The organism is Streptomyces sp. ID05-39B (genome assembly GCF_033794725.1).
Classification (GTDB): domain Bacteria; phylum Actinomycetota; class Actinomycetes; order Streptomycetales; family Streptomycetaceae; genus Streptomyces; species Streptomyces bobili.
The window spans coordinates 1-43,041 of sequence record NZ_JARGEF010000041.1 but is presented as its reverse complement, the minus strand read 5'-3'; the positions used below and the strand labels follow the sequence as shown (position 1 = coordinate 43,041).

Annotated in this window: 34 protein-coding genes; 11 read left to right on the top strand and 23 right to left on the bottom strand. The window is 70.9% G+C overall.

Annotated elements, in window-relative coordinates; all coding sequences use genetic code 11:
* A partial coding sequence (locus P1P75_RS12390; protein WP_319254562.1) for an NYN domain-containing protein occupies positions 1-744 on the bottom strand: 744 nt, incomplete at its 3' end.
* Positions 745-968: 224 nt separating this feature from the next.
* Between P1P75_RS12390 and P1P75_RS12385 the strand changes: the two genes are divergently transcribed.
* Positions 969-1,136, top strand: a complete 168-nt coding sequence (locus tag P1P75_RS12385) for a hypothetical protein (protein WP_319254560.1) — start codon at positions 969-971, stop codon at positions 1,134-1,136.
* A gap of 139 nt (positions 1,137-1,275) precedes the next feature.
* Here P1P75_RS12385 and dnaE read toward each other — a convergent pair whose 3' ends face one another.
* Positions 1,276-4,815 (bottom strand): DNA polymerase III subunit alpha, encoded by a 3,540-nt coding sequence (dnaE, locus tag P1P75_RS12380; RefSeq protein WP_319254558.1) that lies wholly within the window; start codon positions 4,813-4,815, stop codon positions 1,276-1,278.
* Between the two features lie 204 nt (positions 4,816-5,019).
* On the opposite strand from dnaE, the gene P1P75_RS12375 reads away from it, so the two are divergent.
* The 4 genes from P1P75_RS12375 to P1P75_RS12360 all read left to right on the top strand — a co-directional run bounded on the left by P1P75_RS12375 (position 5,020) and on the right by P1P75_RS12360 (position 9,845).
* On the top strand, positions 5,020-6,369 hold the full coding sequence (locus tag P1P75_RS12375) for a DUF2252 domain-containing protein (RefSeq protein ID WP_319254556.1): 1,350 nt from the start codon (positions 5,020-5,022) through the stop codon (positions 6,367-6,369).
* A 92-nt stretch (positions 6,370-6,461) separates the two neighbouring features.
* Positions 6,462-7,157, top strand: a complete 696-nt coding sequence (locus P1P75_RS12370) for a hypothetical protein (protein ID WP_319254554.1) — start codon at positions 6,462-6,464, stop codon at positions 7,155-7,157.
* A gap of 95 nt (positions 7,158-7,252) precedes the next feature.
* A complete protein-coding gene (locus P1P75_RS12365; protein WP_319254552.1) occupies positions 7,253-8,065 on the top strand; it encodes a thioredoxin domain-containing protein in 813 nt (270 codons plus the stop codon).
* A 97-nt stretch (positions 8,066-8,162) separates the two neighbouring features.
* Positions 8,163-9,845, top strand: coding sequence for an alkaline phosphatase D family protein (locus P1P75_RS12360; protein ID WP_319254550.1), 1,683 nt, complete (start codon positions 8,163-8,165; stop codon positions 9,843-9,845).
* Between the two features lie 29 nt (positions 9,846-9,874).
* On the opposite strand, the gene P1P75_RS12355 is transcribed toward P1P75_RS12360, so the two are convergent.
* Positions 9,875-10,444 carry a dienelactone hydrolase family protein gene (locus P1P75_RS12355; protein WP_319254548.1) on the bottom strand — a complete coding sequence of 190 codons (570 nt, stop codon included), beginning with the start codon at positions 10,442-10,444 and terminating at the stop codon, positions 9,875-9,877.
* A 122-nt stretch (positions 10,445-10,566) separates the two neighbouring features.
* Between P1P75_RS12355 and P1P75_RS12350 the strand changes: the two genes are divergently transcribed.
* Positions 10,567-11,679: a mechanosensitive ion channel domain-containing protein gene (locus P1P75_RS12350; protein WP_319254546.1), complete on the top strand. Its 1,113-nt coding sequence runs from the start codon at positions 10,567-10,569 to the stop codon at positions 11,677-11,679.
* A 165-nt stretch (positions 11,680-11,844) separates the two neighbouring features.
* On the opposite strand, the gene P1P75_RS12345 is transcribed toward P1P75_RS12350, so the two are convergent.
* From P1P75_RS12345 to P1P75_RS12330, 4 genes are all read right to left on the bottom strand, one after another.
* Entirely contained in the window at positions 11,845-12,324 is a 480-nt protein-coding gene (locus P1P75_RS12345; protein ID WP_319254544.1) for a GNAT family N-acetyltransferase, read from the bottom strand.
* On the bottom strand, positions 12,321-13,265 hold the full coding sequence (locus tag P1P75_RS12340) for an RluA family pseudouridine synthase (protein ID WP_319254542.1): 945 nt from the start codon (positions 13,263-13,265) through the stop codon (positions 12,321-12,323). Before P1P75_RS12340 ends, P1P75_RS12345 begins: the two co-directional genes overlap by 4 nt.
* A 43-nt stretch (positions 13,266-13,308) precedes the next feature.
* Positions 13,309-13,959 (bottom strand): signal peptidase II, encoded by a 651-nt coding sequence (gene lspA, locus P1P75_RS12335; protein WP_319254540.1) that lies wholly within the window; start codon positions 13,957-13,959, stop codon positions 13,309-13,311.
* 68 nt (positions 13,960-14,027) lie between these two features.
* Positions 14,028-15,140: a TraR/DksA family transcriptional regulator gene (locus tag P1P75_RS12330; protein WP_319254538.1), complete on the bottom strand. Its 1,113-nt coding sequence runs from the start codon at positions 15,138-15,140 to the stop codon at positions 14,028-14,030.
* Positions 15,141-15,749: 609 nt separating this feature from the next.
* Between P1P75_RS12330 and ileS the strand changes: the two genes are divergently transcribed.
* Positions 15,750-18,944 (top strand): isoleucine--tRNA ligase, encoded by a 3,195-nt coding sequence (gene ileS, locus P1P75_RS12325; protein WP_319254536.1) that lies wholly within the window; start codon positions 15,750-15,752, stop codon positions 18,942-18,944.
* A gap of 184 nt (positions 18,945-19,128) precedes the next feature.
* Here the strand turns inward: ileS and P1P75_RS12320 are convergent, their stop codons facing one another.
* The 16 genes from P1P75_RS12320 to rsmH all read right to left on the bottom strand — a co-directional run bounded on the left by P1P75_RS12320 (position 19,129) and on the right by rsmH (position 36,940).
* Positions 19,129-20,394: a DivIVA domain-containing protein gene (locus P1P75_RS12320; RefSeq protein ID WP_319254534.1), complete on the bottom strand. Its 1,266-nt coding sequence runs from the start codon at positions 20,392-20,394 to the stop codon at positions 19,129-19,131.
* 53 nt (positions 20,395-20,447) lie between these two features.
* Positions 20,448-20,732 (bottom strand): YggT family protein, encoded by a 285-nt coding sequence (locus P1P75_RS12315; protein WP_020129925.1) that lies wholly within the window; start codon positions 20,730-20,732, stop codon positions 20,448-20,450.
* A gap of 63 nt (positions 20,733-20,795) precedes the next feature.
* Positions 20,796-21,437, bottom strand: a complete 642-nt coding sequence (gene sepF, locus P1P75_RS12310) for a cell division protein SepF (protein WP_266455541.1) — start codon at positions 21,435-21,437, stop codon at positions 20,796-20,798.
* A gap of 127 nt (positions 21,438-21,564) precedes the next feature.
* The gene (locus P1P75_RS12305; RefSeq protein ID WP_319254532.1) at positions 21,565-22,284 is read right to left on the bottom strand and encodes a YggS family pyridoxal phosphate-dependent enzyme; all 720 of its coding nucleotides are present in this window, start codon (positions 22,282-22,284) and stop codon (positions 21,565-21,567) included.
* 6 nt (positions 22,285-22,290) lie between these two features.
* Positions 22,291-23,019 (bottom strand): peptidoglycan editing factor PgeF, encoded by a 729-nt coding sequence (gene pgeF / locus P1P75_RS12300; RefSeq protein WP_319254530.1) that lies wholly within the window; start codon positions 23,017-23,019, stop codon positions 22,291-22,293.
* The gene (gene ftsZ / locus P1P75_RS12295) at positions 23,016-24,218 is read right to left on the bottom strand and encodes a cell division protein FtsZ (RefSeq protein ID WP_319254528.1); all 1,203 of its coding nucleotides are present in this window, start codon (positions 24,216-24,218) and stop codon (positions 23,016-23,018) included. Before ftsZ ends, pgeF begins: the two co-directional genes overlap by 4 nt.
* Before the next feature lie 288 nt (positions 24,219-24,506).
* Positions 24,507-25,298, bottom strand: coding sequence for an FtsQ-type POTRA domain-containing protein (locus tag P1P75_RS12290; RefSeq protein WP_319254526.1), 792 nt, complete (start codon positions 25,296-25,298; stop codon positions 24,507-24,509).
* A gap of 26 nt (positions 25,299-25,324) precedes the next feature.
* Complete coding sequence (gene murG / locus P1P75_RS12285; RefSeq protein WP_319254524.1) at positions 25,325-26,422, bottom strand: undecaprenyldiphospho-muramoylpentapeptide beta-N-acetylglucosaminyltransferase; 1,098 nt, start codon at positions 26,420-26,422, stop codon at positions 25,325-25,327.
* A gap of 6 nt (positions 26,423-26,428) precedes the next feature.
* Positions 26,429-27,781 (bottom strand): putative lipid II flippase FtsW, encoded by a 1,353-nt coding sequence (gene ftsW, locus P1P75_RS12280; RefSeq protein ID WP_319254522.1) that lies wholly within the window; start codon positions 27,779-27,781, stop codon positions 26,429-26,431.
* A gap of 73 nt (positions 27,782-27,854) precedes the next feature.
* Entirely contained in the window at positions 27,855-29,273 is a 1,419-nt protein-coding gene (murD, locus tag P1P75_RS12275; protein ID WP_319254520.1) for a UDP-N-acetylmuramoyl-L-alanine--D-glutamate ligase, read from the bottom strand.
* Positions 29,255-30,328 carry a phospho-N-acetylmuramoyl-pentapeptide-transferase gene (gene mraY / locus P1P75_RS12270; RefSeq protein ID WP_319254518.1) on the bottom strand — a complete coding sequence of 358 codons (1,074 nt, stop codon included), beginning with the start codon at positions 30,326-30,328 and terminating at the stop codon, positions 29,255-29,257. Before mraY ends, murD begins: the two co-directional genes overlap by 19 nt.
* Positions 30,325-31,740 carry a UDP-N-acetylmuramoyl-tripeptide--D-alanyl-D-alanine ligase gene (gene murF, locus P1P75_RS12265; RefSeq protein ID WP_319254516.1) on the bottom strand — a complete coding sequence of 472 codons (1,416 nt, stop codon included), beginning with the start codon at positions 31,738-31,740 and terminating at the stop codon, positions 30,325-30,327. Before murF ends, mraY begins: the two co-directional genes overlap by 4 nt.
* 4 nt (positions 31,741-31,744) lie before the next feature.
* Positions 31,745-33,400 (bottom strand): UDP-N-acetylmuramoyl-L-alanyl-D-glutamate--2,6-diaminopimelate ligase, encoded by a 1,656-nt coding sequence (locus P1P75_RS12260; protein WP_319254514.1) that lies wholly within the window; start codon positions 33,398-33,400, stop codon positions 31,745-31,747.
* 72 nt (positions 33,401-33,472) lie between these two features.
* Positions 33,473-35,350: a penicillin-binding protein 2 gene (locus P1P75_RS12255; RefSeq protein WP_319254512.1), complete on the bottom strand. Its 1,878-nt coding sequence runs from the start codon at positions 35,348-35,350 to the stop codon at positions 33,473-33,475.
* A complete protein-coding gene (locus tag P1P75_RS12250) occupies positions 35,347-35,913 on the bottom strand; it encodes a septum formation initiator family protein (RefSeq protein WP_319254510.1) in 567 nt (188 codons plus the stop codon). Before P1P75_RS12250 ends, P1P75_RS12255 begins: the two co-directional genes overlap by 4 nt.
* 73 nt (positions 35,914-35,986) lie before the next feature.
* Complete coding sequence (gene rsmH / locus P1P75_RS12245; RefSeq protein WP_319254508.1) at positions 35,987-36,940, bottom strand: 16S rRNA (cytosine(1402)-N(4))-methyltransferase RsmH; 954 nt, start codon at positions 36,938-36,940, stop codon at positions 35,987-35,989.
* Between the two features lie 424 nt (positions 36,941-37,364).
* On the opposite strand from rsmH, the gene P1P75_RS12240 reads away from it, so the two are divergent.
* From P1P75_RS12240 to P1P75_RS12225, 4 genes are all read left to right on the top strand, one after another.
* Positions 37,365-37,922 (top strand): carbonic anhydrase, encoded by a 558-nt coding sequence (locus P1P75_RS12240; RefSeq protein ID WP_319254506.1) that lies wholly within the window; start codon positions 37,365-37,367, stop codon positions 37,920-37,922.
* Positions 37,923-38,097: 175 nt separating this feature from the next.
* Positions 38,098-39,135, top strand: a complete 1,038-nt coding sequence (locus P1P75_RS12235) for a MoxR family ATPase (RefSeq protein ID WP_319254504.1) — start codon at positions 38,098-38,100, stop codon at positions 39,133-39,135.
* Positions 39,132-40,505, top strand: coding sequence for a DUF58 domain-containing protein (locus tag P1P75_RS12230; protein WP_319254502.1), 1,374 nt, complete (start codon positions 39,132-39,134; stop codon positions 40,503-40,505). The genes P1P75_RS12235 and P1P75_RS12230 overlap by 4 nt, the downstream gene beginning before the upstream one ends.
* Positions 40,502-43,033, top strand: a complete 2,532-nt coding sequence (locus tag P1P75_RS12225) for a DUF3488 and transglutaminase-like domain-containing protein (protein WP_319254501.1) — start codon at positions 40,502-40,504, stop codon at positions 43,031-43,033. The genes P1P75_RS12230 and P1P75_RS12225 overlap by 4 nt, the downstream gene beginning before the upstream one ends.
* Positions 43,034-43,041 lie beyond the last annotated feature (8 nt).

The following is a 43,041-nucleotide window of genomic DNA, read 5'->3' as shown; positions in this document are numbered from 1 at the left end:
GTCCTTGGGGGTGGGGACGCCCTTGGCGGCGGGGACCCGTTCCCGGGTGCCGTGGTCGGTGGGGGCGGAGGGGTGCTCGCTCTGTTCGGCGGGCCGCTCGGACGTGGGTGCGAGGGTGGAGTCGGGCAGCGGGGCGGAGAGGATGGCGGCGATCTCGGGCCGCGGCACGGGCGGCGGCGCGCAGACCCCGCCGAAGTCCTTGGCGCGGACGGCCTTGGTGATCCACGTACGGTCCAGGACGCGCCGTTCGTCTGCCTCGGCGACCAGGTCCTCGGACTGGTTGTAGTCGCCGTCGGCGGCCTGCACGGCCCACAGGTGGACGGCGACGCCGTGCTCCTTGGCTGCCATCATGCCGGGCAGCAGGTCGCCGTCGCCGGTGACCAGGACGACGTCGGAGCAGGCGCGGTTGCGGGCCAGCTCGGTCAGCTCGGCATGCATGGCGGCGTCGACGCCCTTCTGCGCCCAGCGGCCGTCGCTGCGGGTCAGCGCGCCCAGCCGGACGGTGACCCGGGGCATCACACGCAGTCTGCGGTGTTCGGGCTGGGGGACACGGTCGGGGGCGCCGTCGAACCAGTAGATCCGCAGCAGCGGCCGTTCGGTCTCGGATTCCGCCTGTTCGCGCAGGCCCTGGACGAGGGCGGCGTGATCGACGGTGATTCTGGATCTGGAGGGCTCTCCGGCGAGGAGACTCGCGGCGGCCCCCAGCAGATACCCGGCGTCCACCAGGACGATGCAGCGGTCCACACGACTCACCCTCTTCCCGGGAGATTTGCTTCGGGCCTGCTTCGAGTCTGCCCGACCGCACGGGGGTTAACGGCCGGAACTCGATCTTCGGCGTGGCGTTTCGGGGCGGGACGCTCCGACGAACCCTGTCACCGACGGTAATTATCCGAAATGCGCCATAAGTCAGCCTATGTGAATCTGAATCCGGCCCTGGCCCCTAGACCCCCAACAGGAGGCAGATCCCCATGGCCAAGAACAAGAACCGTGACCGTAAGCAGCCGCAGTCCGAGCGCACCCCGCAGTCGGCACCGCAGGCCACCCTCGAGCCGCAGGACGAGACGCGCTCCCCGCAGACGACGCCCGGCGACATGGCCCGCGGCAAGGGACGCGGCAAGCGCTTCGGCCACAACTAGCATCTGCCTGACGGGCCCTTGACGCCCTTGCGCATGCATGAGGGGCGCATCCGGATCTCCGGATGCGCCCCTTGCGTATGTCCTGCGCGTGGCCGGGGCCCGCGCGTGCCGGGTCCCCGCGCTGGTGTGTGCCGGCCGCTCAGCCGGCCAGGCAGGACGGGCCGAGCAGTACCTTCAGGTCGCCGAAGAGGGCGGGGTCGGGCTTGACCCGGTGCCGGTCCAGGCGCAGCACGGTCGTCTTCGTCGGGCCCTGGAGCTTGATCCGGACCTCGCTGTCGCCCCGGTGGTGGGTGAGGATCTCGCCGAGCCGGTTGATCATCGGCGGGGTGACCCTCACGGCCGGGATGGTGAGGATCACCGGGGCGTTGGTGCCCGCGTTGGACAGGTCCGGCACCTGGAGCTCCATGGCGACCAGGCGCGGCACGTCCTCCCGCTTGTCGAGGCGGCCCTTGACGAACACCACGGCGTCCTCGACGAGTTGGGTCGAGACCAACTGGTAGGTCGCGGGGAAGAACATGCACTCGATGGAGCCGGCGAGGTCCTCGACGGTGGCGATGGCCCAGGCGTTGCCCTGCTTGGTCATCTTGCGCTGGAGGCCCGAGATGATGCCGCCGATGGTGACGACCGCGCCGTCCGAGTGCTCGCCCCCGGTGAGCTGGGCGATGCCCGCGTCCGCCTTGTCCGAGAGCACGTGCTCCAGACCGAAGAGGGGGTGGTCGGAGACGTACAGACCGAGCATCTCGCGCTCCTGCGCGAGCAGGTACGTCTTGTCCCACTCGTCGGTGGTGAACTCGACGTCCAGGCCGAAGCCGGGCTCGTCGTTCTGTTCCTCGCCCATGCCGCCGAAGAGGTCGAACTGGCCCTCGGCCTCCTTGCGCTTGACCGCCACCACGTTGTCGATCATCGGCTCGTACTGCGCGGTGAGGCCCTTGCGGGTGTGGCCCATCGAGTCGAAGGCGCCGGCCTTGATCAGCGATTCCGTGGTGCGCTTGTTGCAGACCACCGCCTCGACCTTGTCGAGGTAGTCGGGGAAGGAGGAGTACTTCCCCTTGGCCTTGCGGGACTTGATGATCGACTCGACCACGTTGGTGCCGACGTTGCGCACGGCGGAGAGGCCGAAGAGGATCACGTCGTCGCCCTGCGCGGCGAAGTTCGACTCGGACTCGTTCACGTTCGGCGGGAGCACCCTGATGCCCATGCGGCGGCACTCGTTGAGGTACACGGCCGACTTGTCCTTGTCGTCCTTGACCGAGGTGAGCAGCGCCGCCATGTACTCGGCGGGGTAGTTCGCCTTCAGGTACGCCGTCCAGTAGGAGACGAGTCCGTACGCGGCCGAGTGGGCCTTGTTGAAGGCGTATCCGGCGAACGGGACCAGCACGTCCCACAGCGCCTGGATCGCCTCGTCGCTGTAGCCGTTCTTCTTGGCGCCGGCCTGGAAGATGGTGAAGTTCTTCGCCAGTTCGTCGGGCTTCTTCTTGCCCATCACGCGGCGCAGGATGTCGGCCTCGCCGAGCGAGTACCCGGCGATGATCTGGGCGGCCTTCTGCACCTGCTCCTGGTAGACGATCAGGCCGTAGGTGACCGCGAGGACCTCCTCCAGCGGCTCCTCCAGCTCCGGGTGGATCGGCGTGATCTCCTGGCGCTTGTTCTTGCGCTCCGCGTAGTTGATGTGCGAGTTCATGCCCATCGGGCCCGGCCGGTAGAGGGCCGAGACGGCGGAGATGTCCTCGAAGTTGTCGGGCTGCATCTGGCGCAGCAGCGAACGCATCGGGCCGCCGTCGAACTGGAAGACGCCGAGGGTGTCACCGCGGCAGAGCAGTTCGAAGGTCGTGGGGTCGTCCAGCGGCAGGGCGAGCATCTCCAGGTCGATGCCCTTGTTGGCCTTCACCATCTTGATGGCGTCGTCCATGATCGTGAGGTTGCGCAGGCCCAGGAAGTCCATCTTCAGCAGGCCCAGCGACTCGCACTGGGGGTAGTCCCACTGCGTGATGGTCACGCCGTCGGTGTGGCGCACCCAGACGGGGGCGTGGTCGACGATGGGCTCGCTGGACATGATCACGCCGGCCGCGTGCACGCCCATCTGCCGGACCAGGCCCTCGACGCCCTTGGCGGTGTCGATGACCTTCTTCACGTCCGGCTCGTTCTCGTACATCGCGCGGATCTCGCCCGCCTCGCTGTAGCGGGGGTGCGAGGGGTCGGTGATGCCGTTCAGGTCGATGCCCTTGCCCAGGACGTCGGCCGGCATCGCCTTGGTGAGGCGGTCGCCCATCGCGTACGGGTAGCCCAGCACGCGCGCGGAGTCCTTGATGGCGTTCTTCGCCTTGATCTTGCCGTAGGTGCCGATCATGGCGACCTTGTCGGCGCCGTACTTCTCGGTCACGTACCTGATCACCTCGACGCGCCGACGCTCGTCGAAGTCGATGTCGACGTCGGGCATGGAGACGCGCTCGGGGTTGAGGAACCGCTCGAAGATCAGACCGTGCGGGATCGGGTCGAGGTCGGTGATGCCCATGGCGTACGCGACGATCGAGCCGGCCGCGGAGCCCCGGCCGGGGCCGACGGCGATGCCGTTGTTCTTGGCCCACATGATGAAGTCGGCGACGACCAGGAAGTAGCCCGGGAACCCCATCTGGATGATGACGTCCATCTCGTACTCGACCTGCTTCTGCCGGTCCTCGGGGATGCCGCCCGGGAAGCGGCGCTCCATGCCCCGGCGGACCTCCTCCTTGAACCAGCTGACCTCGGTGAAGCCCTCGGGGATGTCGAACTTCGGCATGAGGTTCTTCGCCTCGAACATGCCGGTGGTGTCGACCATCTCGGCCACCAGAAGGGTGTTTGCGCAGCCCTCCTGCCAGGCCTCCGAGGAGTCGACGGCGTACATCTCGTCCGTGGACTTCAGGTAGTAGCCGGTGCCGTCGAAGCGGAAGCGGTCGGGGTCCGAGAGGTTCTTGCCGGTCTGGATGCACAGCAGGGCGTCGTGGGCGGTCGCCTCGTGCGCGTACGTGTAGTGCGAGTCGTTGGTGACCAGCGGCGGGATGCCGAGCTTCTTGCCGATGTCCAGCAGGCCGTCCCGGACCCGGCGCTCGATCTCGATGCCGTGGTCCATCAGCTCCAGGAAGTAGCGGTCCTTGCCGAAGATGTCCTGGTAGTCGGAGGCGGCCTTCAGCGCCTCGTCGTACTGGCCGAGGCGCAGCCGGGTCTGGAGCTCGCCCGAGGGGCAGCCGGTGGAGGCGACGAGCCCCTGGGACCACTGGGAGATGGTCTCCTTGTCCATCCGCGGCCACTTCTGCAGCCAGCCCTCGGCGTACGCGTCCGAGGAGAGCTTGAAGAGGTTGTGCAGGCCGGTCGAGTCGGTCGCCCAGATCGTCTTGTGGGTGTAGCCGCCGGAGCCGGAGACGTCGTCGCGCTTCTGGTGCGGCTGGCCCCACTGGATCTTGCGCTTGTTGCGCCGCGACTCGGGGGCGACATACGCCTCGATCCCGATGATCGGGGTGACCCCGGCCTTCTTGGCGGTGTGGAAGAAGTCGTACGCCCCGTGCAGGTTGCCGTGGTCGGACATGGCGATGTGGGTCATGCCCATCTCGTTGCACGCGTCGAACATGTCCTTGAGCCGCGCGGCACCGTCCAGCAGCGAGTACTGGGTGTGAACGTGCAGGTGCGTGAACGGCGGCTTCGACACGACATGGCCTCCAAGGGAAACGGACGACGACGGGCTGGCGGACAGTCCTGGGGTCAGCGTCGAAGTCTATGCCTCGGCACTGACACCCGGCGGGCTCCCCCGCGTACCTTCACAGCGGGGGCCGCGGGCACTTTCGCACGCGTCCGCCCGTTGGAGACGGCAGAAACGCTGTCGTACACATGAAGCACCAGGAGGCACCCCGCGATGTCGGTTCCGCAGCTCGACGAAGAGCCTCGCGGCGAGGAGATCCTCGCCGTCCTCGACACCGCCTTCGGCGAACTCCTGGCCGCGGACCCGGCCGCGTTCCGCGTGAAGTTCCGCAAGATGGCAGCCTCGGCGTTCGCGTTCTACCGGGGCACGGCCTGCCTCTTCTACCACGACCTGGACGCGGCGCGCAGCGACCGCGGCGACGCCGACACCTTCACCGGGCCGTACCTGGACGACCGCACCTCGCGCGTGTGGATCCACGGCGATCTGCACGCCGAGAACTTCGGCACCTACATGGACTCCCAGGGCCGCCTGATCTTCAACGTCAACGACTTCGACGAGGCGTACGTCGGTCCCTTCCTGTGGGACCTGAAGCGCTTCTCCGCCTCGATCGCCCTCGTCGGGTACGCGAAGGCGCTCAGCGACGACCAGATCACCGAGCTGGTCCAGGTCTACGCGGGCGCGTACCGCGAGCGGATCCGTGCCCTGGCCACCGGCGCCAAGCAGGACGAGGTGCCGCCCTTCACCCTGGACACGGCCGACGGGCCGCTGCTGGACGCCCTGCGCGACGCCCGTTCCCTGACCCGCTTCGGGCTGCTGGAGTCCATGACCGAGATCCGCGACTTCGAGCGCCGCTTCGCGTCAGGGGGCGGCTCCATCGAGCTGGACGCGGCCACCCGCTACAAGGTCCTCGCCGCCTTCGACGGCTATCTGGAGACGCTGCCGGAGACCTCCCTGACCCGCCCGGACTCCTACCGGGTGAAGGACGTCGTCGGCCGCCGGGGCATCGGCATCGGTTCGGCCGGCCTGCCCTCGTACAACATCCTGCTGGAGGGCAACAGCGACGCCCTGGAGAACGATGTGGTGATCTACATCAAGCAGGCCCAGACCCCGGCCGTCTCCCGCCACATCACCGACCGGGCGATCCGCGAGTACTTCCAGCACGAGGGCCACCGCACGGTGATCTCCCAGCGCGCCCTCCAGGCGCACGCCGACCCGTGGCTGGGCTGGACCGAGCTGGACGGCGCGGGGCAGCTGGTCGCCGAGGTCTCGCCGTACGCGGTGGACCTGGACTGGGGTGACATCGACGACCCCGAGGAGATCGCGGCCGTCGTCGCCGACCTCGGCCGGGCCACGGCCACGATGCACGCGGCGGCGGACGACACCTCCGGCGAGTCCCTGGTGCCGTTCTCCACCGAGCGGGCCATCGACGCGGCGCTGGCGGGCGACGAGGAGAGCTTCGCGCCGCTCCTGGTGGAGTTCGCGCACTCCTACGGCGCACGCGCGCGTGCGGACCACCAGATCTTCCTCGACCTGTTCCGCAACGGCCGGATCCCGGGCCTGTGACGGGATCCATAGCGAGATCCCTCAGGAAAAGGGCACTCACAGCGACCGTTTAGGGGCCTCTTACAGGCGCGCGTGACACACTCTTCTCCGCCATGGACATATCCGGGACCCGCCTCAGAGCCGTACGCGCGGCGCTGTTCACGGCTGTCGTCGTGACGCTCAGCACCGCGTCGCACGTGCTGCTGTCCCGGGCCCCGCTGCCGCTGAACACGGTGGCCGCCCTCGCGGTCGCCGTGTTCCTCCTCGCCTACGCGCTGGCGGGCCGGGAGCGCGGCTTCGGGCGGATCGCCGCCCTGCTGATCCCGCTGGAGCTGGCGGCCGACACGGTCTTCACCACCGGCCAGCACGTCTGCTACGGCCCCGCGGGCGGCCCGGTCGCCGGCCCGCTGCGCTCGGTCGGCTTCGACCTCCTGTGCGGCGACGGCACCGCGGTCGGCGCTCCGCTGGCCCGGGTGACAGGCACCGACCCGGAGCGGGTCGGCGGCCTCCTCGCCCATGCCGACCCGTCGACCGCCTGGCTGCTGCTGGGCGCGCACATCGGCGTCGGCCTCCTCGCCGCGGCCTGGCTGCGGCGGGGCGAGCGCGCGCTGGCCCAGGTGCTGCGCGCGGCGACCGCGACGACGTTCCGGCCGTTGCTGCTGGCCGTGGCCGCCGTGACCGTCCGCAGCGCCCCGGCCGTCCGCCGGCTGCCGCGGCCCGCGCCCCGCCCGGCCGCCACCGGCCTCGACCGGATCCTCGTGCACTCCCTGGGACGTCGTGGGCCCCCGCGCCCGGCCGCTGCCGCCTGAGCATCCCCCTGCCCGGCGCGGCCACGAGCACGACAGTCCCCACACCCACGTATCCCGCGCATCCCCTGCGCGCGTCCCACCTGGAGAACACCATCATGAGCAAGCGCAACAGTGCGGCGGCGAAGACGGCGGCTCGCGAGCGGCTCCGCGTCGAGCGCGAACGCCAGGCCAAGCGCACCAAGATCAAGCGCCAGGTCATCGTGGCCTGCTCGGTCGTCGGAGTGCTGGCGGCGGCCGGCGGCATAGGTTACGCGGTCGTCCAGAACAACAAGCCCACCTACTGGGAGGAGGCCGCGGACAACCCCCTGGTCAAGCCGGCCAACACCACCGGTGAGAACGGCACCACGGTCGTGATGGGCAAGAGCACCGCGAAGAAGACCCTCGTGATGTACGAGGACCCGCGCTGTCCCGTCTGCGCCCAGTTCGAGCAGACCGTCGGCGCCACCGTGAAGTCGGACTACGACGCCGGCAAGTACAAGCTCCAGTTCGTCGGCGCCACCTTCCTCGACAACGGCCTGTCCGGCGAGGGCTCCAAGAACGCGCTCAGCGCGCTCGGTGCCGCGCTCGACGTCAGCCCGGAGGCGTTCCTCGAGTACAAGACCGCGATGTACTCGGCGAAGTGGCACCCCGAGGAGAGCGACGACAAGTTCAAGGACGACAGCTACCTGATCAAGGTGGCCGACACGGTGCCCGCGCTGAAGAGCAACGCCAAGTTCCAGAAGGCCGTGAAGGACGGCACCTTCGACAAGTGGGCGCTGGAGATGTCCGAGACGTTCGACGACAGCGGTGTGAAGGGCACTCCGACGCTGAGGATGGACGGGAAGTCCCTGACCGCACCGGGCAGCGACAACGCCCCGATGACGGTCGCCGACTTCACCACCGCGCTCGAGGCCGCCCTCAAGGCCTGACCGGACCGAGCGGCCGGGAGGGCGGAAAACCGAAGAGCGGGCGAACTTTTGTCAGTTCGCCCGCTCTTTGTCGTACTGATCAGTAATCTGATCGCCCGTGACCAGTCGATACAGATCAACAGAGAGCACCGACACTCCGTCAGATCGCGTGGCCGCGCGTACCCCGCGCCGCCGTACGGTCGTCAAGGCCGCTGCCGCCACCGCCGTGCTGGCCGGGCCGCTCGCCGCAGCCCTGCCGGCGCGGGCCGCCGACGAGGCCCCCGCCTTCCTGCACGGTGTCGCCTCCGGCGACCCGCTGCCCGACGGCGTCCTGCTGTGGACCCGGGTGACCCCCACCGCCGACGCGATACCCGGCTCCGGGCGCGGCCCGGACACCGAGGTCGAGTGGGTCGTCGCCAGGGACAAGGCGCTGACGACCGTCGTCGCCAAGGGGTCCGTGACCGCGACCGCCGCCGCCGACCACACCGTCAAGGCCGACGTCCGCGGTCTGGCCCCGGCCACCGACTACTGGTTCCGCTTCTCGGCCGGCGGGACCGACTCCCCGGTGGCGCGTACCCGCACCGCGCCGGCGGCGGACGCGTCCGTGGCGGGCCTGCGCTTCGGCGTGGCCTCCTGCGCCAACTGGGAGGCCGGCTACTTCTCCTCCTACCGTCACCTCGCCGCCCGCGGCGACCTCGACGCCTGGCTGCACCTCGGCGACTACATCTACGAGTACGGCACCGGCGAGTACGGCACCCGCGACACCGTCGTACGCCGGCACGCGCCCACGCACGAGATCCTCACCCTCGCCGACTACCGCACCCGGCACGGCAAGTACAAGACCGACCCCGATCTCCAGGCCCTGCACGCCAAGGCGCCCGTCATCGCGATCTGGGACGACCACGAGATCGCCAACGACACCTGGTCGGGCGGCGCCGAGAACCACACCGAGGGCGCCGAGGGCACCTGGGCGAACCGTCAGGCGGCCGCCAAGCAGGCCTACTTCGAGTGGATGCCGGTCCGCCCGGCGCTGGCGGGAACCACCTACCGCCGGCTGCGCTTCGGCAAGCTCGCCGACCTCTCCCTGCTGGACCTGCGTTCCTTCCGCTCCCAGCAGGTCTCCGTAGGCAACGGTGACGTCGACGACCCGGACCGCACCCTCACCGGCCGCGCCCAGCTGGACTGGCTCAAGGCCGGCCTGAAGGCGTCCGACACCACCTGGCGGCTGGTCGGCAACTCGGTGATGATCTCGCCGTTCGCCATCGGCTCCCTCTCGGCCACCCTGCTCAAGCCGCTCGCCAAGCTGCTCGGCCTGCCGCAGGAGGGCCTCGCCCTCAACACCGACCAGTGGGACGGTTACACGGACGACCGCCGCGAGCTCCTCGCCCACCTGCGCGCGAACGCCATCCGCAACACCGTCTTCCTGACCGGCGACATCCACATGGCGTGGGCCAACGACGTGCCCGTGGACGCCGGGACCTACCCGCTGTCCGCCTCGGCCGCCACGGAGTTCGTGGTGACCTCGGTGACCTCGGACAACCTCGACGACATCGTGAAGGTCCCCGAGGGCACGGTCTCCGCGCTCGCCGCGCCGGTCATCAGGGCCGCCAACCGCCACGTCCACTGGGTGGACACCGACCGGCACGGCTACGGCGTCCTGGACATCACCGCCGACCGCGCGCAGATGGACTTCTACGTGGTGTCCAGCCGCACGAAGGCGGACGCGACCTCGTCCTGGTCCCGGTCCTACCGCACCCGCACCGGCACGCAGAAGGTCGAGCGGACGTACGACCCCGTGTAGCCGCGGTCCACAGGCCGGCTACGGACTGTCTACAGGCTGTCGAGGAAGCCGAGCGCCACCCGCCAGGTGGCCTCGGCCGCCTCCGCGTCGTGGTCGGGCAGGCCGGGGTCGGTGTAGAGGTGACCGGCCCCGGCGTACCGGTAGACCTCCACGTCGGCGCCCGCCCGGCCCATCTGGAGGTACCAGGCGCTCAGCCAGTCGTCGGTCTCGAACGGGTCCGGCTCGGCCACGTGCAGCTGTACCGGCAGGCCGTCGACCGAGGCGTTGGGCGCGAGGTCGGAAGTGCCGTGCAGAAGCAGCAGGCCGCGTGCCCTCTCGTCGCCGAGGGCGAGGGTCTGCGCGATCGACGCGCCCAGCGAGAACCCGGCGTACACGAGCCCGCGCTCGGAGTAGGGCGCGGCGGCCAGGACGGCTCTCCTGAGCAACTCGTCCTTGCCGATCTTCTCGTTGTGGGCCATGCCCTCCTCGACCGTGTCGAACGTGCGCCCGTCGAAGAGGTCCGGGGTCCACACCTCGTGGCCGGCGGCGCGCAGCCGGTCCGCCGCGGCGCGCACCGCGGGGCGCGGTCCGTAGGTCGAGTGGAAGAGCATGATGTTCATGAGGCCATGGTGCCAGCCGGCACCGACAACGCCCCACGAGCCTTCCCCCGCCACCCGGCACGTGGGTCTCTTCACACCGTCCGCATGTTCACGACCCCGCCGGGCCGGTTACGTTCGATGGCATGGAGAACCTGCTCCGCCCACTGATCGTGGTCGGCGGTTCGGTCGTGCTGACGTTGTTCATCGGCTGGGCCACCGACCGACTGCTGTGCAAGGCCGATGAACGGCATCCGGAGACGTCCCTGTGGGGGCTGCTGCGCCGAGGGCGCATCCCGTACCAGCTCGTGCTCTGCGCGGCGCTGCTGAGAGGGTCGTTCGACCGGGCCGAGGTGCTGGAGGACCACCGCGTCGGCGTCGGCCGCACGCTCACCCTGGTGCTGATCGGGTCGGCGGCCTGGCTGGCCGTCAGGATCGTCGGCGCGGTCGTCGAGACCACGTACACCCGGTACGCGCGCGTGCACCACGACGCGGCCCGGGTGCGGCGGGTCCGCACGCAGGTGTCGCTGATCATGCGGGTGGTCTCCGCCGTCGTCGGCGTGGTCGCGGTGGCGGCGATGCTGCTGACGTTCCCGGCGTTCCGGGCGGCCGGCGCCTCGCTGCTGGCCTCGGCGGGCATCATCGGCATCGTCGCCGGTGTCGCCGCCCAGTCGACGCTGAGCAACATGTTCGCCGGGTTCCAGATCGCCTTCGGCGACATGGTGCGCATGGGCGACACGGTGGTGGTGGACGGCGAATGGGGCACCGTGGAGGAGATCACACTGACCTTCCTCACCGTGCGGACCTGGGACGAGCGCCGGATCACCATGCCCGTCTCGTACTTCACGTCCAAGCCGTTCGAGAACTGGTCGCGCGGCACCCCGCAGATGACCGGCATCGTCTACTGGCACGTCGACCATTCGGCACCGCTGGACGCGATGCGGGAGAAGCTTCGCGACATCCTCCGCGAGTGCCCGGCCTGGGACGGCCGCGCCTACGGCCTGGACGTCACCGACACCACTCCCAACACCCTTGAGGTCAGGGCGCTGGCGACGGCCAAGGACGCCGACGACATCTGGACGGTCCGGGTCACCGTCCGGGAGAAGATGATCCGCTGGCTGGCCGAGGAGCACCCGTACGCCCTGCCCCGCGTCAACACCGCCGACGCGCTCCTGCCCCCGAACCGCGCCAACGGCCGCGTACCCGGCGGCATCGCACCCCAGCGCCGCGCCCACGAGTCACCGCGCGCGGACCGCTGACGGCCCGTGCCGCCGCGGGCCCGATACCCGCGGCGGCGCGACACGACGGACGGCAGGGCCGACTGACGCAGGGGTCGGTGCTCCGGAGGCCGAGACGTCACCCGGCGGAGCTCAGGCCTGCCACGTGGCCCTCGCCGGCGGCCCGTTCGGCGCCCCGCCGTCCGGCTACGGCTGGAGGCCCCGCCGCATCGCCCGGTGCGGGATGCCCGCGTCCCGGAACTCCGGGCCGTACGCCTCGTACCCCAGACGCTCGTAGAACCCGAGGGCGTGCGTCTGCGCGTGCAGGTCGACCGCCGCGAGTCCACGCGCACGTGCCGCGTCCTCGATGGCCGACACCAGCGCGGCCCCGACGCCGAGCCCGCGCGCCTCCCTGGTGACGGCGAGCCGCCCCAGTGAGCCGACCGACAGGTCCCCGCCGGTCTTCGCCGCGACCTCCGCGCCGTACAGCAGCCGCCCGGTCCCGAGTGGTACGCCGTCCTCGCGGACCGCCAGCACATGCACCGCGCCGGCGTCGTGGGCGTCGTACTCGATGTCCTCGGGGACGCCCTGCTCGCCGACGAAGACCTCCTTGCGGACCGCGAAGCAGGCCTCACGGTCGGCGGGGTCCTCCGCGACGCGGATCACGTACCCGCGCGGGCCGCTCATCCGTAGGTCTCCTCGCGGACCTGGTCGAGGGCCTGCTCGAGGTCGTCCGGGTACTCGCAGGCGAACTCGGCCCACTCACCGTCCCCGGGGTGCTCGAAGCCCAGCCGGACCGCGTGCAGCCACTGGCGGGTCAGCATCAGCCGCTTGGCGAGCGTCGGGTCGGCGCCATAGGTCAGGTCGCCGACGCACGGGTGGCGGTGGGCGGCCATGTGGACGCGGATCTGGTGGGTGCGGCCGGTCTCCAGCTTGATGTCCAGCAGGGAGGCGGCGCGGAAGGCCTCGATCAGGTCGTAGTGCGTGACGGAGGGCTTGCCCTCGGCGGTGACCGCCCACTTGTAGTCGTGCTGGGGGTGGCGGCCGATGGGCGCGTCGATGGTGCCGCTGGTGGGGTCCGGGTGGCCCTGGACGAGCGCGTGGTAGCGCTTGTCGACCGTGCGCTCCTTGAACTGGCGCTTCAGCGAGGTGTACGCACGCTCCGACTTGGCGACCACCATCAGCCCGGAGGTGCCCACGTCGAGCCGGTGCACGATGCCCTGGCGCTCGGCGGCACCGGAGGTGGAGATGCGGTAGCCGGCGGCGGCGAGTCCGCCGATGACGGTCGTGCCGGTCCAGCCGGGCGACGGGTGGGCGGCCACCCCGACCGGCTTGACGATCACGACCACGTCGTCGTCGTCGTGCACGATCTCCATGCCCTCGACGGGCTCGGCGACCACCTGCACCGGCGCGGGCGCCTGCGGCATCTCGACCTCGAGCCAGGCCCCGCCGTGCACCCGGTCGGACTTCCCGACCACCGACCCGTCGACCGTGACCTTCCCCGCGGCCGCCAGCTCTGCGGCCTTGGTACGGGAGAAGCCGAACATGCGGGAGATGGCGGCGTCTACACGCTCGCCCTCCAGGCCGTCGGGCACGGGCAGGTTGCGGGTCTCGGGAATCGTGCTCACCCGTCGAGTATGCCGGACAGGTCCGGCACCCCCGAACACACGCTCAGTCCTTGTGGACGGTCCCGTCCGGGTCGAGGCCCTTGAAGGACAGCAGGACGATCAGGATTCCACCGCACACGATCGCCGAGTCGGCCAGGTTGAAGACCGCGAAGTGCTTCGGCGCGATGAAGTCCACCACCGCGCCCTCGAAGACCCCCGGCGCACGGAAGATCCGGTCGGTGAGGTTGCCGAGCGCGCCCCCGAGCAGCAGGCCCAGCGCGATCGCCCAGGGCAGGCTGTAGAGCTTGCGGGCCAGCCGGGCGATCACCACGATCACCGCCGCCGCGATCACCGTGAAGATCACGGTGAAGGCCTCGCCGAAGCCGAAGGCGGCGCCCGCGTTGCGGATCGCCTCGAATCGCAGCCAGTCCCCGACGACCTCGACCGGCTGGTGGTGCTCCAGCTTCGCGACCACGATCAGCTTGCTGACCAGGTCGATGACGTACGCGAACGCGGCGACCCCGAACAGCACGGCGATACGGCGCCTGCCGCGGGGCTGCTGCCCGGCGGCCTGCGCCGTGGACTCGTCCGCACCCAAGGAGTCGCCGGAATCCGGCCGCTCCGGCTGCCCGGCGTTCCCGCCGGACGGCTCCGGCTCGGCTCCCGCCGCCTCTGGAGTATCCGGCCTACCGATGATGCGCTCCGCCTCTGCCACGTGAGTCCCTCGACCTAGGTACCTGACTGAGGACGAGGGTACGGCACGCTTCGACGACGGCCGGGTGATCAGTACCGGCGCTCCTGCTTCTGCTTGCACTCGACGCACAGGGTGGCCCGCGGGAAGGCCTGCATGCGGGCCTTGCCGATGGGATTGCCGCAGTTCTCGCACAGGCCGTAGGTGCCCGCGTCCAGCCGCTCCAGGGCGTGCTCGGTCTGGACCAGCATCTCGCGCGCGTTGGCGGCCAGCGCCAGTTCGTGCTCGCGCGTGATGTTCTTCGTCCCGGTGTCCGCCTGGTCGTCCCCGGCGCCGTCTCCCGAGTCCCTCATCAGTCCCACCAGGGCCGCCTCGGACGAGGCCAGCTCGGCGCGCAGCCGGTTCTTCTCGGAGTCCAGCTCGGCGCGGGCCTGCTCGACCTCCTCGGGCGTCCAGGGGTCCTCGCCGGGGCGCACCGCCAGTTCGCCGGGCTCCGCCGCGGCGAAACGTGCCTTCGGAACGGCGGTCTTCGCCGCCGTGGCCGTGCCAGGAGTCTTCTTCGCAACCACTGTCGTGGCTCCCGTCTGCTCCGCGGCCGAGGCCGCGCCCACCTTCTTGGCCGTGCTCTTGCCGGCGGTGCTCCTGCGGGCGGTCCCCTTCCCGGCCGCCGCACCGCCCCTGTCGCCGGCCCCCTCCGGGCCGGCGTCCACCTCGCCGACCGCACTCTGCGGACCGGCGTCCGACTCGCGGACCACGCCCTCCTCGGCGGCGGCCGCCTTCCCGCCTACGGCCGCCTTCTTCGCCGGTGCCTTCCTGGCGGGCGCCTTCCTGACGGCCGCGGTCCTGGCAGCCGCCTTCTTGGCGGCCGCGGTCTTCTTGGAAGCCGCCGTCTTCTTGGAGGCTCCCGTCCTCTTGGACGCGCCGGCGGCCTCGGAGGTGGCAGCCGGGCCGGAGGCCGCGGCCTTTCCGGCAGGCGAGGCCTTCTTCGCCGGCACCTTCTCTGCCGCCGTCTTCCCGGCTCCCCCCGGGCCCACGGCCTTCGCCTGCTTCACCTGCTTCACCTGCTTCACCTGCTTGGCGTCCGCCGTGCCCGTGCTCCCTCCCCGCGTGCTCTTCTTCGCACCGACATCCTTGGCCGCACCGCCGGAGGCGCCGGTGGACCTGCCGGACGCCGACTGCTGTACGGCGGTCTTCTTCGCCACCATGGCCGCGGCCCCTTCACATATTGTGATCTTGCACGCGAATCGTGCTGGGACGATAAATCGACTTGAGTCCCGCGGCAACGGGGCACACCGCCCGATTCGCCCACCTCGCGCACGTCACGCGCCAAGCCTGCATCCGTTGTGCCCAGCTCCCCGCCGGGTAATCCGCCCGGTCGCCAGTCCCGGGGCAAGAAGCGGCGCCCCTCGCCATTCGGGTCATCGGGGACCGCCGCGAGCGCCCGGCCCGCGGCCCCGAAAACCGGTCGGCCGCTGTCCGCGCGGCGCCGTACACTGGGCGGAGCGAGAAGCGTGGATGGGGACGAGTAGCGGCGTACGCAGCCCAGAGCGACCCGGGGACGGTGGAAGCCCGGGGGCGAGCGCGACGTGAAGATCACCCCGGAGCCGCCGGAAGAACGCCTTGGTCAGTGGGCTCCGCCCACGGGCTGCCAGGGCTGGTAGAACCGGCATCGCGACCCCAATGAGGGGGTTCCCCGGGGCGTACGGCGCACCGGAGGGCCAAGGAGGGTGGTACCGCGGGAGCGCGCCGCACACGGCGTGGACAAGGCTCTCGTCCCTCCGACGGAAGGCAGCACATCCGCCGGAGGAAGCTCGTTGAACACGCAGCCGCAGTACCGCCAGGTACCCGCCCAGGTCGACCTGCCCGCCCTCGAGCACGCCGTGCTCGACTTCTGGCGCGAGCAGAAGATCTTCGCCAAGAGCCTGGAACAGTCCGAGGGCCGCCCCGAGTGGGTGTTCTACGAGGGCCCGCCCACCGCCAACGGCATGCCGGGCGCCCACCACATCGAGGCGCGCGTCTTCAAGGACGTCTTCCCCCGCTTCCGCACCATGCGCGGCTACCACGTGGCCCGCAAGGCCGGCTGGGACTGCCACGGTCTGCCCGTGGAACTGGCGGTGGAGAAGGAGCTGGGTTTCACCGGCAAGCAGGACATCGAGGCGTACGGCATCGCCGAGTTCAACGCCCGGTGCCGTGACTCCGTGACGCGCCACACCGACGCGTTCACCGAGCTGACCAACCGCATGGGCTACTGGGTCGACCTGGACGACGCCTACCGCACCATGGACCCCGAGTACGTCGAGTCGGTGTGGTGGTCGCTCAAGGAGATCTTCGACAAGGGCCTGCTGGTGCAGGACTACCGCGTGGCCCCCTGGTGCCCGCGCGACGAGACGGGCCTGTCGGACCACGAGCTGGCGCAGGGCTACGAGACGATCGTCGACCCCTCGGTGTACGTCCGTTTCCCGCTCACCTCCGGTCCGCTGGCCGGCCGGGCCGCGCTCCTGGTGTGGACCACGACGCCCTGGACGCTGGTCTCCAACACGGCCGTCGCCGCACACCCCGACGTCACGTACGTCGTCGTGACGAACGGCGAGGAGAACCTCGTGGTGGCGCAGCCGCTCGTCGACAAGGCGCTCGGCGAGGGCTGGGAGACCACCGGCGAGTCCTTCACCGGCGCCGAGATGGAGCGCTGGAGGTATCAACGTCCGTTCGAGCTCGTGGAGTTCCCGAGCGTCGGCGAGGGAACCGATGGGCACAGTCCGGAGCCCGCCCACTTCGTCGTCAACGCCGAGTACGTCACGACCGAGGACGGCACCGGTCTGGTCCACCAGTCCCCCGCCTTCGGTGAGGACGACCTCAAGGTGTGCCGCGCGTACGGCCTGCCGGTCGTGAACCCGATCCGCCCCAACGGCACCTTCGAGGAGAACGTCCCGCTGGTCGGCGGCGTCTTCTTCAAGAAGGCGGACGAAAAGCTCACCGAAGACCTCCAGAGCCGCGGCCTGCTCTTCAAGCACATCCCCTACGAGCACAGCTACCCGCACTGCTGGCGCTGCCACACCGCGCTGCTCTACTACGCGCAGCCGTCCTGGTACATCCGCACGACGGCCGTCAAGGACCGTCTCCTGGAGGAGAACGAGAAGACCAACTGGTACCCGGACACGGTCAAGCACGGCCGTTTCGGCGACTGGCTGAACAACAACATCGACTGGGCGCTGTCCCGCAGCCGCTACTGGGGCACCCCGCTGCCGATCTGGCGCTGCGAGGACGACCACCTCACCGTCGTCGGCTCACGCGCGGAGCTGACCGGGCTGACCGGCACGGACCAGTCCGAACTCGACCCGCACCGCCCGTACATCGACGCCGTCACCTTCGACTGCCCGCAGGAGGACTGCGGCCGGCTCGCCACGCGCGTGCCCGAGGTCATCGACGCCTGGTACGACTCCGGTTCGATGCCGTTCGCGCAGTGGGGCTACCCGTACAAGAACAAGGAACTCTTCGAGTCCCGCTACCCGGCGCAGTTCATCAGCGAGGCCATCGACCAGACCCGCGGCTGGTTCTACACGCTGATGGCGATCGGCACCCTGGTCTTCGACAAGTCCAGTTACGAGAACGTCGTCTGCCTCGGCCACATCCTCGCCGAGGACGGCCGCAAGATGTCCAAGCACCTGGGCAACATCCTCCAGCCGATCCCGCTGATGGACCAGCACGGCGCCGACGCGGTCCGCTGGTTCATGGCGGCCGGCGGCTCCCCCTGGGCGGCCCGCCGCGTCGGTCACGGCACCATCCAGGAGGTGGTGCGCAAGACCCTGCTGACCTACTGGAACACGGTCGCCTTCCAGGCGCTGTACGCCCGCACGTCCGGCTGGGCCCCCTCCGAGGCCGACCCGGCCCCGGCCGACCGCACCGTCCTGGACCGCTGGCTCCTGTCCGAACTCCACGCGCTCACCGACCAGGTGACCCAGGCGCTGGAGGCCTACGACACCCAGCGCGCCGGCAAGCTCCTCTCCGCGTTCGTCGACGACCTGTCCAACTGGTACGTACGCCGCTCCCGTCGCCGCTTCTGGCAGGGCGACAAGGCCGCGCTGCGCACCCTGCACGAGGTCGTCGAGACGGTCACGAAGCTGATGGCCCCGCTGACGCCGTTCATCACCGAACGGGTCTGGCAGGACCTGGTCGCGCCGGTCACCCCGGGCGCCCCGGAGTCGGTGCACCTGGCGTCCTGGCCGGAGGCCGACCTCGGCGCGATCGACCCGGAGCTGTCGAAGCAGATGCTCCTGGTGCGCCGCCTGGTCGAACTGGGCCGCGCCACGCGGGCGGAGTCGGGCGTCAAGACCCGCCAGCCGCTGCGCCGCGCGCTCATCGCGGCCAACGGCTTCGACACGCTTTCCGCCGAGCTGCACGCGCAGATCACGGAGGAGCTGAACGTCGCGTCGCTCGCGTCGCTCTCCGAGGTCGGCGGCAGCCTGGTCGACACGACCGCCAAGGCCAACTTCCGCGCCCTGGGCAAGCGGTTCGGCAAGCGCGTCCAGGACGTGGCCAAGGCGGTGGCGAACGCCGACGCGGCCGCGCTCGCCCTCGCCCTGCGCGAGGGCACGGCGTCGGTGGAGGTCGACGGCGAGACCATCACCCTCGCTCCGGACGAGGTCATCATCACGGAGACCCCGCGCGAGGGCTGGTCGGTGGCGTCCGACTCGGGCGCGACGGTCGCCCTCGACCTGGAGATCACCGAGGAGCTGCGCCGGGCGGGCCTGGCCCGTGACGCGATCCGCCTGATCCAGGAGGCCCGCAAGAACAGCGGCCTCGACGTCGCCGATCGCATCGCGCTCCGCTGGACCGCGACCGACCCGGAAGTCGTCGACGCGCTGACCGGCCACGCGTCCCTGATCTCGGACGAGGTCCTCGCCACGGCCTTCTTGAACGAGCACAGCGCCGAGGGTGAGGCGGACGACACCTACGGCGCCCCGTTCACGGACGAGGCCCTGACCCTCACGTTCCGCCTGCGCAAGGCGTAACGCCTCCGGCTCGCTCGGCAGGGCCCGGTCTCCCGCTGCGGGAGACCGGGCCCTTCGCCGTGTCCGGCGCCCGCCCGAGGCGGCCCGCATCGGGCGGGCGCGCGAAAAAGGGCGGGGCCCCGGATCGGAATCCGGGGCCCACGCCCTTTGAACGCTGCCGACGCCTAAGGCGTACTACTGGCCGTCAGTTGTCGTCCTCGTCGATGAGGAAGCCGCGCATCGGCGAGGGAGCCTGCCCCATCGGGGAGGGACCCTGCGGACGCACCGGCGCCATCGGCTGAGTCATCGCCGGAGACATCTGCTGCTGACCGCCGTACGACGGGCCGGCCTGGCCCGGTCCACCCATGCCCTGGTTGCCGCCGCCGTAGGACGGGGCGCTCGCGCCGGCCGGAGCCATCGAGGGCGACGGGGACGGCGGCAGGGAGGCGGCGGCCTGAGTACGCGGCGGGGCGAGGGAGTCGTCGGCCTGGGTCTCCAGCTGACGCAGCTGGGACTCGAGGTACGACTTCAGGCGCGTACGGTACTCGCGCTCGAAGCCGCGCAGGTCCTCGACCTTGCGCTCCAGCGTGGCGCGGGCGGACTCCAGGGAGCCCATCGCGACGCGGTGCTTCTCCTGCGCGTCCCGCTCCAGGGCGTCGGCCTTGGCACGGGCGTCGCGCTCGAGACCCTCGGCACGCGAACGCGCCTCACCGACGATCTTGTTGGCCTCGGAACGGGCCTCGGCGATCGCCTGGTCGGCGGTCTGCTGGGCCAGCGAGAGGACACGGGCGGCGCTGTCGCCGCCGGGGCCCTGACCGTGGCCGCCCATCGGGCCGCCCATGTGCTGCTGCATGGGCGGCTGGCCACCCATGGGGCCCTGACCCATCGGGCCCTGACCCATGGGGCCCTGACCCATCGGACCCTGGCCCATCTGGCCCTGGCCCATCTGTCCCTGCATCTGGCCCTGCATCTGGCCCTGCATCTGTCCCTGGCCCATCTGGCCGGGACCCTGCGGACCACCCTGGCCACCGCCGGGACCGGCGGGCAGCTGCGGGGCACCGCTCGGCAGCTGGGGCGGGCCACCCATGGGGCCGCCCATCTGCTGCTGCGGCGGGCCCGATATGCCGGCGGGCACCGGAGCGCCCGGTCCGCGCATGCCCTGGGGCATCCCCTGCTGCGGCATGCCTTGCTGCGGCATCCCCTGCTGGGGCATACCCTGCTGCTGCGGGGGCATCCCCTGCTGCTGCTGGTCCTGCGGCTCCGGAGGCTTGCGCATGTTCTGCTGGTTCTGGGCAGCAGCACGCGTGGCAGCGGCCAGCTTGGCGCGCAGGTCCTCGTTCTCCCGGAGCAGGCGGGTCAGTTCGGCTTCGACCTCGTCGAGGAAGGCATCGACCTCGTCCTCGTCATAGCCTTCTCGGAGGCGGACGGTCGTGAACTGCTTGTTCCGCACGTCCTCGGGGGTCAACGGCATCTCTTCACCTCAACGTAGTCGTCGGCATTCGGCAAGACGGTAGTTCACATCGCTCACAGCCGACTCACGATCGAGATCAGGATGTAGACGATGATCATCAGTACGAAGAAGGACAGGTCGAGCGCCACGCCCCCGAGACGCAACGGCGGGATTACCCGCCGCAGAAGCTTGAGCGGTGGATCGGTGACAGTGTAGGTGGCCTCCAGAACGACCACCATCGCCTTGCCGGGCTGCCATGAGCGGGCGAACTGGAAGACGTAGTCCATGACCAGCCGGAAAATGAGCACGATGAGGAAGACCATCAGCGCGATGTAGACGACATCCAGGACCACGCTCATGTTCGGTGCTTCCCTCTCCCCTGCTTACGTACTTTCTCGTCACTGCTGTTCCGGTCGTGCGTCTCAGCTCTGGTTGAAGAACCCGCCCTCTGCGATGCGGGCCTTGTCCTCCGCCGTGACATCGACGTTAGCAGGCGACAACAGGAACACCTTCTGCGTCACCCGCTCGATGCTGCCGTGAAGACCAAACACCAAACCCGCCGCAAAGTCGACAAGTCGCTTCGCGTCTGTGTCATCCATCTCAGTCAGATTCATGATCACCGGGGTGCCCTCACGGAAGTGTTCCCCGATGGTACGGGCCTCGTTGTAGGTCCGGGGGTGGAGCGTGGTGATCCGGTACGGCTCTCGTTCCGACACGACCTTGGGCATGATCACCGGTGCGTTCTTCTCCAGGGACTGACGTTCTTGTGTGATGGATGCCACGGGCGCGATACGCGCCGGACGCCCGGATTCCGCGCCTGGCGAAGCGGATCTGGCCACCGGCTCGCGCGGTGCGGGCGGTTGAGTGATTCGCACCTCTTCGTCCCTTTGGGACTGATGTGCTCCATGCGACTGGTGCGACGGCTCGTGCCGCCGGTGGTCACGCTCGGGCTCGGGATCGAGCTCGGGTTCAAAGTCGTCGTCGGGGTCGAAACCCCGGCCGTCGTACCCATCGTCCTCCACGAGGCCGAGGTAGACCGCCATCTTGCGCATCGCGCCGGCCATGCTCCGAGTCCTCCGCTCTGTGGTGGATCCGCTGACGACTGCCAAGTCCCGCGATCCACGTGGTCCTTATGCCGCCTTTCGGCGGAAATGACCATATTTTCTGCTGTGGTCCGACTTCCTGGCGACGTTACCCGAGCCCGGGGCGGACTCCGAGTACCGCGGTGCCGACGCGTACATGTGTCGCTCCGGCCGCCACGGCCTGTTCGAGGTCCGCGCTCATCCCTGCCGAGACCATGTTCGCAGCCGGATGAGTTCGGCGCAGGTCAGTCGACAAATCCATCAACCGCTCGAACGCCGCCTGTTGCTGTCCGGCGTACTCCCCGGTCAGAGGTGCGACTGTCATCAGTCCGCCGAGCCGGAGCCCCGGAGCGCCGGCGACGAGGCCGGCCAACTCCGCGATCCCGCCCGGCGCGACACCACCCCGCTCCCCCCGCGCGCTTTCGCCCGCGTCGAGTGCGACCTGGATGAGGCAGCAGACCTCGCGTCCGACCCGCTCGGCCTCCTTCGAGAGGGCCGTCACCAGCCGGGCGCGGTCCACGGACTGCACGACATCCGCGTAACCGACCACGGAGCGCACCTTGTTGGTCTGCAACTGGCCCACGAAATGCCAGGAAAGGGGCAGATCCGAGCAGGCCGCGGCCTTGGGTGCCGCGTCCTGGTCCCGGTTCTCGGCGACGTGCCGCACACCGAGTTCCGACAGGATCCGCACATCGCTCGCCGGGTAGGTCTTGGTGACCACGATCAGGGTCACTTCTTCGCGCTTGCGACCGGCCGCCGTACACGCGGCCGTGATGCGCCGCTCCACACGCGCCAGATTTGCGGCGAGTTCGCCCTTACGGTCCGTCATGCACCATCAGCCCAGCCAGACATATCCCGCGAGTCGCCCCGTGGTGCGATCGCGGCGGTACGAGAAGTGGTCCTTCGACTCGCGCGTGCACACCGGCGACTGCTCCCGGTCGTGCACCCCGAGCCGGTCGAGCTGCGCGTGCACCCCGGCGGTCACATCGACCGCGGGAGTGCCCCAGCTCGTCTCGGCGTGCGCGGCCGGCTCGACGGCGGCCACCTCGGCCCGCATCGTCTCCGGCACCTCGTAGCACCGGCCGCAGACGGCGGGCCCGGTGCGGGCGATGATCCGGGACGGCTCGGCACCGAGTCCGACCATGGCACGTACGGCGGCGGGGACGATCCCCGCGACCATCCCGGGCCGGCCGGCGTGAGCCGCGCCCACGACACCGGCGACCGGGTCGGCCAGCAGAACCGGCGTGCAGTCGGCGGTGAGTACGGCGAGGGCGAGTCCCCGCTGCGTGGTGACGACCGCGTCGGTCCCGGGCACCGGATGCTCACCCCAGGGACCGTCGACGACGGCGACGTCCGCGCCGTGCACCTGGTTCATCCAGACGACCCGGCCCGCTTCGAGACCCAGCGACTTGGCCGCCGACTCCCGGTTGGTCCGCACGGCCCCGGGGTCGTCGCCGACCGCGCCGCCGAGGTTGAGCTCCTCATACGGAGCGGCGCTCACCCCGCCCCACCGGTCGGTGAAGGCGAAGTGCGCGCCGCTCGCGTGCCCGCGCTGTCCTATCACTTCAGGAAGTCCGGCACGTCCAGTTCCTCGGCCGCGCTGTCCGAGTAGCTCCGGGACGGCGGTACCGGCGGAGCGACCGGGATGTCGGCCACCGGCTCGGGGGCCGGCGCCGGGTCCTCCTTCGGGGTCACGCTGCCGAGCGAGCCGAAGCTCGGGCGGCTCTCGGACCGTACCGGAGTGGGCTCCTCGCGGCGGGGCGAGGAGGAGGAGGAGGAGGCCGAGCCGAGGACGGTGTCCCGGCGGGCCGGGGGCTGGCCCCCGTCGAAGCCGGCCGCGATCACGGTGACCCGGACCTCGTCGCCGAGCGCGTCGTCGATGACCGCGCCGAAGATGATGTTGGCCTCGGGGTGCGCGGCCTCGCTGACCAGCTGGGCGGCCTCGTTGATCTCGAACAGGCCGAGGTCGGAGCCGCCGGAGATGGACAGGAGCACGCCGCGGGCGCCGTCGATGGACGCCTCGAGCAGCGGCGAGGAGATCGCCATCTCGGCGGCGGCCACCGCGCGGTCGTCGCCGCGGGCGGAGCCGATACCCATGAGGGCCGAACCCGCCTCGGACATGACCGACTTGACGTCGGCGAAGTCGAGGTTGATCAGACCGGGCGTGGTGATGAGGTCGGTGATGCCCTGGACACCGGAGAGCAGGACCTGGTCCGCCGACTTGAACGCGTCGAGGACGGAGACCTGGCGGTCCGAGATGGACAGCAGCCGGTCGTTGGGGATGACGATGAGGGTGTCGACCTCTTCGCGGAGTTCCGCGATGCCGTCCTCGGCCTGGTTCGCACGGCGCCGTCCCTCGAAGGTGAACGGGCGTGTGACCACACCGATGGTGAGGGCGCCGAGGGAGCGTGCGATGTTGGCCACGACGGGTGCGCCGCCGGTGCCGGTGCCGCCACCTTCACCGGCCGTCACGAAGACCATGTCGGCCCCCTTGAGGACCTCCTCGATCTCCTCGCGGTGATCCTCTGCGGCCTTGCGGCCGACGGCCGGGTTGGCTCCGGCGCCGAGTCCGCGGGTGAGTTCGCGGCCGACGTCGAGTTTGACGTCGGCGTCGCTCATCAACAGAGCCTGGGCGTCCGTGTTGATGGCGATGAACTCGACACCCTTGAGACCGACCTCGATCATCCGGTTGATGGCATTGACACCACCGCCGCCGACACCGATGACTTTGATGACTGCGAGGTAGTTCTGCGGTGCTGCCACGTCGAAGGCCTCTCGCCTCGAGTTACGTGTCGCTGGTTCGCGAGACGCTCTGCGCTCCACGATCCGGCGACTGATGCCGAAATGGGACGGTCCGTTTCGCCGACCCGAACCCTAACGCTGAAGTTTAGGGTTACCAGTGTGCCTGTTCGTTGAAGTCTTCTGAACAGGACACTAAGTCGACACGTGGCGCCCGTTCAACGAACACGCCGAACCTCCCGTTTTTCTTTTCACCCTATGTGATCAGCCGTGTCGCTGCCCAACCAGGGTGCTGGCCTGCGGGGATGCGCGTCAACTCCCCGCTGACGCAGGGGCGGTGGGAACACTGACATCGAAGTGCCGTGCGTCCGGGGAGGCTTTCATCAGGGCGAGGATGGTACGGCTCTTCGCCGCGCCGTTCTCGGTGCTCCCCCACGCGACGGTCCGGCCGCCGCTCAGCTCCAGCGAGATGTCGTCGTAGGAACGGACCTTGACGACGCGGGTGTCCCGGGCGACCGCGGGCGGCAGGGAAGCGACGGTCCGCACGGCCTCGCGCACGAGGCGGTCCTCGCCGAAGCGGCGCAGGCTCGCGGAGGCCGAACTCGCCGGGGAGAGTTCCGGTTCCAGCAGCGGAACGCCCTTGGGGGCCCGGGAGACGGTGGCGAAACGGACGCCCTCATCGTCCACTTCGACGAAGTTCCGCCCCTTTCGGACAAGCAGGACGGGCGTCCGCTCGGTCACTTTCAGACCGATTCCGTCGGGCCAGGACCGGGTGACGTCGACCGAGTCGATGCGGCGCAGTTTCGCCCGCAGCCGCTCCTCGATCGCGCCGGTGTCGACCGAGACCAGCGGTGAGCCGACCGGGACGGCGGCGGCCTCGCGGACCTGCGCCGGCGTCAGAACTTCCGTACCGGAGACGGAGACGCGGTCCACGCGCAGCCACTGGGAGCCGTACAGCAGCCAGGTGACACCGGCGCCGAGGAGGATGACGGCGAGCGCGATGATGATCGTACGAAGTCGGCGGGGGTCGAGCCGCCGGACCAGGGGCGGGCCGGACGACTCCTGCTGACGTGCCCCGCGCTCTGCGGTGGCGGATCCGGCCACGCTCCCTGCCCTTTCGTCATTCGTGCCTAACGGTGCGCACGCGAGGCGGCGATCGCCTCGTGCACCATGCCGACGAGCAGCTCGTCGGCGTCGCGGCGGCCGAACTCGCCGGCCGCGCGGGACATCTCGTACAGCCGGTGCGGGTCGGCGAGCACGGGCAGGACGTTCTCCCGGATCCATTCCGGGGTCAGGTCCGCGTCGTCGACCAGGAGGCCGCCGCCGGCCTTGACCACCGGCTGGGCGTTCAGCCGCTGTTCGCCGTTGCCGATGGGCAGCGGGACGTAGGCGGCGGGGAGCCCGACGGCGGAGAGTTCGGCGACGGTCATCGCGCCCGCGCGGCAGAGCATCATGTCGGCAGCGGCGTACGCGAGATCCATCCGATCCACGTACGGTACCGGGATGTACGGGGGCATTCCCGGCATCTGCTGGACGTGCGGCAGTTCGTTCTTCGGGCCGACCGCGTGGAGGATCTGGATGCCCGCCTGCTGGAGCCAGGGGGCGACCTGCTGGACCACCTCGTTGAGGCGGCGGGCGCCCTGGGAACCGCCCGAGACGAGCAGCGTGGGCAGGTTCGGGTCCAGGCCGAACACGTGCCGCCCCTCGGGGCGCGCGGCGGCGCGGTCCAGGGTGGCGATGGTGCGGCGCAGCGGGATGCCGATGTAGCGGGCGTCGCGCAGCTTGCTGTCGGGAGTGGAGACGGCGACGCGGGCGGCGTACCGCGAGCCGATCTTGTTGGCCAGGCCGGGGCGGGCGTTGGCCTCGTGGATGACGATCGGCACGCCCCTGCGCTTGGCGGCGAGATAGGCGGGCAGGGCCACGTATCCGCCGAAGCCGACGACCACGTCGGCCCGGGTGCGCTCCAGGATCTGCTCGGCCGCCTTGATCGTGCCGCGCAGCCGGCCCGGGACGGTGATCAGCTCGGGGGTCGGCTTGCGCGGCAGCGGCACCGCGGGGATCAGCGCGAGCTCGTAACCCCGCTGGGGTACGAGCGTGGTCTCCAGACCGCGCTCCGTGCCCAGGGCCGTGATCCCCACCGAGGGGTCCTGCCTGCGCAGGGCGTCCGCGAGGGCGAGCGCGGGCTCGATGTGGCCGGCGGTCCCCCCACCAGCGAGTACGACATGCACCGAAATTCACCGCTCTCCGGACGTACGCGCCGCCGAGGCACGCCGTCTCATCGTGTTCCATCTCCGGGGCCCCGTGAGGCCCCCGGCTCCCCGCTTTCTACCAAAGCGGGGTTGCCGCATCGCAAGCGCGGCCCGCGCAGCGGGCTCGTCGCGTGCGAAGGCGATCAGCAGCCCGATGGCGAACATGGTCGGCAGCAGGGCGGATCCCCCGTAGGAGAACAGCGGGAGGGGGACACCGGCGATCGGCAGCAGGCCGAGCACCGCACCGATGTTGATCACGGCCTGGGCCGTGATCCAGGTGGTCACGCCTCCCGCGGCATACCTGACGAAGGGGTCCTCCGTGCGTCCGGCCACGCGGATACCCGCATAGCCTAGAGCCGCGAACAGGGCGAGCACCGACAGCGTCCCCGCGAGACCCAGTTCCTCACCGGTGACGGCGAAGATGAAGTCGGTGTGCGCCTCGGGGAGTTGCCCCCATTTCTCCACACTCGCCCCGAGCCCGGACCCGAAGATCCCGCCCGAGGCGAGGGCGTAGATCCCGTGCACGGCCTGCCAGCAGTCGGCCACTCCGGACTTCGGTTCGGTGGCGCCGATGCAGGCGAGCCGGGCCATCCGGTTCGGGCTGGTCCTGATGAGGATCACGCCGATCAGCGCGGCGATCGAGAGCACACCCGCGAAGAGGCGGGTGGGCGCGCCCGCCAGCCACAGCAGGCCGAACAGGATCGCCGTGAGGATGATCGCCGTCCCCATGTCGCCGCCGAGCATGATCAGCCCGAGCAGCATGAACGCGACCGGCACGAGCGGCACCAGCAGGTGCTTCCACTGGCTCAGCAGCTTCTTGTCCTGCTTGCGGGCCAGCAGGTCGGCGCCCCAGAGCACCAGCGCGAGCTTGCCGAACTCGCTGGGCTGGATCTGGAACGAGCCGCCGAGCGAGATCCAGTTCTGGTTGCCGTTGACCGACATCCCTATCCCCGGCACCTGCACCAGGGCCATCAGGAAGACGGCGCCCGCGAGGATCGGGTAGGCCAGCGCCCGGTGCAGCTTCACCGGCATCCGGGAGGCGGCCAGCATCAGCAGTCCGCCGATGGCGGCCGCGAGGAACTGCTTGCGGAAGAAGAACGAGCCCGGCAGCGACATCTGGAGCGCGGTGATCTGCGAGGCCGAGTAGACCATCACCAGGCCCAGGACGGTGATCAGCAGACTGCCGCCCAGGATCAGGTAGTAGGCGGTCAGCGGCCGGTCCCAGGCCTTGTGGGCGCGCGTGTAGAGCCGCAGTGCGGGGTTGTCCCGCGGCGGCCGGGCGACGGCTTTGCGGACGGGCCGCTGGACGGGCGGCCGCCCGGTACGGCTACCGGGCACCGCAGCCTCCGGTGTACGTCGGCGTCGACAGTCCCACGCGTCCCTCCCAAGGTCCGCCCGGCAGGCGGCCGGGTCAGGCGCCGAGTTCGCGAACGGCCTGCGCGAACGCGTCACCGCGCTGGTTGTAGTTGACGAACATGTCCATGGAGGCGCAGGCCGGTGCGAGCAGTACCGTGTCGCCTTCGGCGGCGAGTCGGCGGGCTTCCTGGACAGCCGCGAGCATCGCCCCAGTGTCGGTCCGGTCGAGGTCGACGACCGGTACTTCCGGGGCGTGTCGCGCCAGGGCTTCACCGATCAGGGCACGATCGGCGCCGATGAGCACGACCCCGCGCAGCCGCTTCGCCGACTTGGTGACCAGTTCGTCGAAGGTGGCTCCCTTGGCGAGGCCGCCCGCGATCCACACGATCGACTCGTACGCGGCCAACGAGGCTTCGGCCGCGTGGGTGTTGGTGGCCTTGGAGTCGTCGACGTACGCGACACCGTCCAGGTCCGCCACGTGGGCGATCCGGTGGGCGTCGGGCGTGAAGGCCCGCAGCCCGTCCCGTACGGCCTTGGCGGGCACCCCGAAGGCCCGCGCGAGGGCCGCCGCGGCAAGGGCGTTGGCGATGTTGTGCGGGGCCGGCGGATTGACGTCGCAGACCTCGGCCAGTTCCTGGGCGTTCTTCTGCCGGTTCTCGACGAATGCGCGGTCGACCAGGATGCCGTCCACGACGCCGAGTTGGGAGGGGCCGGGGGCGCCGAGCGTGAAGCCGACGGCCCGGCAGCCCTCCTCGACGTCCGCCTCGCGCACCAGGTCCTCGGTGGCCGGGTCGGCCAGGTTGTAGACGCAGGCGACCCGATTGCCCTCGTAGACGCGGCCCTTGTCCCTGGCGTACGCCTCCATGGAGCCGTGCCAGTCGAGGTGGTCCGGGGCGAGGTTCAGCACGGTGGCCGAGTGGGCGCGCAGGGAGGGCGCCCAGTGCAGCTGGTAGCTGGAGAGTTCCACGGCGAGGACGTCGTGACGCTCCTCGCCGAGGACCGCGTCCAGCAGGGAGACGCCGATGTTGCCGACGGCCGCCGTACGCAGGCCGGCCGCCTTCAGGATCGACGCCAGCATCTGGGTGGTGGTGGTCTTGCCGTTGGTGCCGGTGACGCAGAGCCAGGGGGCCGCGTCGGGTCCCCGCAGGCGCCATGCGAGTTCGACGTCGCCCCACACCGGCACACCGGCCGCGGCCGCCGCCGTGAACAGCGGCTTGTCCGGCTTCCAGCCGGGCGCGGTGACGATCAGTTCGGCGCCCTCGGGCAGGGTCGCCCCGTCGCCCAGGCGCACGGTGACGCCCAGCTCCCGGAGTTGCTCGGCCTGCTCCCGCGCGCGGGCGTCGTCGCCGTCGTTGACGACGGTGACCTTCGCGCCGAGCCCGTGCAGCACCTTGGCCGCCGGGACGCCGGAGACGCCGAGCCCGGCGACGGTGACGTTCTTCCCCTGCCAGTCGGTCACTTTTCCGCTGCCCATCCCGCGTAGAAGACGCCGAGTCCGACGATCACGCAGATGCCCTGGATGATCCAGAAACGGACCACCACCAGGACCTCGGACCAGCCCTTGAGTTCGAAGTGGTGCTGAAGTGGCGCCATCCGGAAGACGCGCTTGCCGGTGAGCTTGAAGGAGCCGACCTGGATGACCACCGACATGGTGATGAGGACGAACAGCCCGCCCAGGACGGCCATCAGCAGCTCGGTGCGGGAGCAGATCGCGAGACCGGCGAGCACACCGCCGAGGGCCAGCGAACCGGTGTCTCCCATGAAGATCTTGGCCGGCGAGGTGTTCCACCACAGGAAGCCGAGGCAGGACCCCATCAGCGCGGCGGCGACGACCGCGAGGTCGAGCGGGTCGCGCACCTCGTAACAGGCGTTGGGGTTGGTCAGGGTCTCGCCGTTGGCGCAGGACTCCTGGAACTGCCACACACCGATGAAGGTGTACGCGCCGAAGACCAGGACGGACGCGCCCGTGGCCAGGCCGTCGAGACCGTCGGTGAGGTTCACGCCGTTCGACATCGCGAGGATCATGAACAGCGCCCAGAGCACGAACAGCACCGGGCCGATGGTCCAGCCGAAGTCCGTGATGAACGACAGCTTCGTGGAGGCCGGGGTGTTGTTGCGGGAGTCCGCGAACTGCAGGGACAGCACGGCGAAGCTGACGCCCACGATCAGCTGGCCGGCCATCTTCGCCTTGGCCCGCAGACCCAGCGAACGCCGCTTGACGATCTTGATGTAGTCGTCGAGGAAACCGACCAGACCCATGCCGACCATCAGGCCCAGCACCAGCACGCCCGAGTACCTCGGCGGCTCGCCGCTGATCACCTTGCTGAGGAAGTAGGCGGCGACCGTCGCCAGGATGAAGGCGATACCGCCCATGGTCGGCGTACCGCGCTTGCTGGCGTGCTCGCGCGGGCCGTCGTCGCGGATGTACTGGCCGTAGCCCTTGCGGGCCAGCAGCTTGATCAGCAGCGGCGTGCCGGCCAGCGTCAGGAAGAGGCCGAGGACACCCGCGAACAGGATCTGATTCATCATCGGGCGGCGACCTCTCCCTCGGCACCGGTCTCCAGCAGCGCCTGCGCGACGCTCTCCAGACCGACCGAACGGGACGCCTTCACGAGTACGACGTCTCCTGGGCGCAACTCGCTGCGCAACAGGTCGACAGCCGCCTGTGCGTCGGACACGTGCACCGACTCCTCACCCCACGAACCCTCGTTATATGCGCCCAGTTGCAGCCAGGCGGCTTCCCTGCCCCCGACCGCGACGAGCTTGCCGACATTGAGCCGGACGGCGAGCCGTCCGACCGCGTCGTGCTCGGCGAGCGCCTCGTCCCCCAGCTCGGCCATCTTGCCGAGCACCGCCCAGGTCCGCCGCCCTGTGCCCATTGCGGCGAGCGCGCGCAGGGCGGCTCGCATGGACTCGGGGTTCGCGTTGTAGGCGTCGTTGACGATCGTCACGCCGTCCGGGCGCTCGGTGACCTCCATCCGCCAGCGGGAGAGGGAGCCCGCCTCGGAAAGCGCGGTGGCGATCTCTTCCGCGGACATACCCAGTTCATGGGCGACGGCGGCCGCGGCGAGCGCGTTCGACACGTGGTGCTCACCGTACAGGCGCATGGTCACATCACTTGCACCGGAGGGTGTGTGAAGCCTGAATGCAGGCTGTCCGGTGTCCGTGAGTCTGACGTTCTCGGCGCGTACGTCCGCTTCGTCGGACTCTCCGAAAAGGACCACCTTCGCCTTCGTACGCGAGGCCATGGCCCGGACCAGCGGGTCGTCGGCGTTGAGGACCGCCGTGCCGCCCTCGCTCGCCGGCGGCAGACTCTCGACGAGTTCGCCCTTGGCCTGGGCGATCTGCTCGCGGCCGCCGAACTCGCCGATGTGGGCGGTCCCGACGTTCAGTACGAGGCCGATCCTCGGTGGCGTCAGATCGGCGAGGTAGCGGATGTGGCCGATGCCGCGGGCGCCCATCTCCAGCACGAGGAACTTCGTCTCCTCGGTGGCGGACAGGGCGGTCAGCGGCAGCCCGATCTCGTTGTTGAGCGATCCGGGTGTGAACACCGTCGGCGCCTTGCGCCGCAGGACCTGGGCGATGAGGTCCTTGGTGCTGGTCTTGCCGGCCGAGCCGGTGAGGGCCACGAGGGTCGTGCCGAGCGTGCGTACGACGTGCCGGGCGAGGGCGCCGAGCGCCGCCTGGACGTCGTCCACGACGATCGCGGGCACGCCGACGGGGCGCGAGGCCAGTACGGCCGCCGCGCCCGCCCCGACGACCGCCCGCGCGTAGTCGTGGCCGTCCACCCGTTCGCCGACGAAGGCGACGAAGAGGCTGCCGGGCTCCACCTCACGGGAGTCCCGGACGACGGGCCCGGTGACCTGGACGGACGGATCCGGTATGTCGTACGTCTGCCCGCCGACGACTGCGGCGATCTCGGCGAGGGAGAGGGCGATCACAAGTTCATCCCTGGGTCTTCTGGATAGCTTCGCGAAGCACCTGGCGGTCGTCGAAGGGACGGACCACACCGGCGATGTCCTGGCCCTGCTCATGGCCCTTGCCCGCGACCAGCACGGTGTCCCCGGGCCGCGCCCGGCCGACGGCGGCGTCGATCGCGGCGGCCCGGTCCTCGAACAGCTGCACCTCGCCGCGCTCGTGGGCCGGCACCGAAGCGGCGCCCTGGAGCATCGCCGCGAGGATCGCGAGGGGGTCCTCGGAGCGGGGGTTGTCGGAGGTCAGTACGGCGGTGTCGGCGAGCCTGGCCACGGCGGCGCCCATCGGGCCCCGCTTGGTCGTGTCGCGGTCGCCGCCGCAGCCGAGCACCACGTGCAGCCGGCCCTTGGTGACCTTGCGCAGCGCCTTGAGCACCGACTCGACGGCGTCCGTCTTGTGCGCGTAGTCGACGACCGCGAGGTAGTCCTGTCCGGCGTCCACCCGCTCCAGCCGGCCCGGCACCCCCGGTACGGCGGCCACGCCGTCGGCGGCGGTCCGCGGGTCGATCCCGGCGGCGGCGAGGGCGACGATCGCGGCGAGGCTGTTGGCCACGTTGAAGGGGCCTGCGATCGGCGACCTGGCGGAGATGCGCTCGCCGTCGGGGCCGAGGACGGTGAACGTCGAGTCCATCGGGCCGACCTGGACGTCCACGGCCCGCCAGTCGGCGTCGGGGTGGCCCTCGGCGGAGAACGTGACGACCGGGACGGCGGCCTCGGCGGCCAGCCGGCGGCCGTACTCGTCGTCGAAGTTGACCACACCGAGCCGGCTGCGCAGCGGGGTGAACAGCTGCGCCTTGGCCCGGAAGTAGTCCTCCATGTCGGAGTGGAACTCCATGTGTTCCGGGCTGAGGTTGGTGAACACGGCGATGTCGAAGACACAGCCGTCGACCCGGCCGAGGACCAGGGCGTGGCTGGAGACCTCCATCGCGACCGCCTCGACGCCGCGTTCGCGCATGACGGCGAACAGCGCCTGGAGGTCGGTGGCCTCCGGGGTGGTGCGCTCGGACTTGATGCGCTCGTCGCCGATGCGCGTCTCGACCGTGCCGATCAGCCCGGTGGCCTTGGCCGACTTCAGGCCGCCCTCGACGAGATAGGCGGTGGTGGTCTTGCCGGAGGTGCCGGTGATCCCGATCTGGAGCAGCTCGGGGCCGGGGTGGCCGTAGATCGTGGCCGCCAGCTCGCCCATCTGTCCGCGCGGGTCGTCGACGACCAGGACCGGGAGGCCGGTCGCGACGGCGCGCTCGGCGCCGGCCGGGTCGGTCAGCACGGCGACCGCGCCGAGGCTCGCGGCCTGGGTGGCGAAGTCGGCGCCGTGCAGGCGGGCGCCCGGGAGGGCGGCGTACAGGTCGCCGGGGCGGACGGCGCGTGAGTCGTGGGTGATGCCCGTGACCTCCGCGGCGCTCTCCGGCTGTTCGGCACCCAGCTGTCCGGCCAGTTCCGCCAGGGGTGTGGCGGGGACGTGAACCGGACGCGGCGGCCCCGGGTATGTCACGGAAGCGCCCTTCTGAGGGGTTTGGGACTGATCAGCGTGTGGCACGGCGGTGAGCGTACCGGGCGCGGCTGGTCGGGAGCGAAGTGAGGCGGCGGGTGGTGCCTGGTTCGCGGGATCGGGGGTGATCATGGTCACGAGCTGGTTCCCTGGCTGGTTCGGCGCTGAACACTGGCGGGCGGTTCGGGCGGGCGGATCTGGCGGGCTGGGTCACGGGGCGAAGGAGACCGGGAGGTTCGCGGGCTGCGCCCCGGTCGGCGGGATCTGGAGCGTCTTCAGGGAGAACTCCATGACCTTCTTGAAGATCGGGCCGCAGATCTGACCGCCGAAGTAGCCGCCCTGCGTGGCGTTCTGGATCGCGCAGTACACGGTCACCCGGGGGTTGTCGGCGGGTGCGAAACCGGCGAACGACGACGTGTAGCCGCGGTACTTGCCGGTGGCCGGATCCACGCGGTTGGCGGTGCCCGTCTTGCCCGCCACGCGGTAGCCGGGGATACGCGCCTTGGTGCCGGTTCCCTCCCGGTCGTCCACGACCGACTCCAGCATCTGGGCGAGGGTCCTCGCCGTCTTCGGGCTGACCACCCGCGTCTTCTGCGGGGCCTCGGCGGGGGTGAAGCGGCCGTCCGGGCCCTTGGTGCCGCGCACCAGGGTCGGCTCCACGCGCACGCCGCCGTTGGCGATCGTCGAATAGACGGAGGCCGCCTGGAGCGCGTTGATGGAGACGCCCTGGCCGAAGGGGATCGTGTACTGCTGCGAGGTCGACCAGTCGCCGGGCGCCGCGAGGATGCCCTTCGTCTCGCCGGGGAAGCCGAGTCCGGTGTGACTGCCGATGCCGAACTTGCGCAGGTAGGAGTAGAGGGTCTGGTTGGCCTGCGCCTGGGTCCTGCCGAGCTGGCCGGTGGCCAGGATCGTGCCGATGTTGCTGGACTTGGCGAGCACGCCGTTGAGCGTGAGGTACCAGGTCGCGTGGTCGATGTCGTCCTGGAACAGCCGGTCGCCGCGGTGCAGCCGGTTCGGCACGGTGACGTGCGTCAGCGGTGTGGCCGCGTTCTCCTCCAGTACGGCGGCCATCGACATGACCTTGGCGGTGGAGCCGGGCTCGTAGGCGTCCTGGAGGGCAGCGTTGCCGAGGGCGTCAGGGTTCGCCCTGCTCAGGTCGTTGGGGTCGAAGCCGGGCGAGTTGGCCAGGGCGAGGATCTCCCCGGTGCGGGTGTCCTGGACGATGACGTAACCGCGGTCCGCCTTGGACTCCTTGACCTGCTCGGTGATGGCGTTCTGGGCGGCCCACTGGATGTCCCGGTCGATGGTCAGCTCGACGTCGGAGCCGGGCACGGCCGGGGTCTCGGTGGAGCCCGCGGTGGGCACCTGGCGGCCACCGGACTGGGCGTAGCGGATCTTGCCGTCCTTGCCGGCCAGGGTGGTGTTCAGCTGCTGCTCGACGCCGCCGCCGCCCTTGCCCTCGGCGTTGACCCAGCCCAGTATTCCGGCGGCCAGTTCACCGTTGGGGTACACGCGCTTGCTGCTGGGCACCGAGAAGACGCCGGCCAGCACGTTGACCGTGGCGGGGTCCGACTCGGCCTTGGTGGCGAGCGCGGACTTCAGGTCCTTGATCTGCTTCCAGACCTGCGGGGTCTGGCGGCCGGCCAGCTTGGCGTAGCGGGCGTCGGAGTTGCGGGGGCGCAGCTTCTTGACGAGTTCGGACTGCTCCTGGCCGAGGATCGGGGCGAGGAGGGCCGCCGCCTGCTCGGGGCCGTCGCCGGTCTTCAGCTCCGCGGGGGCGAACATCGACGGGTCGGCGGTGATGTCGTAGGCGTCCTCGCTGGAGGCGAGGGCCACTCCGGAGCGGTCGGTGATCTCTCCGCGTTCGGCCGCCAGGATCTGGCCGACGTACCGGTTCCGCTCGGCCTTGGCGGCGTAGGTGCTCGCGTCGACGGCCTGCACCTGGAGCAGCCGGACCACGAAGGCGATCAGCACCAGGGCCAGCGCGAGGCCGACCAGACGCAGCCGGGGGCGCGGGCTGCCGAGCCGGATGACGCGGGGGGCGGCGGGCCGTGCGGCGGCCGGTTCCCTGTCGGACACTTCCGTCACCTGCCGGGAGTCGTGGGAGTGGCTGCGGTCGGTGTAACGCCGGGGGCGGTGGCCTCCGGTTCGGGCACGGTTGTGTCGGCCGTCGGGGATTCAGCGGTCGGAGAGGCACCGGCGGGGGCGGCCGTCGCGGCGCCGGCCGACGGGAAGGCCGGCAGGGTCGCGAGGGCCTCGGGGGGCCGTACGGCGGCCGGGGAGTGCGGGGCCGCGGCCGAGGGAACGCCCTTCACGGTGCCGTTCGGGTCGAGGAAGGCCGGGTCGCCGCCGGGGACCATGCCGAGTTCACGTGCACGGCGCTGGAGGGCGTCCGGCGCGGAGTAGGAGTCGATGTCCCGCTGGAGCGCCTGCTCCTCGTCGGTGAGGCTCTTGGTGTCCTTCTGAAGGTCGTCCATCTTGAACGAGCCCTCGCTGAGGGCGGAGTTCAGCACCAGCAGGCCGATCAGGCCGCCGCCCAGGAGCAGGACGACGAGCAGGACGAACGGGGTGCGGGCCGCCTGCCGCGGCCGGGCCGGGAAGAGCCGCGCGAGCCGGGCGGCCCGCCCCTTCAGCCGGGGTGTCCTGCTCACTCGCCCTCCCCTGGGTCGTCCGTCAGGAACCCGCTGGGCCGGGATGTCCCCCGGTCCGCCCGCCGCACGCCCGTCACTCGACGTCCTCCCTGATGCGCTCGGCCCCGCGCAGCCGCGCCGGGGCGGCCCGCCGGTTCTCGGCGACCTCTTCCTCCGTGGGAAGTTCGGCACCGCGGGTGAGCAGCTTGAGGCGCGGCTGGTAGCGCTCGGGCACGACGGGCAGTCCGGCCGGCGCGGTGGTGGCGGCGCCCGCCGCGAGCACGTGCTTGACCAGCCGGTCCTCCAGCGAGTGGTACGACAGCACGGCGATCCGTCCGCCGACGTCGAGGGTCTTCACGGCGGCCGGGACAGCCCGCTCCAGGACCGACAGCTCGCCGTTGACCTCGATGCGCAGCGCCTGGAACGTGCGCTTCGCGGGGTTGCCGCCGGTGCGCTTGGCGGCCTGCGGCAGCGCGTCGCGGATCAGCTCGACGAGCCGGGCGCTGTTGGTGAACGGCTCCTTCTCCCGCTCGCGCACGACCGCGGAGACGATCCGCTTGGCCTGCTTCTCCTCGCCGTACGCGCGCAGGATGCGCACGAGTTCGCCCGGCGGGTAGGTGTTGAGGACCTCGGCGGCGCTGACGCCGGTCGTCTGGTCCATGCGCATGTCGAGGGGGGCGTCCTGCGCGTAGGCGAAGCCCCGGTCGGCCTCGTCGAGCTGCATGGAGGAGACGCCGAGGTCGAAGAGGACGCCCTGCACGCGCGCGATGCCGAGCCGGTCGAGCACCTCGGGAAGTTCGTCGTACACGGCGTGCACGAGGGTGGCGCGGTCGCCGTAGGGCGCGAGACGCTCGCCGGACAGCCGCAGGGCCTCCTTGTCGCGGTCGAGGGCGACGAGGCGGGCCTCGGGGAACCGGGTCAGCAGGGCCTCGCTGTGCCCGCCGAGGCCGAGCGTGCAGTCGACGACCACCGCTGCGGGCCGCTGGAGGGCGGGGGCCAACAGGTCCAGGCACCGCTGGAGCATCACCGGGACGTGTCGCTGGCTCAAGGGGCCCTCTCAGATCCGGCGGGCCCGTACGCACCGCCGGGTCCCCGCCCGCTCGAAGAAGGGGAGGTCCGCCGGCGCCGGAAGCGTCAGCCGACCGGGAGCGGGAGGAGGCCGAGCCGTACGTACGCGCCGCGCACGCGGGGAGATCTCCGGCGGCCGCGCCGGGGGTCTCTCGGGGAGTTCAGTGCAGCGGGGAGATCGCCGCCTCCCGCTTCGCGTCACTTTAGTCCACCCTGTCTCGCGGTCAATCAACCGGCCTGCGCGTCGCGGTCCGGTACGCGTGTGAAGCGGCGATTACGGGAAAATCACTCCTACGGGCCCGCTCCCGCCACTCGTGTGGGTTACCTCACAAGGGACCGGGATGACGTTCTTTACCCCCTCTCACAACGCGACCGGAGAGCATGTGACCAGTAACGTCATCGGTATGACGACTTCCGCATCGGTACCCACCGGCTCCGAGGCCGCCATACCCAGTGGCGGTACGGTCACCGACCGCCTGGTCGAGGCGAACCGGCAATACGCCGCCGCGTTCAGCGACCCGGGAATGGACGCGCACCCCGTGCTGCACGTGGCCGTGGTGGCCTGCATGGACGCCCGCCTGGACCTGCACGACGCCCTCGGCCTCGAACTCGGCGACTGTCACACCATCCGCAACGCGGGGGGTGTCGTCACCGATGACGTGATCCGCTCCCTCACGATCAGCCAGCGGGCCCTGGGCACCCGCAGCGTGGTGCTGATCCACCACACCGGCTGCGGCCTGGAGACCCTCACCGAGGAGTTCCGGCACGATCTGGAGATGGAGGTCGGACAGCGTCCGGCCTGGGCGGTGGAGGCGTTCCGGGACGTCGATCAGGACGTGCGGCAGTCGATGCAGCGCGTGCGTACCTCGCCGTTCCTGGTGCACACCGACGACGTACGGGGCTTCGTCTTCGACGTGAAGACGGGTCTGCTGAGGGAAATCGACCCGTCCGAACAGTCTTAAGACCTGACATATCGCTGTCAGTTGTCCACAGGCGAGTGACACGAAACGGTAACGGCAGCAAGAATGCGGGAGTGACGTCACGCTGAGCATTTCCCGCGTGGTGTCCGTGTTTCGGGGTGGGCCGGTCCGCATCGCAGAGCGTCGGCCCGGAAATGTACGGGCCGAGGAGGGCCGGGTGACGACCTATGACGAGCGAGCAAGCCTTACGGATCTGACCGCCACTGTGGAGCGAGTCCGCAGTTCGGTGGAGGGAGTGATCGAGGGCAAGCCCGAGGTCGTACGGCTTTCTCTGACAGTGCTTCTCGCCGAGGGGCATCTTCTGATCGAAGATGTCCCCGGCGTGGGCAAAACCATGCTGGCGAAGGCGCTGGCCCGGTCCATCGACTGTTCGGTCCGGCGTATCCAGTTCACGCCGGACCTGCTGCCGTCGGACATCACGGGCGTGTCCATCTGGGATCAGCAGCGCCGTGACTTCGAGTTCAAGCCGGGCGCGATCTTCGCGCAGATCGTGATCGGCGACGAGATCAACCGCGCCTCGCCCAAGACCCAGTCCGCGCTGCTGGAGTCGATGGAGGAGCGCCAGGTCACCATGGACGGGCAGACCTACGAACTGCCCAGCCCCTTCATGGTGGTGGCCACGCAGAACCCGGTGGAGATGGAGGGCACCTATCCGCTGCCCGAGGCCCAGCGCGACCGCTTCATGGCCCGGGTCTCCATCGGCTATCCCAGCCCGGAGGCCGAGCTGCAGATGCTCGACGTCCACGGCGGGGTGAACCCCCTGGACGACCTCCAGCCGGTGGCGCACGCGCACGAGATCCTGAAACTGATCGAGGCGGTCCGCGGGGTCCACGTCGCCGAGGCGATCCGGCGGTACGCGGTCGACCTGGTCTCCGCCACCCGCACGCACCCCGACCTCAGACTCGGTGCCTCCCCGCGCGCGACGCTGCATCTGCTGCGCGCGGCGAAGGCGTCCGCCGCCCTCAGCGGCCGGGACTACGCGCTGCCGGACGACGTGCAGGGCCTCGCCGTGGCCGTCCTGGCCCACCGGCTGCTGCCCACCGCGCAGGCCCAGCTGAACCGCCGCACCTCGGAGCAGGTCGTGGAGGAGATCATCCAGCGCACCCCGGTGCCCGCGGGCTCCCAGCAGCAGCGCGGCTTCGGCCTGGGCGGCGGCCCGCAGGCGTACGGACAGCCGCCGCGGAGGCTCGGATGACCATCGGCGCGGCCGGGCAGGCGGAGGCGGACCCCGGGGACAAGGGCGGCGCACGCACCGCCCTGGCCGGGCTCACCACCCGTGGCCGCTCCTTCCTGGCGGCCGGGGTCGCGGCCGCGATCTGTGCCTATGTCCTCGGCCAGCCCGACCTGCTGCGGGTCGGGCTGCTGCTGACCGTGCTGCCGCTGGTCTGCGCGGCCGTGGTCTACCGCACCCGCTACCGGGTCGCCGGCAGCCGCCGGCTCTCCCCGGCGCGCGTACCGGCGGGCAGCGAGGCCCGCGTCCATCTGCGCATGGACAACGTCTCCCGGCTGCCCACCGGCCTGCTGATGCTCCAGGACCGGGTGCCCTACGTCCTCGGCCCGCGTCCCCGCTTCGTCCTGGACCGGGTCGAGGCGGGCGGCCGCCGCGAGGTTTCCTACCGGGTCCGCTCGGACCTGCGCGGCCGCTACCCGCTGGGCCCGCTCCAGTTGCGGCTGAACGACCCGTTCGGCATGTGCGAGCTGACCCGCTCCTTCTCGACGTACGACACCCTGACGGTCATCCCGCGGGTGGAGGCCCTGCCCTCCGTCCGGCTGGGCGGCGAGGCGAAGGGGTACGGCGACGGGCGGCAGCGCTCGCTGGCGCTGGCCGGCGAGGACGACGCGATCCCGCGCGGCTACCGCTACGGCGACGATCTGCGCCGGGTGCACTGGCGTTCCACCGCCCGCTACGGCGAGCTGATGGTGCGCCGCGAGGAGCAGCCCCAGCGCTCCCGCTGCACGGTGCTGCTGGACACCCGTGGGCCCGCCTACCGGGGCGCGGGCCCCGACTCGGCCTTCGAATGGGCGGTCTCGGGTGCCGCGTCCGTCCTGGTGCACATGCTGGAGCGTGGCTTCTCCGTGCGGCTGCTGACCGACACGGGCAGTTCGGTGCCCGGTGAGGGCGCCGACGGGTTCGCCGGTTCCGGTCAGGGATCGGCCGACGCGGCCGGGCTGATGATGGACACCCTCGCGGTGATCGACCACTCCGACGGCATCGGCCTGTCCCCTGCCTACGACGTGCTGCGCGGGGGCAACGAAGGGCTGCTGGTGGCCTTCCTCGGCGACCTCGACGAGGAGGAGGCCGCGGTGGCCGCCAAGATGCGCCAGCGCAGCGGGGGCGCCGTCGCCTTCCTCCTGGACGGCGACAGCTGGGTGCGTGAACCGAATGACGTGCCTCATCCGATGAACAGGCAGGAGGAGCGGCTGCGGATGCTGCGCGAGGCGGGCTGGACCGCCGTGAGCGTGCCGCGGGGCGCTCCGCTGAACGAGCTGTGGCAGCAGGCGGACCGGGAGCGTTCGGGGGTCGTGACGGCCGGCGGACCGAGCGGAAGGGGGGCGGGATCATGAGCGGGCGGGCCCGACTGACGCTGTGCTCCGTGGCGGCCACCCTGATGGCCGCCTGCGCCCTGCTGCCCCTGGTCCAGCAGACCTCGTGGATCCTCGTGGCGGCCTTCCTGCTGGCCGTCCAGTCCGCGGTGGGCGCGGCGGCCCGGCGGGTGCCGCTGGCCCGGCCGCTGACCGTGCTGGCGCAGGCCCTGGTCACGCTGGTGCTGCTCACCCTGGTCTTCGCCCGGCAGCAGGCCCTCGCCGGGCTGATCCCCGGCCCGCAGGCCTTCCAGCACTTCGCCGACCTGCTCCAGGCGGGCACCGACGACGTGGGGCGGTACGCGATACCGGCCCCGCTGTCCGACGGCATCCGGCTGATGATGGTCGGCGGTGTGCTGGTGATCGGGCTGGCGGTGGACACCCTCGCGGTGACCTACCGCAACGCCGCGCCGGCCGGCCTGCCCCTGCTCGCGCTGTACTCGGTCGCCGCGGGGCTGTCCGACGGCGGGGCCGAATGGCTGTGGTTCCTGGTGGCCGGCGGCGGCTATCTGATGCTGCTGCTCGCCGAGGGCCGGGAGCGCCTCTCGCAGTGGGGCCGCGTCTTCGGGGGCGGCCCGCGCGATCCGGGCAGACAGCCCGGCCCGGTGGCCCCGGTGCGCACCGGGCGGCGTATCGGCGCGGCCGCCCTGGGCGTGGCGCTGGCGGTGCCGTTGCTGCCGCTTCCCGCGATCGACGGCGGTCTGCTGGGCGGCACGGGCAGCGGGGTCGGCTCGGGCACCGGCGGCGGGGGCACGATCTCCGCGGTCAACCCCCTGGTGTCGCTGCGCGACAGCCTGAACGTGGACGAGGACCGCACGGTCCTGACCCTGCGCACCAACAGCGGTGACCTCTCCGACCTGTATCTGCGGATCGTCTCCCTGGACGACTTCGACGGCACCACGTGGAAGCCGTCGCAGCGGGACGTCGTCGCCGTGCCCGACGATCTGCCGACGCCGCCCGGCCTGGGCGCGGACGTCCGGCGCGCGGAGATCACCACCAGGGTGGCCGCCGCGGACTGGTACGCCCAGGACTGGCTGCCGATGCCGTACCCGCCGAGCGGTGTGCAGGTCAGCGGCAGATGGCGGTACGAGCCGGTGGGCATGACCGTCGTCGGCGACCACCGCCAGACCACGCGCGGCAAGACCTACGAGGTGAAGAGCCTCCAGGTGCGGCCGACGGCGGAGCAGTTGGCCTCGGCGCCGGCGGCCCGTGGTTCGCTGCGCGGCGAGTACACGGAGCTGCCGGACACCCTGCCGGCGGTGGTGTCACAGAGGGCCCGCGAGATCACCGAGGGCTCGTCGAACGACTACGAGCGGGCGGTGAAGCTCCAGGAGTGGTTCGCGGTGACGGGGGGCTTCGCCTACGACACCGAGGTCAAGGTCGGCACCGGCCGGGACGCGATCGCCCGCTTCCTGCGGGACAAGCAGGGCTTCTGCGTGCACTTCTCGTTCGCGATGGCGGCGATGGCCCGCACGCTGGGCATTCCGGCGCGGGTGGCGGTGGGCTTCGCGCCCGGTTCCACGCAGTCGGACGGTTCGGTCGCGGTGAGCCTGAAGGACGCGCACGCGTGGCCGGAGCTGTACTTCGAGGGCGTGGGCTGGACCCGGTTCGAGCCGACCCCGACCCGTGGATCGACGCCTGCGTACACGCTGCCGGACACGCCGGGCAACGCTGTGCCGGATCTCCCGCAGGCCTCGCGCTCGGCGGACGCGGCTCCGTCGGCCGCGCCGTCGGCGAGCACCAGCTGCACGTCGGAGGAGAAGCGGGTCCAGGGCTGTGTCAGTGCGCTGCCGCTGGACGAGGCGGAGCAGGGCGGGGGCGGCCCGCCCTGGTACAAGATCGCCGGCTGGGCGGTGCTGGGGCTGGCGTCACTGGTCGTGCTCCTGTTGCCGATGCTGTGGCGGCTGAGACGGCGGTCGGTGCGGCTGGCCTCGGCTCAGCACACCGGTTCCGCGGCGGTGCGCCGGGCAGCTCCCGGACCCCGCGGACGCGAGGTCGGGCAGCCGACGGTCGGGGGTTCGGCGGTGCTGCTGGACGTGCCGTCGGAGGAGGTCACCGAGGCGGCCGTCGCGCATGTCCTGGCGGTCTGGCGCGAGCTGACCGACACGGCCTGGGACTACGGGATCCCGCCCGACGAGGCGCTGACGCCCCGCCGGGCGGCGGCGCGGATCGTCCGGCTCGGTGAGCTGGACGAAACGGTGGCAGCTTCGGTGCACCGGGTGGCGGGTGCCGTGGAGCAGGTGCTGTTCGCCCCGCAGCCCCGGGCCGAGGCCGGACTGCCCGAGGAGGTGCGCCGCGTGCGGGTGGCGCTGCGGGCGCGGGCCGGCCGGCGCACCCGGCTGCGGGCGGTCGTGGCACCGCGTTCGGCCATCCGCGCGGTGTGGGACCTCAGCGACCGCTGGACGACGGTCAAGGCGACCTGGTCGGTCCGGACGGCCCGGCTGGCGACCCTGACACAACGGGTACGTCGCCCGCGCAGGCGGGCGGCCGACGCGGGGGCGGGCAGCTGACGCGGGGG

Excerpts from the sequence above, each read along its gene's own strand:
- P1P75_RS12385 (WP_319254560.1), top strand. The coding sequence starts at position 969 with ATGGCCAAGAACAAGAACCGTGACCGTAAGCAGCCGCAGTCCGAGCGC.
- P1P75_RS12375 (WP_319254556.1), top strand. The coding sequence starts at position 5,020 with ATGTCGGTTCCGCAGCTCGACGAAGAGCCTCGCGGCGAGGAGATCCTC.
- P1P75_RS12370 (WP_319254554.1), top strand. The coding sequence starts at position 6,462 with ATGGACATATCCGGGACCCGCCTCAGAGCCGTACGCGCGGCGCTGTTC.
- P1P75_RS12365 (WP_319254552.1), top strand. The coding sequence starts at position 7,253 with ATGAGCAAGCGCAACAGTGCGGCGGCGAAGACGGCGGCTCGCGAGCGG.
- P1P75_RS12355 (WP_319254548.1), bottom strand. The coding sequence starts at position 10,444 with ATGAACATCATGCTCTTCCACTCGACCTACGGACCGCGCCCCGCGGTG.
- P1P75_RS12350 (WP_319254546.1), top strand. The coding sequence starts at position 10,567 with ATGGAGAACCTGCTCCGCCCACTGATCGTGGTCGGCGGTTCGGTCGTG.
- P1P75_RS12345 (WP_319254544.1), bottom strand. The coding sequence starts at position 12,324 with ATGAGCGGCCCGCGCGGGTACGTGATCCGCGTCGCGGAGGACCCCGCC.
- P1P75_RS12330 (WP_319254538.1), bottom strand. The coding sequence starts at position 15,140 with ATGGTGGCGAAGAAGACCGCCGTACAGCAGTCGGCGTCCGGCAGGTCC.
- P1P75_RS12320 (WP_319254534.1), bottom strand. The coding sequence starts at position 20,394 with ATGCCGTTGACCCCCGAGGACGTGCGGAACAAGCAGTTCACGACCGTC.
- P1P75_RS12315 (WP_020129925.1), bottom strand. The coding sequence starts at position 20,732 with ATGAGCGTGGTCCTGGATGTCGTCTACATCGCGCTGATGGTCTTCCTC.
- sepF (WP_266455541.1), bottom strand. The coding sequence starts at position 21,437 with ATGGCCGGCGCGATGCGCAAGATGGCGGTCTACCTCGGCCTCGTGGAG.
- P1P75_RS12305 (WP_319254532.1), bottom strand. The coding sequence starts at position 22,284 with ATGACGGACCGTAAGGGCGAACTCGCCGCAAATCTGGCGCGTGTGGAG.
- murD (WP_319254520.1), bottom strand. The coding sequence starts at position 29,273 with ATGGGCAGCGGAAAAGTGACCGACTGGCAGGGGAAGAACGTCACCGTC.
- mraY (WP_319254518.1), bottom strand. The coding sequence starts at position 30,328 with ATGATGAATCAGATCCTGTTCGCGGGTGTCCTCGGCCTCTTCCTGACG.
- P1P75_RS12240 (WP_319254506.1), top strand. The coding sequence starts at position 37,365 with ATGACGACTTCCGCATCGGTACCCACCGGCTCCGAGGCCGCCATACCC.
- P1P75_RS12230 (WP_319254502.1), top strand. The coding sequence starts at position 39,132 with ATGACCATCGGCGCGGCCGGGCAGGCGGAGGCGGACCCCGGGGACAAG.
- P1P75_RS12225 (WP_319254501.1), top strand. The coding sequence starts at position 40,502 with ATGAGCGGGCGGGCCCGACTGACGCTGTGCTCCGTGGCGGCCACCCTG.